The sequence below is a fragment of the Frankia sp. Allo2 genome, from assembly GCF_000733325.1.
Taxonomy (GTDB): domain Bacteria; phylum Actinomycetota; class Actinomycetes; order Frankiales; family Frankiaceae; genus Frankia; species Frankia casuarinae.
This window is the reverse complement of the sequence record NZ_JPHT01000031.1, coordinates 1-53,193: the sequence shown is the minus strand read 5'-3', so window position 1 is coordinate 53,193 and position 53,193 is coordinate 1. Positions and strand designations below refer to the sequence as shown.

The 53,193-nt window shown below is 70.8% G+C and carries 48 protein-coding genes and 2 pseudogenes (1 of these 50 only partly in view); 27 read left to right on the top strand and 23 right to left on the bottom strand.

The genetic code is table 11. The features are described from left to right. From ALLO2_RS17990 to ALLO2_RS17980, 3 genes are all read left to right on the top strand, one after another. On the top strand, nucleotides 1-114 hold part of the coding region annotated (locus ALLO2_RS17990; protein ID WP_035733616.1) for a transposase (this coding region is incomplete at its 5' end). Its footprint begins 202 nt before the window's first position; 114 of 316 annotated nt are visible. A gap of 262 nt (nucleotides 115-376) precedes the next feature. Then, nucleotides 377-1,525, top strand: coding sequence for an acyltransferase (locus tag ALLO2_RS17985; protein WP_232235179.1), 1,149 nt, complete (start codon nucleotides 377-379; stop codon nucleotides 1,523-1,525). A gap of 171 nt (nucleotides 1,526-1,696) precedes the next feature. Beyond that, nucleotides 1,697-3,049, top strand: coding sequence for a D-arabinono-1,4-lactone oxidase (locus ALLO2_RS17980; protein WP_023840859.1), 1,353 nt, complete (start codon nucleotides 1,697-1,699; stop codon nucleotides 3,047-3,049). A 69-nt stretch (nucleotides 3,050-3,118) separates the two neighbouring features. Here ALLO2_RS17980 and ALLO2_RS17975 read toward each other — a convergent pair whose 3' ends face one another. From ALLO2_RS17975 to ALLO2_RS17950, 6 genes are all read right to left on the bottom strand, one after another. Then, a complete protein-coding gene (locus ALLO2_RS17975) occupies nucleotides 3,119-3,847 on the bottom strand; it encodes an ABC transporter ATP-binding protein (protein WP_011434810.1) in 729 nt (242 codons plus the stop codon). Then, a complete protein-coding gene (locus tag ALLO2_RS17970; RefSeq protein ID WP_035733612.1) occupies nucleotides 3,847-4,857 on the bottom strand; it encodes an ABC transporter ATP-binding protein in 1,011 nt (336 codons plus the stop codon). Before ALLO2_RS17970 ends, ALLO2_RS17975 begins: the two co-directional genes overlap by 1 nt. Continuing rightward, nucleotides 4,854-6,266, bottom strand: coding sequence for a branched-chain amino acid ABC transporter permease (locus ALLO2_RS17965; protein ID WP_023840861.1), 1,413 nt, complete (start codon nucleotides 6,264-6,266; stop codon nucleotides 4,854-4,856). The genes ALLO2_RS17970 and ALLO2_RS17965 overlap by 4 nt, the downstream gene beginning before the upstream one ends. Beyond that, entirely contained in the window at nucleotides 6,263-7,195 is a 933-nt protein-coding gene (locus tag ALLO2_RS17960) for a branched-chain amino acid ABC transporter permease (RefSeq protein WP_011434807.1), read from the bottom strand. The genes ALLO2_RS17965 and ALLO2_RS17960 overlap by 4 nt, the downstream gene beginning before the upstream one ends. 72 nt (nucleotides 7,196-7,267) lie before the next feature. Next, nucleotides 7,268-8,437, bottom strand: a complete 1,170-nt coding sequence (locus ALLO2_RS17955) for a branched-chain amino acid ABC transporter substrate-binding protein (RefSeq protein ID WP_051875374.1) — start codon at nucleotides 8,435-8,437, stop codon at nucleotides 7,268-7,270. Nucleotides 8,438-8,644: 207 nt separating this feature from the next. Beyond that, nucleotides 8,645-10,036, bottom strand: coding sequence for a CoA transferase (locus ALLO2_RS17950; RefSeq protein ID WP_011434805.1), 1,392 nt, complete (start codon nucleotides 10,034-10,036; stop codon nucleotides 8,645-8,647). A gap of 270 nt (nucleotides 10,037-10,306) precedes the next feature. Here ALLO2_RS17950 and ALLO2_RS17945 point away from each other — a divergent pair, with 270 nt between their 5' ends. Beyond that, nucleotides 10,307-10,864, top strand: a complete 558-nt coding sequence (locus ALLO2_RS17945) for a J domain-containing protein (RefSeq protein ID WP_232235178.1) — start codon at nucleotides 10,307-10,309, stop codon at nucleotides 10,862-10,864. Here ALLO2_RS17945 and ALLO2_RS17940 read toward each other — a convergent pair. Beyond that, complete coding sequence (locus tag ALLO2_RS17940) at nucleotides 10,853-11,884, bottom strand: asparaginase (protein WP_035733607.1); 1,032 nt, start codon at nucleotides 11,882-11,884, stop codon at nucleotides 10,853-10,855. The genes ALLO2_RS17945 and ALLO2_RS17940 overlap by 12 nt on opposite strands. A gap of 94 nt (nucleotides 11,885-11,978) precedes the next feature. Between ALLO2_RS17940 and ALLO2_RS24830 the strand changes: the two genes are divergently transcribed. Beyond that, nucleotides 11,979-12,209 (top strand): zinc ribbon domain-containing protein, encoded by a 231-nt coding sequence (locus tag ALLO2_RS24830; protein ID WP_011434802.1) that lies wholly within the window; start codon nucleotides 11,979-11,981, stop codon nucleotides 12,207-12,209. A 27-nt stretch (nucleotides 12,210-12,236) separates the two neighbouring features. Here ALLO2_RS24830 and ALLO2_RS24825 read toward each other — a convergent pair whose 3' ends face one another. From ALLO2_RS24825 to ALLO2_RS17925, 3 genes are all read right to left on the bottom strand, one after another. Then, nucleotides 12,237-12,488: a hypothetical protein gene (locus ALLO2_RS24825; RefSeq protein WP_011434801.1), complete on the bottom strand. Its 252-nt coding sequence runs from the start codon at nucleotides 12,486-12,488 to the stop codon at nucleotides 12,237-12,239. Between the two features lie 9 nt (nucleotides 12,489-12,497). Next, nucleotides 12,498-12,764 carry a hypothetical protein gene (locus ALLO2_RS17930; protein ID WP_023840865.1) on the bottom strand — a complete coding sequence of 89 codons (267 nt, stop codon included), beginning with the start codon at nucleotides 12,762-12,764 and terminating at the stop codon, nucleotides 12,498-12,500. An 81-nt stretch (nucleotides 12,765-12,845) separates the two neighbouring features. Further along, nucleotides 12,846-13,274, bottom strand: coding sequence for a DUF2795 domain-containing protein (locus ALLO2_RS17925; RefSeq protein WP_035733602.1), 429 nt, complete (start codon nucleotides 13,272-13,274; stop codon nucleotides 12,846-12,848). A 147-nt stretch (nucleotides 13,275-13,421) separates the two neighbouring features. On the opposite strand from ALLO2_RS17925, the gene ALLO2_RS17920 reads away from it, so the two are divergent. Next, the gene (locus ALLO2_RS17920; RefSeq protein ID WP_232235177.1) at nucleotides 13,422-14,297 is read left to right on the top strand and encodes a Rieske (2Fe-2S) protein; all 876 of its coding nucleotides are present in this window, start codon (nucleotides 13,422-13,424) and stop codon (nucleotides 14,295-14,297) included. A gap of 14 nt (nucleotides 14,298-14,311) precedes the next feature. On the opposite strand, the gene ALLO2_RS17915 is transcribed toward ALLO2_RS17920, so the two are convergent. Continuing rightward, nucleotides 14,312-15,187: a metallophosphoesterase gene (locus ALLO2_RS17915; protein WP_011434797.1), complete on the bottom strand. Its 876-nt coding sequence runs from the start codon at nucleotides 15,185-15,187 to the stop codon at nucleotides 14,312-14,314. Beyond that, nucleotides 15,184-16,221, bottom strand: a complete 1,038-nt coding sequence (locus ALLO2_RS17910) for a nucleotidyltransferase (protein ID WP_035733597.1) — start codon at nucleotides 16,219-16,221, stop codon at nucleotides 15,184-15,186. The genes ALLO2_RS17915 and ALLO2_RS17910 overlap by 4 nt, the downstream gene beginning before the upstream one ends. A gap of 427 nt (nucleotides 16,222-16,648) precedes the next feature. Here ALLO2_RS17910 and ALLO2_RS17905 point away from each other — a divergent pair, with 427 nt between their 5' ends. Beyond that, nucleotides 16,649-17,110 carry a MarR family winged helix-turn-helix transcriptional regulator gene (locus tag ALLO2_RS17905; RefSeq protein WP_049761037.1) on the top strand — a complete coding sequence of 154 codons (462 nt, stop codon included), beginning with the start codon at nucleotides 16,649-16,651 and terminating at the stop codon, nucleotides 17,108-17,110. Between the two features lie 109 nt (nucleotides 17,111-17,219). Here the strand turns inward: ALLO2_RS17905 and ALLO2_RS24820 are convergent. Beyond that, nucleotides 17,220-17,423 (bottom strand): annotated as a pseudogene (locus ALLO2_RS24820) (zinc ribbon domain-containing protein); the annotation flags it as partial. A 125-nt stretch (nucleotides 17,424-17,548) separates the two neighbouring features. Between ALLO2_RS24820 and ALLO2_RS17900 the strand changes: the two are divergent. After that, nucleotides 17,549-18,277, top strand: coding sequence for an NTP transferase domain-containing protein (locus ALLO2_RS17900; protein ID WP_035733595.1), 729 nt, complete (start codon nucleotides 17,549-17,551; stop codon nucleotides 18,275-18,277). 290 nt (nucleotides 18,278-18,567) lie between these two features. After that, nucleotides 18,568-20,535: a substrate-binding domain-containing protein gene (locus tag ALLO2_RS17895; protein WP_035733591.1), complete on the top strand. Its 1,968-nt coding sequence runs from the start codon at nucleotides 18,568-18,570 to the stop codon at nucleotides 20,533-20,535. 36 nt (nucleotides 20,536-20,571) lie between these two features. Here ALLO2_RS17895 and ALLO2_RS17890 read toward each other — a convergent pair whose 3' ends face one another. Continuing rightward, on the bottom strand, nucleotides 20,572-20,820 hold the full coding sequence (locus tag ALLO2_RS17890) for a DUF6158 family protein (protein WP_011434791.1): 249 nt from the start codon (nucleotides 20,818-20,820) through the stop codon (nucleotides 20,572-20,574). A 364-nt stretch (nucleotides 20,821-21,184) separates the two neighbouring features. On the opposite strand from ALLO2_RS17890, the gene ALLO2_RS17885 reads away from it, so the two are divergent. From ALLO2_RS17885 to ALLO2_RS17870, 4 genes are all read left to right on the top strand, one after another. Beyond that, nucleotides 21,185-22,435, top strand: coding sequence for a sensor histidine kinase (locus tag ALLO2_RS17885; RefSeq protein ID WP_175443354.1), 1,251 nt, complete (start codon nucleotides 21,185-21,187; stop codon nucleotides 22,433-22,435). Continuing rightward, nucleotides 22,432-23,238, top strand: a complete 807-nt coding sequence (locus ALLO2_RS17880; RefSeq protein WP_011434789.1) for a response regulator transcription factor — start codon at nucleotides 22,432-22,434, stop codon at nucleotides 23,236-23,238. The genes ALLO2_RS17885 and ALLO2_RS17880 overlap by 4 nt, the downstream gene beginning before the upstream one ends. 70 nt (nucleotides 23,239-23,308) lie before the next feature. Then, on the top strand, nucleotides 23,309-23,914 hold the full coding sequence (locus ALLO2_RS17875) for a hypothetical protein (RefSeq protein WP_011434788.1): 606 nt from the start codon (nucleotides 23,309-23,311) through the stop codon (nucleotides 23,912-23,914). A gap of 376 nt (nucleotides 23,915-24,290) precedes the next feature. Next, complete coding sequence (locus tag ALLO2_RS17870; protein WP_035733589.1) at nucleotides 24,291-26,621, top strand: Hsp70 family protein; 2,331 nt, start codon at nucleotides 24,291-24,293, stop codon at nucleotides 26,619-26,621. Nucleotides 26,622-26,715: 94 nt separating this feature from the next. Here the strand turns inward: ALLO2_RS17870 and ALLO2_RS17865 are convergent, their stop codons facing one another. Both ALLO2_RS17865 and ALLO2_RS27415 read right to left on the bottom strand, forming a co-directional pair. Next, nucleotides 26,716-27,180, bottom strand: coding sequence for a hypothetical protein (locus ALLO2_RS17865; protein WP_232235175.1), 465 nt, complete (start codon nucleotides 27,178-27,180; stop codon nucleotides 26,716-26,718). A gap of 136 nt (nucleotides 27,181-27,316) precedes the next feature. Continuing rightward, nucleotides 27,317-27,511, bottom strand: coding sequence for a hypothetical protein (locus tag ALLO2_RS27415; RefSeq protein WP_139140053.1), 195 nt, complete (start codon nucleotides 27,509-27,511; stop codon nucleotides 27,317-27,319). A 120-nt stretch (nucleotides 27,512-27,631) separates the two neighbouring features. Here ALLO2_RS27415 and ALLO2_RS17860 point away from each other — a divergent pair, with 120 nt between their 5' ends. The 4 genes from ALLO2_RS17860 (at nucleotide 27,632) to ALLO2_RS17845 (ending at nucleotide 34,279) form a co-directional block, all read left to right on the top strand. Further along, a complete protein-coding gene (locus ALLO2_RS17860) occupies nucleotides 27,632-28,387 on the top strand; it encodes a response regulator transcription factor (protein ID WP_023840873.1) in 756 nt (251 codons plus the stop codon). After that, entirely contained in the window at nucleotides 28,384-30,102 is a 1,719-nt protein-coding gene (locus ALLO2_RS17855; protein ID WP_051875371.1) for a cell wall metabolism sensor histidine kinase WalK, read from the top strand. Before ALLO2_RS17860 ends, ALLO2_RS17855 begins: the two co-directional genes overlap by 4 nt. A gap of 41 nt (nucleotides 30,103-30,143) precedes the next feature. Beyond that, a complete protein-coding gene (locus ALLO2_RS17850; RefSeq protein WP_011434784.1) occupies nucleotides 30,144-32,531 on the top strand; it encodes a glycosyltransferase family 39 protein in 2,388 nt (795 codons plus the stop codon). Nucleotides 32,532-32,896: 365 nt separating this feature from the next. Then, nucleotides 32,897-34,279, top strand: a complete 1,383-nt coding sequence (locus ALLO2_RS17845) for a bifunctional glycosyltransferase family 2/GtrA family protein (RefSeq protein WP_035733629.1) — start codon at nucleotides 32,897-32,899, stop codon at nucleotides 34,277-34,279. Here ALLO2_RS17845 and ALLO2_RS17840 read toward each other — a convergent pair. Beyond that, nucleotides 34,263-37,673 carry a pyruvate carboxylase gene (locus tag ALLO2_RS17840; RefSeq protein WP_035733587.1) on the bottom strand — a complete coding sequence of 1,137 codons (3,411 nt, stop codon included), beginning with the start codon at nucleotides 37,671-37,673 and terminating at the stop codon, nucleotides 34,263-34,265. The two genes, ALLO2_RS17845 and ALLO2_RS17840, sit on opposite strands and share 17 nt — an antisense overlap. A 108-nt stretch (nucleotides 37,674-37,781) precedes the next feature. Here ALLO2_RS17840 and ALLO2_RS17835 point away from each other — a divergent pair, with 108 nt between their 5' ends. After that, nucleotides 37,782-38,993, top strand: coding sequence for an NAD(P)H-binding protein (locus tag ALLO2_RS17835; protein WP_232235174.1), 1,212 nt, complete (start codon nucleotides 37,782-37,784; stop codon nucleotides 38,991-38,993). Between the two features lie 24 nt (nucleotides 38,994-39,017). On the opposite strand, the gene ALLO2_RS17830 is transcribed toward ALLO2_RS17835, so the two are convergent. Further along, complete coding sequence (locus ALLO2_RS17830; RefSeq protein WP_051875369.1) at nucleotides 39,018-40,595, bottom strand: glutamine synthetase family protein; 1,578 nt, start codon at nucleotides 40,593-40,595, stop codon at nucleotides 39,018-39,020. Between the two features lie 362 nt (nucleotides 40,596-40,957). Here ALLO2_RS17830 and ALLO2_RS17825 point away from each other — a divergent pair, with 362 nt between their 5' ends. After that, entirely contained in the window at nucleotides 40,958-42,112 is a 1,155-nt protein-coding gene (locus ALLO2_RS17825) for an amidohydrolase family protein (protein ID WP_035733583.1), read from the top strand. Nucleotides 42,113-42,133: 21 nt separating this feature from the next. Here the strand turns inward: ALLO2_RS17825 and ALLO2_RS17820 are convergent, their stop codons facing one another. After that, a complete protein-coding gene (locus ALLO2_RS17820; RefSeq protein WP_011434778.1) occupies nucleotides 42,134-42,619 on the bottom strand; it encodes a VOC family protein in 486 nt (161 codons plus the stop codon). Between the two features lie 97 nt (nucleotides 42,620-42,716). On the opposite strand from ALLO2_RS17820, the gene ALLO2_RS17815 reads away from it, so the two are divergent. Then, entirely contained in the window at nucleotides 42,717-43,883 is a 1,167-nt protein-coding gene (locus ALLO2_RS17815; RefSeq protein WP_011434777.1) for a YafY family protein, read from the top strand. A gap of 147 nt (nucleotides 43,884-44,030) precedes the next feature. Here the strand turns inward: ALLO2_RS17815 and ALLO2_RS17810 are convergent, their stop codons facing one another. Together ALLO2_RS17810 and ALLO2_RS17805 are read right to left on the bottom strand one after the other, a co-directional pair. Next, nucleotides 44,031-45,476: a cell wall metabolism sensor histidine kinase WalK gene (locus tag ALLO2_RS17810; protein WP_023840879.1), complete on the bottom strand. Its 1,446-nt coding sequence runs from the start codon at nucleotides 45,474-45,476 to the stop codon at nucleotides 44,031-44,033. Further along, nucleotides 45,473-46,192 (bottom strand): response regulator transcription factor, encoded by a 720-nt coding sequence (locus tag ALLO2_RS17805; RefSeq protein WP_011434773.1) that lies wholly within the window; start codon nucleotides 46,190-46,192, stop codon nucleotides 45,473-45,475. Before ALLO2_RS17805 ends, ALLO2_RS17810 begins: the two co-directional genes overlap by 4 nt. A gap of 278 nt (nucleotides 46,193-46,470) precedes the next feature. Here ALLO2_RS17805 and ALLO2_RS17800 point away from each other — a divergent pair, with 278 nt between their 5' ends. Further along, nucleotides 46,471-47,409 carry an acyl-ACP desaturase gene (locus tag ALLO2_RS17800; protein ID WP_035733582.1) on the top strand — a complete coding sequence of 313 codons (939 nt, stop codon included), beginning with the start codon at nucleotides 46,471-46,473 and terminating at the stop codon, nucleotides 47,407-47,409. A gap of 64 nt (nucleotides 47,410-47,473) precedes the next feature. Here the strand turns inward: ALLO2_RS17800 and ALLO2_RS17795 are convergent, their stop codons facing one another. Continuing rightward, a complete protein-coding gene (locus ALLO2_RS17795) occupies nucleotides 47,474-48,112 on the bottom strand; it encodes a dTMP kinase (protein ID WP_011434771.1) in 639 nt (212 codons plus the stop codon). A gap of 254 nt (nucleotides 48,113-48,366) precedes the next feature. Between ALLO2_RS17795 and ALLO2_RS17790 the strand changes: the two genes are divergently transcribed. The 5 genes and pseudogenes from ALLO2_RS17790 to ALLO2_RS24795 all read left to right on the top strand — a co-directional run bounded on the left by ALLO2_RS17790 (nucleotide 48,367) and on the right by ALLO2_RS24795 (nucleotide 52,101). Further along, nucleotides 48,367-49,263 carry a histidine kinase dimerization/phosphoacceptor domain-containing protein gene (locus tag ALLO2_RS17790; RefSeq protein WP_023840881.1) on the top strand — a complete coding sequence of 299 codons (897 nt, stop codon included), beginning with the start codon at nucleotides 48,367-48,369 and terminating at the stop codon, nucleotides 49,261-49,263. Beyond that, entirely contained in the window at nucleotides 49,260-49,643 is a 384-nt protein-coding gene (locus ALLO2_RS17785; RefSeq protein ID WP_011434769.1) for a sensor histidine kinase, read from the top strand. Before ALLO2_RS17790 ends, ALLO2_RS17785 begins: the two co-directional genes overlap by 4 nt. Beyond that, entirely contained in the window at nucleotides 49,640-50,284 is a 645-nt protein-coding gene (locus ALLO2_RS17780) for a response regulator transcription factor (protein ID WP_011434768.1), read from the top strand. The genes ALLO2_RS17785 and ALLO2_RS17780 overlap by 4 nt, the downstream gene beginning before the upstream one ends. Before the next feature lie 590 nt (nucleotides 50,285-50,874). Then, nucleotides 50,875-51,060, top strand: a pseudogene (locus ALLO2_RS28360) (helix-turn-helix domain-containing protein); the annotation flags it as partial. 84 nt (nucleotides 51,061-51,144) lie between these two features. After that, nucleotides 51,145-52,101, top strand: coding sequence for an XRE family transcriptional regulator (locus ALLO2_RS24795; RefSeq protein ID WP_131728979.1), 957 nt, complete (start codon nucleotides 51,145-51,147; stop codon nucleotides 52,099-52,101). 197 nt (nucleotides 52,102-52,298) lie between these two features. On the opposite strand, the gene ALLO2_RS24790 is transcribed toward ALLO2_RS24795, so the two are convergent. Then, the gene (locus tag ALLO2_RS24790) at nucleotides 52,299-52,865 is read right to left on the bottom strand and encodes a GNAT family N-acetyltransferase (RefSeq protein WP_082456697.1); all 567 of its coding nucleotides are present in this window, start codon (nucleotides 52,863-52,865) and stop codon (nucleotides 52,299-52,301) included. Nucleotides 52,866-52,928: 63 nt separating this feature from the next. Between ALLO2_RS24790 and ALLO2_RS17775 the strand changes: the two genes are divergently transcribed. After that, nucleotides 52,929-53,193: transposase domain-containing protein (locus tag ALLO2_RS17775; protein WP_035733581.1), on the top strand; the 265-nt coding region annotated here is incomplete at its 3' end.

The following is a 53,193-nucleotide window of genomic DNA, read 5'->3' as shown; positions in this document are numbered from 1 at the left end:
GACCAGCTCACCGCCACGATCAAGACCCTGCTCAAACGCGTCCAGTACCGGCCCGACCTGATCGCCGGCTTCCTCGGCCAGACCGAACTGATCATCGNCCCGNAACCGCCGTAGCCAGACCCTGACCATTCAAGCTCTGTAGCCGGCTGCCGGCGCCACGATGTTCACCCGATCGGGGGCGCGATGGGCAATTCAACACCTACGTTAGTGTTTGTTCCTCCGAGGTATCGCCGTGGCCTCGCCTGGGACGGCACGCACGGCTGACGATCAAGGGGGCGCGTTGACCCGGAGGACCTCGCCAGAATCCGCCCAGCAGGAGAGCTTCCGTCCCTCGCGGCAGCTCCCAGCACCTCAGACCGGGCTGGAGCTGCCCACGTTGACCGGCTTGCGGGGAGTCGCCGCCACTCTGGTGTTCCTCCGCCACATCCACGCGGACGTCCAGGGGACCCTGCCGGTGGTCGCGGTGCTGGGCAACATCGGTTACGTGGGCGTCACGTTCTTCTTCGTGCTGTCGGGGTTCGTCCTCACCTGGGCGACCAGGCCGATCACCGCGGGGCAGTTCTACTGGCGCCGGTTCGCCCGGGTCTATCCCCTGTACTTCGCCGCCATCTGGATCTGGCTCGCGATCGCGTGGCCGCTGGGGACATTGGGGGACTTCGGCTCGAAGCCCCTCTCCATCCTGCCGAGTCTGCTCCTCGTCCAGGCATGGGTTCCAACCCAGTCGATCTATTTCGGCTGGGGTGGTGCCGTGCTGTGGTCGTTGTCCTGCGAGGCGTTCTTCTACCTGGTCTTCCCCCACGTGTACCGCAGGTTCGCGACCCGCACCAACCCCGAACGCATCCGCGCCGCGCTCCTGTTCGTTCTCCCTGCCGCGGCCGTGGCATGTGCGGCGAGCACCGCGGGCTCTCGGTTCGATCTTGCCGCGTACGCGAACCCGGCGGTGCGGCTCGGCGAGTTCGTCCTTGGCGTGGTCCTTGGGTTGCTGGCTCGTGAGGGTGCCCGCGCAACGCCGTGGCAGCGTCGGATGCTCACCGCCTTCTCCTGCGCCTGGCTGGTCGTCCCGATACTCCTGGGCTACCGCTACGGCCATCTACAGGGATTCATGGACACGCTCACACTGCCGGCGTTTGCCATCATCANCTTCCTGGCCGGCACCCGTGAGGCGGACGGCCGCCGGATTCCGGTGTTCAGCTCCCGCCCACTCGTCTATTTCGGCGAGATCTCCTACGCCTTCTATCTCATTCNCCCCGCCACACTCACGATCAGCGGGGAACTCGGCTGGGTCGACGCCACCACCGCGGCCGGGACGGCGCTCGCCATCCTCGCCGACTTCGCCCTGTCCTTCGCCTTCGCCGCGGCCCTGCATCACACGGTGGAAGGCCCGGCCCGCCGATGGCTGATGGGGGTACTCCGGTCACGATCGTCCCCCCGTCATGCCTACCGGAGTCTGCTGCCCGATGTGCGACCGCGGATCCCACCGGAGTCCGCAAGCGCGGATCATGTCGTACCTGTCGCTCGTCCGTGACCACCGGCCCATCCCGCCCGGACGGAGGTCGGACGACGCATCGCCCTGTGAACGGCCATCACCCGCCCCCCGCGTGACGGAGCCGGGAAGGCCCGGTTCACGATGGTGGCCGGTCCCGACTTCGGACCGGCCCCGGACCGCGGCCATCGGTCCCGGCAGACGGAGGTGCCCATGGGCTCGCCCGTTGGTAAGTCCTCGGCCTGGCGCAACTGGGCGGGCAACGAGACCGTCCGGTCGGTGCGCCTCGCCCGCCCCCGCGACGCGGAGGAGATCTCCGCCCTGGTCGGTACCGCCATCCGGGACGGCCATCAGATCCGGGCGATCGGATCGTCCCATTCCATGAGCGCCATCGGCCGCCCGGACCCGGGCTCCGTCCAGGTCCGCCTGGACAGGTGCGCCGACCTCGTCGCTCTGGACGGCGGCAGCGGCCTGGTGACGGTGCGCGGTGGGATGACCATGCGCCGGCTGAACCGGCTGCTCGCGGAGGCCGGGCTCGCCCTGACCAACCAGGGCGACGTCGACGAGGTGACCATCGCGGGTGCCATCTCGACCGGCACCCACGGCACCGGGAGCCGCTTCGGCGGCCTGTGCACCCAGGTCCGGGCACTCGAGGTGGTACTCGGCGACGGCAGTGTGGTCACCTGTTCACGCGGCGAACGTCCCGAGTTGTTCGCCGCCGCCCGGCTGGGCCTGGGTGCCGTCGGCGTCGTCACGTCGGTCACCCTGCAGGCGGTGCCGCTGTTCGCCCTGCAGGTCCAGGAGGGTCCGATGCGCCTGGACGAGGTCCTCGACACCTACGACGAGCTCGTCGACCAGACCGACCACCTCCGCTTCTCGTGGTTTCCGCACACCACGACGGCCCTGGTCAGACGCGGGCAGCGGCGTCCGCTCGACGACGGCCTGGCGCCGCTGCCCCGGCTGCGCTGCTGGGTTGACGACGAACTGGTGTCGAACACCCTCTTCGGCGCGCTGATGACGACGGGCCGGCGGATGCCCGCGGCGGTGCGGCCCATCGCGCACGTCAGCGCGCGGGCCTCGGGCAGCCGCACGTTCCGCGACCTGTCCTACCGGGTGTTCACCTCCCACCGCCGGGTCCGGTTCAAGGAGATGGAGTACGCCCTCCCCCGTGCCGATCTCGCCGCGACGCTGCGTGAGCTGGTCTACGCCATGGGGAGCGCGGACGTGCGTGCCGTCTTCCCGGTGGAGGTCCGATGTGCCGCCGCGGACGAGATCCCGATATCGACGGCGTACGGCCGCGACACCGCCTACATCGCCGTGCACGTGGATCATCGCGGTGCGCACGGCGACTACTTCGGCCTCGCCGAGAAAATCATGTTGTCGGTCGGCGGCCGGCCGCACTGGGGCAAACTGCATTCACTGGACGCGGCGACGCTGCGTGGGCTCTATCCCCGTTTCGACGACTTCCTGGCCGTGCGCGACGCCGCCGACCCGACCGGGGTGTTCGCGAACGCGTATCTCGACCGCGTCCTCGGCTCACCGGCCTGCGCCACCAACGCTCGGTGACCCGACCGCGGCACGCCACGGCGGTTTCTCGCCGATGTGGCGACGGGCGGAGCAGCGGTCGCGGGCGGTTCAGCCTGCGGTGGTCCGGCCGCCGACGTCCTCCCCGAGGTAGGCCTGCCGGACCCGGTCGTCGGCCAGCAGACTCGCGGCGGTACCCGCCAGCACGACCTCGCCGGTCTCCAGCACGTAGCCGCGGCCCGCGATCCGCAGCGCCGAGGCCGCGTTCTGCTCGACCAGCAGTACCGCGACCCCCTCCCGGTTGATCTCCGCGATCACCTCGAAGATGGTCTGAACGATCATTGGGGCCAGCCCCATCGACGGCTCGTCGAGGAGCATCAGCCGGGGACGGCTCATCAGCGCGCGTCCGATCGCGAGCATCTGCTGCTCGCCGCCGGACAACGTGCCTCCCGGCTGCGCGATCCGCTCGGCCAGCCGGGGGAAGAGCGCGAGCACCCGGCCGAGGTCGGTCCGCACATGCCGGCGATCGTGGTAGGCGCCCATCAGGAGGTTCTCTCGGACACTCATGCTCGGGAAGATTCGCCGGCCCTCGGGCACGTGGCTCACCCCCCGGCCGACGAGTTCGTGCGCCGGAATTGACGACAATGGGCGACCGTCCAGCCACGTCTGTCCCGCCCGGGGCCGCAGCAGTCCGGAGACCGTCCGCAGCGTGGTTGTCTTGCCGGCGCCGTTGGCCCCGAGCAGGGTGACGATCTCGCCCTCGGCCACCTCCAGGCTGACGCCGCGCAGGGCGGTGACGGCGCCGTAGGCGACCTCGACATTGGCCAGGGTCAGCAGCATCAGCGCAGTTCCTTCCACCCGGCGGGGCCGGCCGCGCCGGGATCCACCACATCGGGATCCACCACATCGGGATCCACCGCGCCGGCGTCGGCCAGGCCCAGGTACGCCTCGATGACCGCCGGGTCCCGCTGGACCTCCACCGGCGTGCCGGACGCGATGATCCGGCCGAAGTTGAGCACCACCACCGAGGTCGCCACCGACATGACCAGCCGCATGTCATGCTCGATGAGCAGGACCGACACCCCGGTGCCCGCGATCCGGATGATCAACTCTGCCAGGTCACGCTTCTCCGCCGGGTTCGTGCCGGCCGCGGGCTCGTCGAGCAGCAGCAGGCGCGGCTCGGTACCGAGCGCCCGGGCGATCTCCAACCGGCGTTGCTCGCCGTAGGGCAGCGACGAGGCGAGCTCGTGCGCCCGGTGCGGCAGGCCCACGAGCTCAAGCAGCTCCAGCGCGTGCCGCACGCCGTCACGCTCGGCCCGCCGGGCGCCCGGCAGCCCCAGCACCGCGGCCAGCGGCCCGTACCGCTGCCGCACCTCGGTCCCGATCTGGACGTTCTCCAGCGCCGACAGGGCGGGGAAGAGCCGGATGTTCTGGAAGGTCCGGGCGACGCCGAGCCGGGTGATGGCGTGCGGGCTGCGCCCCACCAGCTCGGCCTGCCGGCCGGGCCGGGGCCAGAAGGTGACCGATCCCTGCTGCGGGCGGTATGCCCCGGTGAGGCAGTTGAACAGCGAGGTCTTGCCGGCCCCGTTCGGTCCGATCACCGCCAGGATCTCGCCCCGGCGCTGGCGCAGTGAGACGCCGTCGAGGCTGGTCACACCCCCGAACCGCAGCGCCAGGTCGCGGGCCTCCACCACTAGGTCCTCCGGGCCTCCGCCGCGCCCGGCTTCCCCCGGGCCCTGGCTGTCCCCGCGGCCCTGGCTGCTCCCGCGGCCCTGGCTGCTCCCGCGCTGCCGGTCCCGGGAGCGCCGGTGTCCCGGCGGGGAGACGCGGTGCGCTCCGCCCCTGGTCACGGCTTGCCCCCCGTGGGCGCGGCGCCCAGGGAGTCCGCCGCGCCGATGCCGGCCTCCGCGAGCTGGATCTCCCGACGCCGCCGGCGCGACGGCACGAGTCCCTGCGGACGGAAGATCATCATGATCACGATGACAGCGCCGAAGTAGATGTACCGGTCCGCGGGCGGGACCTTGTCGCGCAGGTAGAAGGCGATGCCCTGGAGGACGACGGCACCGACCACCACCCCGAGCCGGGAACCCATCCCGCCGAAGATGACGACGGCGACGACGAAGAACGACGCCTGCAGGCTGAAGCTCTGCGGGTTGAAGAACTGTTTGGAGGCGAAGAGCACGCCGGCGAAGCCCGACACCGAGGCGCCGATAGCGAAGGCGAGCAGCTTCATCCGCAGGGTCGCGACCCCGGTCGCCTCGGCTGCGATCTCGTCCTCGCGGATCGCCGCCCAGGCCCGGCCGATCCTGGACCGTTCCAGCCGACCGAAGGCGATCATGACTCCGACGATGATGGCCAGGAGCAGGTAGTAATACGGCAGCGGATCGATGCCCCACTCGTAGCCGAGGCCGAGCAGGTTGATCGACAGGTGCGGAACGCCGAAGGCCCCCCGGGCACCGTTCGTGATGTTGTCGGCGTTGTTCGCGATCAAATGGATGATCTCACCGAAACCGAGCGTGACGATCGCCAGGTAGTCACCCCGCAGCCGCAGCGTCGGCGCGCCCAGGACGACGCCGGCGAGCGCGGCAAGGACCAGCGCGATCGGGAAGACGAAGAACGGGTTGAGCACGAAGGGCGCGTGCCACGGCATCGCGGTCTGTGAGGTGAAGTAGGCCGTCGCGTAGGCACCGATGGCGAAGAAGGCGATGTAGCCGAGGTCGAGCAGGCCGGCGTAGCCGACCACGACGTTCAGGCCCAGTGCGAGCAGCGCGTAGATGCCGATGTCGTTGACCATCGACTGCTGCGCGGCGGTCGAGACGACCAGCGGGGCGATGATCGCGACCGCCAGAAGCGCCAGGTTCAGCGCGATCGGGCCGCCCCGGGTGGCGTAGGCCGCGCTCACCGGCCCCCGGATGCCGGCCGTCAGCCGGCCCGCCGCGCCCCGCAGTTCGACGCCGAGCGCCAGGACGATCCACAACGCGACGGCGAGCCCCAGGTAGGGCAGGATCCGCGCGTCCAGCACCGAATCCTGAAATGCCTTCAGCGGTTTGTCGGAGCCCCCGGCCGGACCGGTCACCACCGCGGCGAGCACACCCACCAGCAGCAGCACCCCGAGCTGGCGCAGCCGGGCCGGGGAGAACAGCACGGCCGGACGCAGCGATGCGCCCGCCGGGTCGCCACCAGACCCGCCACCCGGCCCGGCGGGTGGGAGCGGCGCCCCGGCCCTCGGCGGGCGGGCGGACGACGTCGCAGCGCTCACGCTGCCCTCCCTAGACGTTCCCCGAGCAGGCCGGACGGTCGGATCATCAGGATGCCGACCAGGACCAGGAAAGCGATCACGTCCTTGTAGGACGCCTGGAAGATATATCCGCCATAGCTTTCCACCAATCCGAGGAGCAGGCCGCCGAGCATCGCCCCGCGCACGTTGCCGATGCCGCCGAGGACCGCGGCGGTGAACGCCTTCACCCCGGGGACGAACCCCATGCTGTACGAGGCGTTGAACGTCATCGCGTACAGGAAGCCACCGGCCCCGGCCAACAGGCCGCCGAGCACGAACGTGACGATGATGATGCGTTCGACGTTCACGCCCATGAGAACCGCGGTGTCGGCGTCCTGGGCCACCGCGCGGATGCCCTGCCCGAGCCGGGTCCCCGCGACCAGCCGGTCCAGTCCGACCAATATCGCGATCGCGACCGCGAAGATGACCAGCGACTGGGTGGAGACGTCCGCTCCGAACAGCGTGAACACCGTTCCGTCGGTGAACAGGTCGGGCAGGGCCACATTCTGCCGGCCGAACTCCTTGCCGGCAAGGTTCACCGCGAACAGCGAGGCCCCGATGGCGCTGATGAGATAGGCCAGCCGGGGGGCGGAACGGCGCCGCAGCGGCCGGTACGCCACCCGTTCGAGCGTGAAGGCGGCGAGCCCGCCGCAGATCGCGCCGGCGCCGAGGCCCATGGTCACCAGGCCCACCGATTCGAGGCCGCCCGGGACCGAGCCGTCCCCGGGCAGCAGGGCGCGNGCGGCGAACAGCCCGCCGAAGGATCCCAGCATGAAGACCTCGCTGTGCGCGAAGTTGATGAGCTGGAGGACCCCGTAGACGAGGGTGTACCCGAGCGCGATGACCGCGTACAGGGAGCCGACCGTCAGACCGTCGACGGTCAGCTGCCAGAACTGGTCGAGGAAACCCATCCGTGTGCCTCGTTCACCACCAGGCGAAGCGGTGGCCGGACGTCCCACCCCCGGCCACCGCCCGCACCGACATCAGGCCTTGACCAGGTTCGCGATGTTGCCGAGAACGGTGATCTGTCCACCCTTCACCTGGTAGACGAACACGTTGGAGCCCTTGACCTCGCCGTTGGGCTCGAACACCACGGTCTTGGTGATGCCGGGGAAGTTCACGGAACCGAACGCGCCGGTCACGGACTCCCGGGTGACGTCCTTGCCGAGCTTCTTGAAGACGTCCGCGAGGGCGAGCGTGGCGTCGTAGGCCTCACCGGAGTAGGTGCCGGGCTTCGTCCCGTTGTTGACCTTCTTGTAGGACGCGACGAAGGACGCGGCCTTCGGGTCGGTGTTGGCGTCGCCGCAGGGGCAGGTGAGGTAGGCACCCTCGGCCGCGGCGGCCCCGGCCTGCGCGACGTACTGCGGGTCGAGCGAGCCGTCACCGCTGATGATCTTTCCGGTGAAGCCCTTGCCCTTCAGCGCCTTCGACAGCAGCGCGAACTCGGGGTAGTAGCCGGAGTAGTAGAGGACCTCGGGCGCGGCAGCGATGATCTTCGTTGCCTCGGAGGTGTAGTCCTTGGTCGGGTTGATGCCGTCGTGGGTCGCGTTGACACCCTTGGCCTTGAGCTCGGCCTCCAGCGCACCNGACAGGCCCGTGCCGTACTCGCTCTTGTCGTCCAGCGAGTACACCTTCGTCGCCTTGAGCACCGTGGCGATGTAGTCGGCCGCGGCCTTGCCCTGCACGGTGTCCGGGGCGATGACCCGGTAGAAGGTCTTGAAGCCCAGGGTGGTGAGCGCGGGGTTCGTCGCCGACGGGCTCACCGACAGCAGCCCGGCCTGGGTGTAGGCCGGCTCGCTCGCCTTGGTGGCGCCGGAGAACATCGGGCCGACCACCGCGACGACCTTGGAGTCATCGATCAGCTTCTGGGCTGCCGTCGGGCCCTGATCCGGCGAGCCGCCATCGTCGGATTCGACGAGCTTGAGCTGGAACGGCGCGCTCGCATCCGCGTTGACCTCGGCGATCGCCGTCCGGACGCCGTAGAGGGCGTTCAGACCGAGCTGCTGGCTGTCGCCCGAGAGAACTCCCNGGAAGCCGATCGTGATGGTCTGCTTCCCGTTCGAGGACGAACCACTGTCACTTCCACAGGCCGCCGCGGTCAACGCCACGGTCGCGGCAAGGGCTATCGCTCCCAGGAGCGGGCGCCTACCCATGCAATTCCTCCTCCGGTCCCGCCAGACCCGACTCCGATGCCATGGCCCGGCCCAGTCACCCCGACGCGCCCGGCCCGCGAGCCGGTGCGCCACCGCATAGAGAATGACGTGCTGACCAGCATCAATTCGCACCACCCCCCCGGATGGACGGGGCGGCGCACGGTTACACACCGGCACGATCCCGCGGAACCCGGCACCTCAGCATGGCTATGCCCAGACCGCCGGGCTGGTGCCCAGCTGTGCCGGCGGGGAGCTCCAGCTCGGCGCGACGCCGGCCACGGTGGCGGCCGGGCGGATGTACGACAGGGGTCCGAACTCGCTGTTCATCGTGGCGCAGAACTCCTCGGCCTCCTCCCGGGTCGGGTCGGGGAGCGCGAGCGTGTCGTGGTGTCCCAGCCCCTGCAGCCAACGACCGGTCCGGGTCAGGGACACACCGACGTGCCAGCTGCCCCCCTCGGTCGCCCGGCGCGCCAGCGCGTCCAGCACCCCGTAGACGGTGAGGTAGCCAGTCGAATGATCAAGGGCCTGTGCCGGCAGCGGCACGGGGCGGTCGGACCGGGTCACCGCCGCGGCGGCGGTCGCGATGCCGGACGCGGTCTGGACCAGACTGTCGAACCCGCGCAGACCGCTCCAGGGGCCCTGCCGTCCATACGCGGTGATGGTCGCGCAGACGATGCCCGGCCGGATCCTGGCGACCGCCTCCGGGCCGAAGCCGAGCCGGTCGAGGGCCATCGGCCGGTAAGCCTGGAGCACCACGTCCGCCGAGGCGATCAGCTCGCGCAGCCGGCGGGCGTCCGCGGTCACCCGCAGGTTGAGGAAGGCGTTGCGCTTGCCGAACCCGGTGTCGACGAGCACCGTGTGCACCTCCGGCAGGTGGGCGGCGCCGACCCGCAGGACGTCGGCTCCGTAGGCGGCCAGCGTGCGACCGGCGACGGGACCGGCAATGACCCGGGTCAGGTCGAGCACCCGCAGACCCGCGGCCGGCGTCTCGGCCGGGGGCGCGGCGAGCGCCGGGCCGTCGCCGAGCCGGCGCACCTCGACGAGGGGAAGCTCGTCAACCGCCCGGGCCTGCCGGTGCTCGCGCCACTCCCGCTCGCTACGGGCCATGCTGGCGCACAGACCCATGGCGTGCAGCTCGAGTTCCAGCGGCTCGGCCTCGAAACGGCGGATGACCCGTTCGACGGCGGCGCGCTCGCCCGGCGTCCCAAGAAGATCCAGGATCCCGTTGCGGTGGTGCGGGAAGTTGCAGTGCAGCTGGATCCACCGGTCGTCCCCGGTGCGGTAGTACCCGGAGATCGGGTCCCACGGGCTCGGCGGTGGCTTGCCGGCCACTCGCAGGTACCGTTCGCTGCGGAAGACCGCACTCGCGTGACGAGTGTCCACGGTGACCTCCGGCGGGGCCCCGCCGCCGCGGGCCGCGAGCAGGCGGCTAGCCCCGACGGCCGCGGCCGCCACCGACGCGGTCGCCACCGTCGTCACCCGGTAGAGGCTGGGCAGGACGTCGGCGGGTCCGGTCACGGTCAGCCGCTCGGCGATGTCCGGATCCTGTACCAGCGACGCGACCTCGGTGACAATCTCCGAGTTCTGCCGTTGCCCCATCCACCCATCCTGTCCCACCCTGGTGTGCACGCGGCGCCCCGAGCGCGCCGTCGGCCGAACCGGAATGAGGCCGGCACGCCCGATAAGACGATCCTGAGAGCCAAGAGCCACAACGCACAGAAAATCCTATTTTGCCGCTGTCCCGGCCTCCCGACTCGCGCTCGCCCCGGGCCGTCCAAGGCCCATTCTGGTCATGTGTAGGTACTTTCGCCATGACACCGGGCTCGCGGCCGCCCGGTCGGGTGGTCGGCAATGGCAGGAGACACCCCGATGCGCGTGCAACGCTCGCTGTACGAGGTGCTGGACGTACCGCCCAGCGCCACCGCCGAGCAGATCCGGCATGCCTACCGCGTGGCCGCCCGCCGCACCCATCCCGACGCCGGTGGTTCGTCACCGGCCTTCGATCGGGTCNCCCTCGCCTNCCGCGTTCTCGGCGNCCCCGACCGGCGGCGCCGCTACGACCTGCGCCTCGCCGCCGGCACGCCTCACCCGTCCGCGCCGCGCCGATCATCACCGGGCCCATCCGCGCCGGGCCCATCCGCACCGGGCCCGGGTGCACCGGGCCCGGGTGCCGATCCGATGGTCCGTCGCCGCTACCTCGCCCTGATGCTGGTGGCGCTGACCCTGTTCATCTCGGCAGGCACCGTGGTGCGGCTGTACTCCGTGACCGCCGCCATGATCATGATGGTGGTCGCGGCGATGATCCCGCCCGTCGCGGTCACCGTGGCGAGCCGTCCCCGTCGGGCGCCTTCCGACCCCCGTCCCCGAGCAGGCGAGGACCGGGGCGTCCGCGCCGACCGCACTCCCCCGCCCGGATCAGACCGGTAGCCGCACGCGTAGGGAACCGGCCGGGCGCCCGCCGCCGAGCACCGTGGGCGCCCCGAGCACGGCGAGCTGGGCGAAGTCGAGCTCCTGGTGCCCGGGGGCGTCCGGACCGGGAAGAGCACCCAGGCGGGTCAGCACGGCCAGCGCGACCGGGACGCCGGGCCGCCCGCTCCCATCCGCGATCTTGACCGCGACCGCGTGACCCTCGGACGTCGCCACCACCGTGACACCCTCGGCGCCGTTCTTCGCGACGACGCCGGGTACCGCCCGCATCAGGTCGGTGTCGGACCGGCCAACNCCCCCGATCAGCTCGGGATGCGCCCGCATGGCGTTGATGACCCGCNGCTCGGGGCCGCCCGGCGCGGCCCGGACCATCGCCCGCAGCCCGCGAGCCAGGCCNGTGAGCGAGAACGCGAACAACGGGGCCCCGCACCCGTCCACGCTGGTCGCGACGATCTCCTCGCCGATCAGCTCCTCGATCGTGCGCCGGATCACCTGCTGCAACGGATGATCGGGGTCGGTGTAGTTCTCGATCGGCCAGCCGGCCGCCACGCAGCAGGCGATCATCCCCGCATGCTTGCCGGAGCAGTTCATCAGCACCGGCTCCGCGCGGCCCCCGGCGCGAAGGTGCGCCTGGGCCGCGGCCGGGCCCAACGGAAGATCGGCGGGACAGCGCAGGGNGTCGACGGAGACGCCCGCTACCGAGAGGATCTCCAGCACCCGCGCGAGATGCACCGGCTCGCCGCTGTGGGAACTGGACACGATGGCAAGCAGGTCACCGGGGATCTCCCGGCTCAGGAAGATGCCGTCCAGCCCGGCACGAAGCATCGCGGCGGCCTGAAGGGGCTTGACCGCCGATCGGGGGAAGATCGGGTGGTCGGGCACGCCGACGGTGAGCGCGCTGTCCCCATCCCGACCGAGGCCGATGACGGTGCCGTGATGGCAACTCTCCACGAACGGCGCACCGCCGCGCAGCCCCCGGACAACCTCGGCGACCACCTGCGGGCCCTCCGGCGGCTGCATACAGCCAGCGTACGTCGGGCCTTCTCCCGCTCACCCGTTCTCGCCATCCGCCGAATCCGACGCTCGCCTCACGGCGGCCGCATATCCTGGTGCCGTGCCTGCCTACGACTACCGCTGCCGGGTATGTGACGCATCGTTCGAGGTTCGCCGCAGCATGCACGAGTCCGTGCCGGACAGCGCGGTGAGCTGCCCCTCCGGACACACCGAGACCTCGCGGATCTTCTCTGCGATCGCCGTCAGCCGCGGCTCGGCCACGCCGGCTCCGGCTATGGCCTCGCCGTCCGCCGGCGGGGGCGCGTGCTGCGGCGGCGGCTGCTGCGGCTGACGCCACCGTTCATCCTGACGCCACCGTTCATCCGCGGTGACGATGGATGCCCGCGGCCTGCGATTTCGTCGGCCCACGCGCCGCCCGGGTCCGCGGGCCGACATCCACCTGACGGTCCCGCTGGCCGCCGCACGCGGCGGCCCGGTCCTCCACCAGCCGCCGTCGCAACAGCCGCAGGGTATCTTCCCGCTCCGTCTGATCCAGACCGGCTACGAGGGTCTGCAGCAGATCACCTGATCCGGGTCGTTGGTCGCCATAGCCGAACCCACTCGTACCCATGGGCGTGTCCTACCCAGGCCACCGGCGTGTCACGCAGTCCCGGGCCCACGGGAACAAGGCACCGGGCCACCGGAGTCTCCGCCGCACCCCCCGCAGCGCCTCCCGCAGCCGAGCGCGGACGACCCGGCGATCGATGGCCCGCGGGCCGAGCACCATGATCCATGCGATACCCAACGCCCACAGGCCGGCGAGGGCACCGAAGGCAAAAACGTTGAACGCTCCGATCATCGCGAAGCCGACGAGCAGCAGAACGCTCGCGGCGAGCCCGCCACCCACGGGTGTTTCCGTACCCCGCCGGCTACGGCGTCATACCGACTACTTCATGATGTTGGTCATATTATGGATCATCGGACGGATTCAGTGNCGCCGTGNCNCCACGTGNGGNGGGCNGGGTCGCAGTNCCCGCCACAGCGCGCCCAACGAGGTGAACTGGATGTCGGGCGGCGCACCGGCGACCTCGTCAACCACCCGGTCCGGGGCGTGCTGATGACGCAGATGATCCATGATCTCGTCACGGTTGGCGGGGAAGACCGCCCGGCCGAGCCAGCGGGCGAGCTCGGAGCGTTCCTCGACGTCCACCGGCGTCATCCCAGCCGGCACACCGACCCGCGACCCAGCGGCATCCAGGTTCTGCGGGCCACCGGTCGCTTCCTCGGGGAACGGTTCAGCGGAGCGCCATTCCTCCGCCCGTGTGTCCCGCCCGGCCCGCACAAGCCCCTCGACCTCGTGCGCCAAGATGTCGTCGCGCACAGGGCCGTGCTTGGTGCTTCCGCGATCCACTGCCATGTTCTCGTTCCTTTCCGCTGTTTCAGTGGTGCGCGCTGACGGACGAAGCAAACCCGCGATCGGGCCACCCGGCTTCTCCGGTCAGCAGATGTTCACGGCCAGCGATGGGCGGGAACACCGGCATCCATGGTGCGGATACCCCACAACGTGTTGGTCAGACCCGCCGAACGCCTGGAGCGGGCCGAAGCTCTCGACCCGGTGGCAGTGAAGATCCGTGACATGGTCCGCCGCTCCCTGCACGACGGGACCATCCGGGACACCCTGCACGGCGTGCCGCTCGGTCACCCGCTGCATCCGGCGCTCGCTGCGCTCCCCATCGGAACCTGGATCTCCGCGGGAATCGTGGACCTGCTCGCGGGACGTCACGAGGGGTCCGAACGGGCGGCCCGGGTACTGATCGCCACGGGGTTGCTCGCGGCGGTCTCGGCCGCCGCCAGCGGCCTCGCCGACTACTCCGAGCTGCATGAGCGCCAACTGCGGGNCGGGGNGGCGCACGCCGCGACGAACAGTCTGGCGGCCTGCTGCTACGCCGCCTCGCTCGGCATCCGATGGCGTGGCAACGGCCGCCTCGGCCGTCGTCTCGCGCTGCTCGGCCTCGCCACGGCCAGCACGTCGGCCTACCTCGGCGGTCATCTGGCCCACCGGCAGGCGTCGGGAGCCAACCACACCGAGGAGGTACCCCACCTGCTGCCGCCCGGTTGGCATCCGCTCGCCCTTCTGGACGAACTGGCGGACGGCCGACCCGAGGCGCGGCTGTTGCGGGATGTGCCGGTCGTCCTCCTCCGGAAGGGAGACCACGTCGACGTACTGGCCGGCCGGTGCAGCCACCTGTCCGGACCACTGCACAAGGGAGAGATCATCCGAAGGGACGGCTTCACCTGCCTGCGCTGCCCCTGGCACGGCAGCACCTTCCGGGTGACGGACGGCGCGGTGGTGCATGGTCCCGCGACCGCGCCCCAGCCGCGGTTCGATGTGTGGATCTCCGATGGTGAGGTCCGGGTACGGCTGCCTGGGGCGGGATAGCTACCGCGGAATAGCTAACTGGGGCGGGACAGCGTCGAGGGGCTGTCCGCCGCGGAGCGGGGCGTCCCGGCTGCCGGACCGGTTGGCGGGACGGCTGGCGGGACGACGGCCGGGCTGGCGGCGCCAGCCGAGCGCTGTAGGCCCGCGCGGTCCGAGCCCGGGCGCCCGGTGGTGGCCATCTCGCCCACCCCGTAAAGCGCATAGGCTTTCCTGATCACCGGCCGGGCCACGTTACGGACCGGCACCCCACCGGCCGTCATCCCGTGCTCCGAACCGGCATGGGCGTGACCGTGCAGCGCAAGGCAGGCGGCCCCCGCGTCCACCGCCTCGGCAAGGTGGTAGCTGCCGAGAAACGGGAAGATCTCGGTTCGCTCGCCGATGAGCGTGTCCGGTACCGGAGCATAGTGCATCAAAGCCACACGGATTTCGCAATCCAGACTTTCCAGCGCACCGCGCAGCCGGGATCCGGCGTCCTTCGTGTGCCGGATGAACGCCTTCATCAGTGGTTCGCCGAAGTCGCTTCCGCTGGCCCCGGCGAACCCCCCGCCAAATCCCTTGACGCCGGCGATTCCGAGACGGCGGCCGTCGATGTCGAGGACCGTGCCGCCGCCTTCGAGGACGGTCACGCCAGCATCGGCCAGCATTTCGATGATCTCGTTCTCGGCACCGCCGTGGTAGTCGTGATTACCCAGGACGGCGACGACGGGCACCTCGGCGTCCGCCACCTCGGCCGCGACGATCTCGGCCTCGGCCGGCAGCCCCCGCTGGGTGAGATCACCGGCCAGCAGCAGCACGTCCGCCCGACCGGCGAGTCCACGCAGCAGCGGTGCGAAGGTTCCGCGGCTGTCCACGCCCAGGTGGATGTCGCCGACGGCGGCAATTCTGATCATGAGATGGTCTCCACGTTCGGCGGCGCCTCGGTCGGCATCCCCCGATCCGCGATGGTGACCTCGTTACTCACCAGGCGTCCGGGAAGCGCCTCGGCGAGCACATCCGCGACGGCCCGGCGGCGGGCGTCCGTGGCGACCTCGCCCTCGACCAGGATCTGCTGGCCATCCACCACCACCTCCAGCCCGAGCTCGGCCACCCTTGGATCCTCGGCGAGGCGTTCGTGCAGGTCACCGGCAAGATACTCATCGGCCTCGGTGAGGTTCAGTGCCCCGTACCCGGCGGTGTCGGCGATCCGCTTCGCGGTCCCGGCCTGCTCCGCCGCACCCGCTGGCACCGCCCCACCCGCTGGCACCGCCCCACCCGCTGGCACCGCCCCACCCGCTGGCACCAACGGGCCGTGCGGACGTGAACCCGTGGGGGTGCCCCCGGCCGACGGAGCACCTTCGGTAGACGGAGCACCTTCGGCCGACACTGCACGACCGGCGGCCGGGATCAGGTTGAGCCGGGTGGCCACGAGCAGGGCCGCCTCGGCGAAGGGGGAGGTGGCCGTCGCGCGACGTACCTGATCCCAGTCGACCTGCTCCCGCATCGCTCTGATCATCGGTATCACGCGAGCGAGGTCACAGTACCGTTCCTCCAGGGCCAACAGGGTCATCTCGAACCAGTCGGTGGCATCCAGCACGGGCATGCGCACCGAGTCCACCGACATCTCACTGGACCGCTCCAGCGTTTGCTGGGTCACCGCCCGACCCACCGGATGGTGGATGAGATCGACCAGCACCTCGCCGTCGAACACCTTGGTGAGCCAGTCCTCGGGTGAGTCGACCGGGCGCAGGCCGGCGTTCGCAAGCACCTCGACCGCCCGCGGCACGTCGTCCTCGCGCAGCATGAAATCGACGTCGTGGACCGGCTCGGGGCCGCCCCGGGCCCAGCAGGCGTAGCTGCCCCCGAGAGCGAACGGGATGCCCGCCTCCTTCAGGGTCACAGCCACGCGTTTCAGACTCTCCCGCAGGCCTCTGGGCGCATCCTCCATACCGCTGCCCGTACCCGCGGGAACCATGTGATGCACCTCGCGTACCCCACCGGAGTCGGGCGGCAGGTGGCTGTCGCGATTGCGACACCTCTAAATGACTACCTCGAAGCGGTGACAGGACTACTACAGAAGCATGGCGCCGTCCGGCTATCCGTAGTTATAATTTCACTACATGCCACAAGAGTTACCACTTCGACGCCTGATAGACACCTGAATCTCACGGCTTGACGACACCGAGCGTCGACATGAGCGATGATGACCTTCGCGGCAAACCTGTCGCCCGCCTACTTCGACACCGGATTGGAAGCGAACCCTGAACACGCGCACACGATCCGACCAGTTGGCCAGGGCCCTCGGAGGGGAAACAGCCGCACCGGAGAACTCCGGCGAACGCCTCCCTGAACAACGCGCCACTGGGCCGGCCACCCTGACCTCGCGGCCGGCCGCCCCGGGCGGCCACGGCGTGGTCGACCTGTCCAGCCATCCCGGCCAGCTGGCCCGCCGGCTCCAGCAGGTGACCTATCAGCTCTGGACCACCACTGTCTCGACCGAGACGACACCTCCGCAGTTCGTGGTCCTCAACAGCCTGCTCGCTGATCCCGATATTGATCAGCGCACGCTCGGAGAACGAGCCTCCCTGGATCGGTCGACGGTGGCCGATGTGGTGGCGAGGCTCGTGCAGCGTGGGCTCATCCGCCGGGTCCGTGACCCGCGTGATGGCCGGCGCAACGTCCTGCGGCTGACCAAGCGGGGAGAGTCGACCCACGGTCAGGTGGCGGACCGCATCGACCAGATGAACGACAAGCTGCTGGCGCCGCTGTCCGAGGAGGAACAGACCGCCCTGTTGTCGATGTTGGCCCGCATCGTCGACCAGGATAGGCCCCATTAACACGATGCGGGGTCGCTACGTATCGCCCGAGGTCGATGACGGTCGGCATCTTCGGTATCGCCGCCTCTTGACGTCCTCTCCGCCCTGAAGGGTGGAGATNCCCGCCTGCTACGCCGCTGTTCGCATCCCGGTCGTGGACGACCCCGCAGGCCGGGCACGTCCACGACCGGACGGTCAGTGGTTTCGGCCCGTCCTTCACCCCGCACGCCGAACAGACCTGCGACAACGCAAACCACCGGTCGACCTTCACCACGGTCCGGCCGTACCGGGCGGCCTTGTACTCCAGCATCCCGACGAACCGCGACCAGCCAGCGTGGGACGGCTCCGCCTAGCATGGCCAGGCATCACCGACCAGAAGCAGCCCGATGCCTGTCCAGATCACGAAGGTGAAAATGTGACTTCACGAATCTCTCGTGGGGCATCCACGCCGCGAATCCGGTGAACGTCGCCGGTCTGCTGCTCGCTGCCGGGGCAGGACGGCGGATGGGACGCCCCAAGGCTCTGGTCGAGTTGGGCGGTGTGACGCTGGTCGAGCGGGGTGTCCGCCTGCTCACGGCGGGGGGNTGCCGGCCGGNCGTGGNCGTCACCNGCGCCGCCGCGGNCGAGGNGGGNATCGTCGTGCGACGCCTCGCCACCCGCCGGGTCGCCGGGCCGGCGCCCGCGGGCTGGGATGCGCCCGAGATCGGCCTGGAACCCACGGCCGGCCTGATACCGGAGGTTCGCCTGGTATCGGCCGCGCGGTGGACCGAGGGTGTCGGCGCGTCGCTGCGGGCCGGTCTCGCCGCCCTGGTCGGCACCGACACCGACGCCGTGGTTGTCACCCTGGTGGACCAACCTTCCCTCGGCGCGGCGGCGGTGCAACGTCTGATCTCCGCCGCGGCCGACCCGGGGTCGGCCCATCCGGCGATGACCGCCACCTACGGAGGCCGGCCGGCCCATCCCGTCCTGCTACGCCGCTCGGTCTGGCCCGAGGTGGCGGCTCTCGCGCGCGGCGAGGCCGGCGCCCGGGCGTGGCTGCGGGCCCACCCGGGAGAGGTCACCGGCGTGCCCTGCGACGGCACCGGCTCACCCGCCGACGTCAACACCCCCGCCGACCTCGAAACCCCCGCCGACCTCGAAACCCCCGCCGACCTCGCCAGCGGCGACACGCACACCCAGCCCGGGTAGAACGCTAAGGACCCATGAGTAGGAACACCGCCGCAACGACGTGAGAAACGGAAGAACAACAGCGAACCCCGGTATTCCAAGAAAGGATGACGCCCAACCGGGCCACCGGCAGTATCGGCGGCACGGGAACCGGCGCGGGGCACCATACCATCACCATCTGAGGCTGGCCGGACACCCGGGGATGGTGTCGGGCGCTGCGCGATGGGCTCGGCGGGAAACGTTACGCAGACCATCGTGCTGGTGGCGGGTCAGGGNCGGNCACGACGCTCGCTCGCGGAAAGGACGTCTCCGTGTCCGNCGCCCGCCATCGATCCCGCCGCAACAGATTTCGTGGTGGCGCGTCCCATCACGGCGCGTCCCGGTATGGCGGGTCCCGGGCCGGTGGCCGCGGCCGTGCCGTCACCGTCGGCCTGGGCATCGTCAGCGGCGCGGCGCTGCTTGTACTGGGCGCGTTGACCGCCACCGGGATCGGGTTCGCGGCCCGCGCCGCCTGGGATGCCGGATCGGCCGGGGAATGCGCGGACGGCGGCGAACGGGCCACCCTGACCATCACCACCGCGCCGGCACTCGCGGCGCCGATCAGCCGGCTCGCCGCCGACTTCGATCGTCAGCGCGCCGGTGCCGAGGGCTCGGCGGGCCCGTGCGTGACCCTCGCCGTGTCGGTGGTCGCCTCCGACCGGGTGCTCGACACGCTGTCCCGGCCGGAGTCGCCGGACTCCCCCGGGCCGCCCGACGTCTGGATCCCGGAGTCGGCCGACTGGCTGGAGCTGGGCCAGGAATCGGACCCGGTCACGGCGAAACTGCCGGCGAAGGCCACGACGATCGCGGGATCGCCCGTCGTCATCGCCATGCCGAGACTCATGGCACAGCGCCTCGGTTGGCCCGAACATCATGTGACCTGGGCCGAACTGGCCGCGGCCGCGGGCGAGGCCGATTTCTGGACCCACCGGGGCGAGCCCCAGTGGGGGGACTTCCGGTTCGCCATGGCCAATCCGGAGCACTCGGCCGCCGCGCTGCGGGCCGTCATCGCAACGGTGGGCGCCGCCCGCGGACTCACCGCGGCCGAGATGACCACCGGCACGTTCGACCAGGATCGCGCGGCCCAGCTCACCGTGCTCCGGCAGGAACGCTCCATCGACTGGCTGCCAGAGTATGACCAGCAACTCTTCGACTCGGTGCGCACCGGCGGCACGGAGAACGGCGCGGCCGGATCCGCTCCCTCGGCCTTCCCGGCTCTGGAGGCCGATGTCATCGCCTACAACCGGTCCCTGACAAGCCAGAACGGTAACCCCCCGACCACGACGCTGGTGGCGTCCTACCCCTCGGACGGGATGTTCACGGCGACGGTGCCGTACATCGTCCTGAAGAAGACGGCGAGCTCGTCGTCCCGGCGGGCCGCGGCGGACGCCTTCGCCGCGTTCCTGCGCGGGGACGCGGGCCGCGCGGCTCTCAGCGGAGCCGGTTTCCGCACACCCACCGAGCTGGCGGGCCACGATGACCCAGGCGGGCTGGCCGGGACGCTCAACGCGACCGACGGGGTGCGCTCCGTCCCGCCGAAGCTGGCGAGCACGGACGCCTCCGACAGCACGCTCGGCACGGCTCGGCGGTTCTTCCGCCATGCCCGTCAGCGTGGTGCCACCCTCGTGGCGCTCGACAGCTCCGGATCGATGGCCGAACCGGTCCCGGGCACCGACCCGTCAAGAACTCGGCTGCAGGCGGCCGTCGAGACCTCCCTGGCCGGCCTGCGCCTGTTCGCACCCGACAGCCAGGTCGGTCTCTGGCGGTTCTCCGGCGAGCAGGGCGCCCAGGGAGTCCAGGGCTACCGGGATCTCGTGCCGATGGCTGCGCTCAACGCACCCGGACGAGGCGGCACCCATCGGGACGAGCTGATCGCCGCGCAGGCCGGGATCGTCCCCGGCGGAGCCACCGATCTGTATGCCACCACGCTCGCGGCCTTCCGCTTCCTGACCCAGCACTACGTCCCCGGCCGGCTCAACCAGGTCGTCATCCTCACCGACGGTCGCGACACGAACCGGGGTGCGGCCGCGCCGAGCCTGGACAGCCTGATCGAACAGCTGCACGCCGAGTACGACCCGAAGCGGCCGGTCGCCATAATCATGATCGCCTACAGCAACGACGCCGACCTCACCGCGCTGTCGCGCATCGCCGCGGCGACCGCAGGACGCTCCTACCTCCGGCCGGACCCGAGCCAGGTGGTCGACATCTACCTCGACGCGCTCACCCGCGTCCGCCCCTGAAGCCACGCGCCCCTGAAACCGCGCCCCTGAAACCGCTCAGACGGGAACTCCGGCGGCACGCCGTCTGCCGGCTCGGGTCCGGCGCGGATCGGGACTCGCGGCGTCCGGGAACCTCCGCAGGTATTCGCGTTCGAGCTCCAGCATCCGTGCGGTGTGGGTCTCGAAGGCGTCCTCGCTCCCCGCGATGAAGGCATCGTGCCGGGTACGATGCAGGTGCCGCAGCTCTCGGACGAGATCGACGTCGGTCAGCTCCTGCGCGGGAATTCCAGCTGGTCGGTGCATCATGCCCTCGGTCTACCCATTCCGGCGGCGCGATTCCCGGCTGGCGGGAGGACCAGCAGGTTCGGCGGGATCGGAACATCCGGCCCCGGGCCGGGCGGTGGTACCGGATCCGGCGCGGGCTCGGGTGGCGTCGGCTCGGGACCGGGCAGAACAGGATCGGGGATCGGCGAGGGCGGCGAGGGCTCGGGTGGCGTCGGGCCGGGACCCGGCGGCGCGACCGTGACGATGACGGGATACGTGGTCTGCATCTGATTGCGGTGCCCGGATGGCCCTCTTCACACACCGGGACGACCAGATGCCCGCTCCTTCTGGTCAGGCGCTGGCAGACGCTGGTCGATCTGTGGCTGGCTCGCTACCGTTGCGCACTATGACCGGGCTGGTTGGATCGGCGGCTTCTTCCTGCGACGTCATCCAACGTACCGAGCAACGCATGTCCCGGATGGTCGGCTACACCCGAGCAGCCTGTGCGACGTTCGTGATCATCCCGCTCTTCGGCTGGGCTCGCCTGCGCCACCCGTGGATCGCCGTGCTGATCGTGGCTGCCGCGGCCGTCGAGGCATCCTGGTTCACCTGGCGGGTCTGGCGGCGGCCGGGCCGGCTGTCCCCCCGGTTGGTCCTGGCGGACGTCGCCTTCTGCGTGGCGCTGATGCTCGTCGGGTCCAGAGCCGCGCAACCCGACGAACGCAACAAGATCATGACTGAGCTCGTGCCGTTCAGCCTCGTCGCACCCGCGGGCATCGGCTTCGGCCTCGGGCTGACGCTGCTCGCGGTCGGTGCGGTGGCCGTCCTGATGGCGGCATGGAGCCTGGCCGTGCTGCCGGATGTCTCCCTCAAGCTCGGTTCGGACCTGCTGGGCTTCGCCCTGTGGTACGTCGTCGCCATGCTCATCGCCCGCGAGCTGCGCGCGCTCTGCGCGGCGACCGCGGCCGCCCAGGACGAGGCCGCGGCGGCCGGGCGGCTCGCGATCGAGCAGGAGAAGGAGGCCGAAAGCCTGCGCCAGCGTGAGATCACCCATCGGGAGATCCACGACTACCTGCTCCCCGTCGTCGATCATGTTGCCGCCGGTGGAGTGCCCTCACCGGCACTCGTCCGGGAGGCCCGGCGCGGGGCACAGCGGGCGCGTCGGATCATCATGGATCCACGCGGGATGGACCCGCGGGCCCTGGCCGTCGACGGCACGGCTTCACCGGACTCCACCCAGAACGGCCTCGAGGAGATGATGTCCGCGGTCGTGGACGCCTTGGCCGACGAGGGGCTCGCCCTGGTGCCCTTCGTGTCGATCAAGGGCGAACCGCCCGCGGAGGTCCGCGAGGCACTGGTGGCCGCGACGAGGGAGGCCCTGCGCAACGTGGTCCGACACTCCGCCAGCACCGACGAGGTCCACCTCTTCGTCGAGGGCGACGCGGATTCGGTGCTGGTGGTCGTCCGGGACAGGGGCGTGGGGTTCGATCCCGGCTCCGTCCGAGCGGGCGGGGGCATGACCGGAAGCTATTCCGCCCTGCGCCGGTATGGCGGGGAGACCCTGGTGACCGCCTGGCCGGGCGATGGGACGAAGGTGACCTTCCGCTGGCCCGCCGCCGAGCCGACCGGAGCCGGCGCGCCCGGGACCGGCCGATGAGCGTCGATCGCCGGCCGGTCTCGGTGGCGATCATCGACGATCATCCGATCGCCACCGAATCGCTGGCCGCCAGGTTCGCCGGCGCGGGGTTCTCCGTGCTGGCGCCGGCCCCGAGCCTGGAGACCTTCGACCGGGACACCACGCCCGGGATCGTGGTGTGCGACCTGCACCTGCCCGGGGTGTCCGGGGCCGCCGCCGTGGCCGACCTGCATCGACGCGGTCTTCGGGTGCTGGCGACCTCCGGGGTTGCGACACCGGACGAGGTCCTCGACGCGGTCGCCGCGCAGGCTCGCGGCTTCGTCGAGAAGACCGCCCCGGCCCAGCAGTTCGTGGCGGCGGTGACCGCCGTCGCCGGGGGTAGCTTCCACGTCTCCGCCCGCCTCGCCGGGTTTCTGCTGGAGGATGCGCACCGGCGACCGCTGTCCCGGGGCGAGATCGGCCCCGGGGAACGGAACCTGCTGCGCGGACTCGCCCAGGGCGACCTCATTGACGAGCTGCGCGGCGAGTGGGGAATGACCGCCGCCGCCGTGCACGACCTGCTCGATCGAATCTTCGACGCCGCCCGCCGACGGCGCCGCCTGCACCGGCCCTCCCCGCGGGAGGCCGAGGTGATGGTCCTCGTCGGTTGCCGGGGTATGTCCCACCGGGAAGCGGCGCGGGCGATGAACGTCAAGGCCAGTGTCGTCGCCGACTATCTGCGCACGGCGAAGGCGAAGTACGTGGCGAGCCATCCCGACGCCCCGGCGACGATCCCGCCCAGCACCGCGGCCGCCCTCTGGGCCCGCGAGCTCGGATTCGGCTGAGCCCCCNCGATTGAGGCCCCTTGATTTCGAGGGATTGCCCTGCGCCGGCTTCGGTCACACCCTCGTCAGGATGGGCGGGGGAGGCGGCGAGGATGAGGGTCATCCGCGGTCCTGTCGTCTCTGGGCGGCCTTCCGCGGGTCGTTCCTGGGACCGGAGGCGCTCCCCGTCGGCATGTGGCGGATCAGATCTCCCGACGTCGCGACGGCCCATCCGGCTGACCAACCGATCCCCGGTGACGGCACGAATCCCGAGGCGGACGGCCGTGAGATCCAGGCGGTGCACCGTGGGCACGCGATCTGGCTGGGTACCCCGGACGCGGATCTGTACCGGCTGGACGACTCGCGGTGGCTGCTGCGCAACAACCGGCGGGCCGCCGCACTCACCCGACGCCTGGTCGCCCGGGCCAGGCCCGTCACGGACGGCACGGCCGGGTCCGCCCACCTGCATCTCGTCACCGGCGATTCGCTCGCGGGCTACCTTCAGATCATCCGGCTCGGACCGGTGGTCGCCCGGCTGCGCACGATCCCGGGCGAGGGGTCCTCGCTACCGCGCACCGTGGCCGTTGATCTCGGCAAGCAGGCCGCCGAGCAGGTAGCCGGGCTGGCGGCAGCCATGGGCGACCTGCGTCGCGCGCCCTGGCGCCCCAGCCGATGGATTACCCGGACGGATCGGTAACGGCCGGGGATCATCCGCTTTCCCCCGATGATTGAGGGATGGTGTCGGCCCATCGGAACTACCAGGATCGAGGGTAGGGACCGCGCCGGTGCGACGGGTTCGGGCCGGATCGTCGGGGGGAGCGAGATGGCTTGGTGCCGAATCGGGGGCGCACCGGCGTGATTCCGCGGACTGTCGGTCGTCGGGGAAGGTCGGCAGTCCGCCTGTTCATACCGGCAAGCGCCGGCCGCCGCTGTCCGCACCGGTGAAAGCCGCCACGGGGGGCAACCGGTCACAAACATTCGGTCCCGGCGTTCGCCCCACTGATGAGGGTGTCGCTGGTGGCTTTGTCGACATCGCTACGATCTGCCCACTGGAAACGTGGACAGGGGGTGCTGTGGGCGAGCCGATCCTCGCCATCGACTACGGCACCTGCAGTGCCTCGGCCGCCTTGGCCGTCGACGGTCGCATCGAACCGGTGAAGGAGCCCGCGAGCGGCTCGGCGAGCTGGCCCGCGTCGGTCTTCGTGGATGGCGGCAGCCTGATCGTCGGCACGCTCGCCGAGCGGCGCAAGCGGATCTGGCCCGCGGCGTACCGCGGCGAGGTCAAGCGCGATCTGGCCCGGGACAGCGCCGTGTCACTCGACGGCCGCAGCTATCCGGCGCACGTGCTGGTGACCGCGGTGCTGTCCGCGCTGAAGGCCGAGGCCGAACAGCAGCTCGGTGGTGCGGCGCTGTCGCGGGCCGTCGTCACGATACCGGCGAGCTACGATCCCGCCGGCCCGCTGCGCCGGACGATGATCGCCGCAGCGGAGGCCGCCGGGTTCGTCGACGTGGACCTGCTCGCCGAGCCGGTCGCGGCGGCCTGGTCGCCGGTGGTCGGCGTCGCGCCCGAGCCCGGCTCGCTCATGCTCGTGTACGACCTGGGCGGCGGGACGTTCGAGGGGGCGCTGGTCGCGGTCGGTGAGGACGGCCGGCACGAGATGCTCTCCCACTCGGCTCTGCACGACTGCGGCGGCCGCGAACTCGACCAGATTCTGTTCGACGAGATCCTGGGGTTGTACGGGCCGGGGCTGGAACCGCTACTGAATCCGCCCGGGATCGGCGAGACGTTCCAGACCACGGCCAACCGGACCCGCCACGAGCTGCTCGACTTCGCCCGGGCAGTGAAACATCAACTCTCCGACATCGCCGTGGTGGAGGATGTTTTCAGCCCGGCCGGCCTGCTGGTCAGCATGCAGCGTGACCGGTTCGCCCAGCTCGCCTCCCCCATCCTGGCCCGCACGATGGCCTGCTGCCAGCACTTGCTGAAGTCCTCCGGTTACGGACCGGACAAGCTGAGTGGGGTGCTCCTCGTCGGTGGCAGCTCCCGGATCCCGGTCGTCACCGACATCCTCGAAGGTCGGCTNGGGGTCGNCNCCGACNGGCNGGGGCAGCAGATCTNCCNCCCCGCCGATCCCGAGCTCGCCGTGGTGCTCGGCGCCGCCGCCTGGGCAAGCTCGGTCTCCACCCGCCGGACCACCGCGGCGCGCCCGAATCCGGTCCTGCAACCGGCTCGCTGGGACATCCCCGGCGGGCGGGCGACGATGGTGCGCTGGCTCGTCGAGCCCGGGGAGCGCTTCGACGCGAGCGCCGTGCTGGCGCGGGTCCGCCTCACCGACGGTTCCCTGTTCGACCTGGCCGCCGAGGCGCCGGGTAGCCTCATCCACACCCACGCGGCACCCGGCACTCCGGTCCGCGACGCCGACTGGTTGGCGACCACACTTCCGTCCGGGCCGGTGCCGATGGGGTCGGCGGTGCCGGCGGACCTGCGCGGCTTCGAGCGCAGCAGCCGCCCGTCCCACCACGTCGAGGTCACCGCGCGGGCCACCCTCAAGGGACACGAACGCGACGTCACCTCGGCGGCCTTCTCCCCGGACGGCAAGCTGCTCGCCACCACCAGCAAGGACGGCACCCGGCTGTGGGACGTCGCCACCGGCCGAACGTCGGTCACACTCAGCGGACGCAAGAGCCTGGTCGTGCACGGCTGCGCCTTTTCCTCGGACGGCAAGCTGCTCGCCACCACCGGCAGCGACAAGACGGCCCGCATCTGGGACGTTGACGCCGCCCGCCAGACGGTGACCCTGACCGGGCACCGGGGACCCGTGTACGGCTGCGCCTTCTCCCCGGACGGCAGCCTGCTCGCCACGACCAGTACCGACCGCACCGTCCGGCTGTGGGGTTCGTCGACCGNGAAAAACCTTGCCACCCTCAACGGCCATCGCGGCTCGGTCTACGGCTGCGCCTTCTCCCCCGACGGCCGGCTGCTGGTCACCGCCGGCGCGGAGTCCACCCTGCTGTGGAACGTCACGGTTGGCGAGATCATCATGAGCCTGCCGGGGCACACGAACTTCGCCGGCGGATGCGCCTTCTCCCCCGACGGCCGGCTGCTCGCGACGAGCGGCAACGAGGGCACCCGGCTCACCGACGCCTCCAGCGGCACCACCGTGCTCACTCTGCCGGGTTCGGCGCAGAGCTGCGCCTTCTCCCCGGACGGCCACCTGCTGGCGACGGCGAGCACCGACGACACCGCGCAACTGTGGGACGTCGCGACCGGGTCCGCGATCGCCACCCTCACCGGGCACAGCAGCACGGTGATGAGCTGCGCGTTCGCCCCCTACGGCCTCCTGCTCGCCACCACCAGTACCGACATGACCGCTCGGCTCTGGGACATCATCTACACCCCCTGACGCTCCGGCCGTCCCGGCAGGCACAGCCGCCGCCCGGAGATCCCGGAACTCCCGGAGATCCCGGAACTCCCGGAGATCCCGGAACTCCCGGAGATCAGGTCGGAAAGACCGCGCCGTCCCGTGGCGGGCACTGCAGGCCGAGGTCGTCCAGCACCGCCTCGGGCGCGACGCCACACCCGACCTCGTAGGTACCGAGCTGGACCAGTTCCCACCCGGAGCCCGTGTGATGCAGTACACCCTCGGCCCGGTCGAGATCGGCCACGGTCGGGCGCAGCTCGGTCAGTGCCCAGCTCGGGTCGCTGGCGGCCAGGGTGGTTCCGGTGACCTCGTAGTTCTGCGGCGGAACATTCGCGGTGAACGAGCTCGTCCGGACCGCCTCGGCAATCGCGTCCGCATCCCCGGCCGACGGCGGGAAGGTGCCGGCGCCGCGAGCCACGGCAGCGACGACGCGGCTGGTTTCCCCGGGAACCGACGCCACTGAGGACGACCTGGAACAGGCAAACGCCGTACCCACGGTCACGACTCCCGCGGTGACCAGAGTTGCGGTGGGCAGTACCACCCGGCGCACGATACGGGGACGGTTACCGCGGACGGCGGACCGAGGACGACTGTGGCGAGCCATGCTGTGCACCTACCCAGTTTGCGCAGGTGAACCCCCTGAAGGGGGATACTCCGACGGTCAACCCGACGACAGATCACATCGTGATCTCGTTGAGATTCACCCATCCCTCACTACTCTCGCCCTCATTGGTCTCACCAAGATAAAATCTTGGCAAAATGTGGTGCAATACTTGATCGAGCGTGGTGTCCATCCCATCCAAGCCGTCGGGCCCGCCACCCCGGGAGAGGCTGCCATTCGAGGGGGTCCCGGTCGTCTCGTCGATGGACATCGCGGCGAGTGGCACGCCTACGATTCCGCGGCCCCGCCGGGCATTCACAGACCCGGCATTCACAGCAGGCTCACAGCAAGACCTCAGGTAACAGCCAGCCAAGGAGGCGAAGCTGACACCATGCAACCGGTGCGGGTCCTCGTGGTGGACGACGAGACAACACTGGCGGAGCTGCTGTCGATGGCGCTGCGCTACGAGGGGTGGGAAGTGCGCAGCGCCGCGGATGGTCGCGGAGCGCTGCGGCTCGCCCGCGACTTCCGGCCGGACGCGGTGGTTCTCGATATCATGCTGCCCGACATGGACGGCTTGGAGGTGCTTCGGCGCCTGCGGGCGGAGAGCCCGGACGTACCGGTGCTGTTTCTGACCGCCCGGGACGCCGTCGAGGACCGGGTGGCGGGGCTCACCGCCGGCGGCGACGACTACGTCACGAAGCCGTTCAGTCTCGAGGAGCTCGTCGCGCGGCTGCGCGGACTGATGCGCCGCGCCGCGCGCACCACCGAGGCGTTGCAGGGCGCCCGGCTCGTCGTCGGCGATCTCACGATGGACGAGGAGAGCCGGGAGGTGCAGCGCGCCGGCCAGCCGGTGCACCTCACCGCCACCGAGTTCGAGCTGCTGCGCTTCTTCATGCGCAACCCACGCCGGGTGCTCAGCAAGGCCCAGATCCTCGACCGGGTCTGGAACTACGACTTCGGCGGCCAGGCGAACGTCGTCGAGCTCTACGTCTCGTACCTGCGCAAGAAGATCGACGCCGGCCGCCCCCCGATGATCCACACGATGCGCGGGGCCGGGTACGTCCTGCGGCCGGCCGATCCGGCGCTGGCACCGAGGACCTCCGCCACCCCGTCATCGAGGGGCACCTCGCCGGGCCCGGCATGAGCTCCCCGGCTCACCGGGTCCGGATCGTGCCGGTCGCGCCCTCGCGCTGGTCACTGCGCACCCGGCTGCTCGCCCTACTGATGCTCCTGCTGGCGACCGTCTCGCTGGTGATCGTGTTCGTCACCGCCGTCGCGCTGCGAGGAGTCCTCGTCGACCAGCTCGACAGGCGGCTGCGGGAGGCCAGCGGGCGATGGGACCGGCCGGAACCCACCTTTCTCCAGAACCTCCCGTCCTTCCCGGCCCTGCCGGCCCTCCCGGCCCCGGCCGCCGCCGACTCCGCTGCCACCGCTGCCGCCGACTCCGCTGCCACCGACTCCGCTGCCACCGACTCCGCTGCCACCGCTGCCGCCGACTCCGCTGCCGCCGACCAGCCGTCCAGCCTCAGCCCGCAGCAGCTGCGGGTCCGCCGGTTCTTCCGTGGACCGGTCGATCCGGGAACGCTGGGAGCCGTCGTGGGCGAGGATGGAACCTACGGGGCCTTCATCGATACCGCCGGCGAGGGGAAGGAGCTGACCACCGCCGAGACCGCCGTCGTCGCGGGCATTCCCGCCTACCTGCGGCCGTATACCCGGGCGTTCGGCGATCAGGGTGACTATCGGCTCCTCGCGAGGACCACCCATGACGATATGATCGTCGTCACCGGGCTGCCGATGAAACAGGTGAACGCGACCCTCACCAGGATGACAATGATCGCTGGGGTGGTGGCGCTGGTGGGGGTCGCGGCCGCCGCGATCGCCGGCACGGCGATCGTCCGCGTCACGCTGCGACCGCTGCGGCGGGTCGCAGCGACGGCCTCCCGGGTCGCCGAGCTACCCCTCGACCGGGGTGAGGTGGCCCTGTCGGTGCGGGTGCCGCAGGTAGACACCGACCCGCGCACAGAGGTCGGCCAGGTCGGGGCGGCGCTCAACCGGATGCTCGGCCACATCGGTGCCGCGCTGGCCGCCCGCCACGCGAGCGAGATGCGGATGCGCNAGTTCCTCGCCGACGTCAGCCACGAACTGCGCACTCCGCTCGCGGCGATCAGCGGGTACGCCGAGCTGACCCGCCGGACCCGCGAGCACGTCCCCGCGGACGTCACCTACGCGATGAGCCGGGTCGAGTCCGAAAGCGCGCGGATGACGGCGCTGGTCTCCGACCTGCTGCTGCTCGCCCGGCTCGACTCCGGTCGGGACCTGGTCCGGGAACCGGTGGACGTCTCCCGGCTGATCGTCAACGCGGTCAACGACGCGCACGTGGCTGCCCCGGGCCACCGCTTCGCTCTCGACCTGCCCGAGGAGCCGGTCACGGTCNCCGGGGNCCCGGCCCGCCTGCACCAGGTTCTCGCGAACCTGCTGGCCAACGCCCGCACCCACACGCCGCCTGGCACCCAGGTCACGGCGAGCCTGACCGTGAGCGGCCCCACGGCGATCCTCGCGGTCGTGGACGACGGCCCGGGCATCCCTCCGGATCTGCTCCCCGAGGTCTTCCAACGCTTCGCGCGCGGCGACAGCTCGCGGTCCCGCGCCGCCGGTAGCACCGGGCTGGGGCTCGCCATCGTCGCCGCCGTCGTCGAGGCACATCACGGGCACGTGCGGGCCACGAGCGAGCCGGGACGCACCGCCTTCATGGTCGAGCTGCCCCGATGCCTCCCCCCCTCGGAGACGGTCCCGTCCGAGCCTGCCCGCCTGACCGGCCCGACGCACCCCGACCGAGCTTCACAGCCTGCGCACAGGTAGATCACAAGAAGCCGAAAGGTCCGCGGTCGACAGTGATCCCCATGTCGCCCATACTCACCGACCCGGTGCCCCTCTCCGGAGGCGGTCGGGCCCCTGGACATCGGCGGCGCATGCCGTGGACCAGGGACCAGCCCCACCACGTGCCCTCCCCCGACGCCCCCACCGAGACCGGGCTCCCGGTCGGCGGCTCCGGTGGCCTCGTATCCGCCGAAGACGTATCCGCCGAGGACGCCCGCTGGGTCCGACCTGCACTGGTCACCCTGCTGGTGGGCACGGGTGTGCTCTACCTGTGGGGCCTCGGCGCGTCGGGGTGGGCGAACGCGTTCTACTCGGCCGCGGTCCAGGCCGGCTCGGTGAGCTGGAAGGCGTTCTTCTACGGTTCCTCGGACGCCGCCAACTCAATCACGGTCGACAAGCCGCCGGCCTCCCTGTGGGTCATGGCGCTGTCCGTCCGGATCTTCGGCCTCAGCGCCTGGAGCATCCTCGTGCCCCAGGCGCTGATGGGTGTCGCCACCGTCGGCCTGCTTTACCAGACCGTGCGGCGGCAGTTCTCCGCCGGTGCGGGCCTGCTCGCCGGCGCGGTGCTGGCCCTGACCCCGGTCGCGGCCCTGATGTTCCGGTTCAACAACCCGGACGCCCTGCTCGTGCTGCTCCTGGTCGCCGCGGCCTACGCGACGTTGCGGGCGATCGAGCAGGCGAGCACCCGCTGGCTGGTGTTCGCCGGGGTCCTGGTCAGCTTCGCCTTCCTGACGAAGCTGCTGCAGGCACTGCTCGTCGTCCCCGTCTTCGCGCTGGTGTACCTGGTGACCGCGCCGACCTCGTTCTGGCGGCGCGTCCGGCAGACCCTGGCCGCGGGGCTCGGACTGCTGATCCCCGCCGGCCTCTTCATCGCGATCGTGGAGCTCGTTCCGGCGTCCTCCCGCCCCTACATCGGGGGTTCACAGCACAACAGCCTGCTGGAGCTCACCCTCGGCTACAACGGACTCGGCCGACTTACCGGCAACGAGACCGGCAGCGTTGGCGGTGGCCGGGGCGGCCGGATGGGCGGCCTGCCGGAATCCATCGGGAACGGCGCGGCAGGCGCCGCTCCCGGCGGCGGCACGGTCATCTTCGGCCCCGGGGGTCCGGGCGGCCACGGGGGCGGCATGTGGGGCCAGGCCGGTTGGACCCGCATGTTCGGCTCGGAAGTCGGCGGTCAGATCTCCTGGCTGCTCCCGACGGCACTGATCCTGCTCGTCGCCGGCCTGTGGATCACCCGGCGCGCCCCGCGGACGAACCGCGCCCGCGCCGCCTTCCTTCTCTGGGGCGGCTGGCTGCTCGTCACCGGCATCGTCTTCAGCCAGATGAAGGGCATCTTCCACGCCTACTACACGGTGGCGCTCGCCCCGGCGGTCGGTGCCCTGGTGGGGATGGGCTGCGCGCTGCTCTGGCGTCATCGCCGGCATCCCGCCGCCGCCGTGGTCTCGGCTGCCACGATGGCCGCCACCGCCGCCTGGTGCTACACCCTGTTGAACCGCACCCCCCAGTGGCATCCATGGATCCGGTACGCCGTGCTCGTCGCCGGGATCATCGCGGCGCTCGGGTTCCTCGCGGCCATCCGACTGCCGCGGCGGGCCGCGCTCGGTGTCGCCACCGTGGCGCTGGTCGCCGGGCTCCTCGGACCCGGCTCGTATGCCATCGCCACCGCGGCGACCCCGCACACCGGCTCGATCCCGGCGGCGGGTCCCGCCGGCGCCGGCTTCGGCGGGCCGGGTGGCGGCCGCTTCTTCCGCATGGGCCAGGGCGGCCTGCAGGCCGGCCGTCAGCGGGGCTTCCCGCCGCGGGGGATGGGCCGCGGGGCACAGGGCGGCCCACAGGGTGGTGGAATCTTCCCCGGCGGGGCCTTCCCCGGCGATGGGCAGCAGATGCCCGGCGGCCAGGGCGGCATGCCCGGCCAGGCCGGTGGTGGTGCCGGGACCGGAACCACCACGCTGGGGAACGGGATCCTCGGCGGGCGGGAGAGCCGGGGCGGTGGCCCAGGCGGTCTACTCAGCGCCGTCACTCCCAGCAACACGATCGTGAAGCTGCTCAGGCAGAACGCGGACTCCTACACCTGGGTCGCCGCCGCGGTCGGTTCGAACAGCGCGGCCGGATACCAGCTCGCGACCCAGGACCCGGTCATGCCGGTCGGCGGATTCAACGGGAGCGACCCCTCGCCCACCCTGGCGCAGTTCAAGCAGTACGTCGCCGAAGGAAAGATCCACTACTTCATCGGCGGCGGCGGCTTCGGTCAGGCCAACGGCGGTAGCTCGTCCTCACGGGAGATCTCCAGCTGGGTGACGGAGAACTTCACCTCGAAGACGGTCGACGGCGTGACCCTCTACGACCTGACCGCACCGAAGACCGGCGCCACCACCGGCTCCACGACGGGCACCGGCGTCACTGCCTGACGCTGCGGTGGCCTGACGCGGACGGGCGTCCAGCCCGTGGGCCACGGGTGAACGCGACGCCCACCAGGATGCCGCGATCGCCGTCGCGATCCTCCTGGTGGGCGTCACCGCGTTGGCGCGATGCCTCACCGACGCGATGCCTCACAGTTATGGTTCCAATCCGCTCCGCACCACAACCACAACCACCGAGACGGTCCTCAGCCCGGCCGGCGCTCACAGCAGGCGCACAGCATCGGCACACGAGCGGCACAGCTCCCGAACCGAGGGTGGAGAGCATGACGATGACACGGATGCCTTCCTCGACGACCGTGATCTCCGGGACGACCGAGACCTCCGGGACGACCGTGATCTCCGGGATGACCGTGATGACCGGGACCTTCGAGACGACCGGGAGCACCGGAGAGAGCATTCCCGTTCAACATCATCAGCCCGGGTGGCTCGGGCCGGACGGCGGCCGTCCGCGCCCGGTGCTGGACGTCGTCATCCCCGTGTACAACGAGGAGAACGACCTCGCCCCCTGCGTNCGACGGCTGTACGCCCACCTGACCGGGACGTTCCCGTACCCCTTTCAGATCACGATCGCCGACAACGCCAGCACCGACGGCACCCTGGCCATCGCCCAGGCGTTGGAGAAGGAGCTCCCCGAGGTCGCCGCGATCCACCTCGAGGCCAAGGGCCGCGGCCGGGCACTGCGGGCGGCCTGGGGCCTCTCGCCCGCACCGGTCCTCGCCTACATGGACGTCGACCTGTCGACCGACCTCGCCGCGCTGCTGCCCCTGGTGGCTCCGCTCATCAGCGGCCACTCGGATCTCGCTATCGGCACCCGGCTCTCCCCCGCCTCCCGGGTCGTGCGGGGACCGCGCCGGGAGGTGATCTCCCGCTGCTACAACCTGATCCTCCGCAGGACCCTGGCGGCCCGGTTCTCCGACGCGCAGTGCGGCTTCAAGGCGATCCGCGCCGACGCCGCGGCGGGCCTGCTACCCCTGGTGGAGGATAGCGGCTGGTTCTTCGACACCGAACTGCTCGTCCTGGCCGAACGGGCCGGGATGCGCATCCACGAGGTCCCGGTCGACTGGATCGATGATCCGGACAGCCGCGTCGACGTCCTCGCCACGGCCATCGCCGACCTGANGGGTGTGGTCCGCCTCTTGCGGGCGTTCGGCAGCGGAAAGCTGCCGCTCGCCAAGCTGCACCAGGAGTTCGGCCGAGGTCCGCTCACCGCCGGCCACGCCGAGGAGGGCAAGGTCGTCGAGGTCCCGGGGGTACCGAAGGGACTCGCCGGTCAGCTCCTGCGATTCGCCGCGATCGGGGTCGCCAGCACGCTGTCCTATCTGGTGCTCTTCGTCCTGCTGCGGACAGTCACCGGGGCGCAGATCGCGAACCTGCTGTCGCTGCTTCTCACGGCGGTCGCGAACACCGCGGCGAACCGGCGGCTGACCTTCGGTCTCACCGGTCCGCGGCGCGCCGGTCGCCACCATCTGCAGGGCCTGGTGGTGTTCGCCGTCGGCCTCGGCCTGACCAGCGGTTCGCTCGCGCTCCTGCACGCGGCGAGCACGAACCCCGGCCGCGGCCTCGAACTCTCCGTGCTGGTGCTGGCGAACCTGGCCTCCACGGTCATCCGGTTCCTTCTGCTACGCGCCTGGGTTTTCCGCCCGGACCGGGAGGCGAGGAACGTGGCCGGGATGCCCCCGGCCACGACACCCCCGCGGAGGCGGGCCCCGACCGGCGAGATCAGGAACGCAGAGTAAGCAGCAGGTCGCCGACCTCGACGGAGTCGCCGCTGGAGCGGACGAGCTCCACGACGGTCCCGCCCACCGGGCTGGTCACCGCGGCCTCCATCTTCATCGCCTCCACCACCGCCAGCCGCTGGCCCTTCGTCACCGTGTCGCCCACCGCGACGCTGAACGTGACGATGCCCGGCAGCCCGGCGCCCACCTGGTTCGGATCGGCGGCGTCCGCCCGACGGGCCGCCGTGGTGGTGGCCGTGATGGACGCGTCCCGGACCCGCACCGGCCGGGGCTGGCCGTTGACCCGCAGGTACAGGGTGCGCATCGCGGAGTCGTCCGGTTCGGAGAGCGTCTCCAGCTCCACGATGATCTCTACCCCGGGCTCCAGGGTGACGGTGAGCGGAACGCCAGGCCGCAGCCCGTACAAAAAGCCGTCGGTCGGGACCACGGAGGAGTCCCCGTAGGCGTCCACCGCCCGCAGATAGTCCTTCCACGGGCCGGGGAAGAGCAGCCTGGACAGGGCCACCCGCCGGGCCCCCGGGAAGGAGAGCTCGTCGGCGTCCGCCGCGTCGAGGTCGACGGACGGCGGCGACGGACGGCGCCCGGCCAGCGCCCGTTCCCGGAACGGTTCGGCGAAGCCTGCCGGCGGCGTGCCGAGTTCACCCGCGAGGTAGCCGAGCACGCTGGCCGGCAGGTCGAACTCCTCGGGATGCGCACGCAACCGGTCCACGTCGACGGATCCGCCGGCGATGAACAGAGCCAGGTCACCGACGACCTTGCTGGTCGGCGTCACCTTGATGGGCTTGCCGAGCAGCTCGTTGGCGATCGCGTAGCACTCGGTGACCTCGGCCCACCGGTCCCCCAGTCCCAGCGCGATCGCCTGCTGACGCAGGTTCGTCAGCTGGCCGCCGGGAATCTCGTGCCGGTACACGGCCCCGGTCGGGGCCCGCAGCCCCGCCTCGAACGGGGCGTAGAGGTCGCGCACAGCCTCCCAGTACGGCTCCATCGCGGACAGCGCGGACAGCGCGATGCCGGTCGCCCGGGGAGTGTGGTCGGTCGCCGCCACCAGCGCGGACATGTTGACCTGGCTGGTGCCGCCGGACATCGGCGCGGCGGCGGCATCCACCGCGTCCACCCCGGCCGCGGACGCCGCGAGCAGGGTGGCGAGCTGGCCGCCCGCGGTGTCGTGGGTATGCAGGTGGACGGGCCGGTCGAAACGCTCCCGCAGGGCCGTCACCAGCGTGGCCGCCGCCGCCGGGCGCAGCAGTCCCGCCATGTCCTTCACGGCAAGCACATGCACACCCGTCTCGACGAGCTCTTCGGCGAGGCGCAGGTAGTAGTCGAGGGTGTAGATCCGCTCCGCCGGGTCGGAGAGGTCACCGGTGTAGCAGAGCGTCCCTTCGGCGATCGCCCCGGTACCGAGCACCGCCTCGATCGCCGGGCGCATCTGCTCGATGTCGTTCAGCGCATCGAAGATCCGGAAGATGTCGACGCCGGTCGCCGCGGCCTCGGCGACGAACGCCCGGACGACGTCGTCCGGGTAGGGGGTGTACCCGACCGCGTTGCGCCCCCGCAGCAGCATCTGCAGGCAGATGTTCGGCGCGGCCTGGCGCAGCGCGGCGAGCCGCTCCCACGGATCCTCCGCGAGAAAGCGCAGCGCGACATCGTAGGTCGCCCCGCCCCAGGCCTCCAGGCTCAGCAGGTTCGGCGTCAGCGCGGCGTACGACGGGGCGGCCGCCAGGATGTCGAAGCTGCGCAGCCTCGTGGCCAGCAGCGACTGGTGGGCGTCACGCAGGGTGGTGTCGGTGACGGCCAGCGCCTCCTGGGCGCGCAGCCACGCCGCCCAGCCCGCCGGCCCGAGCTCCGTCAGCAGCTGCCGGGATCCCGCCGGCGGCTGCGTGCCGCCGGACGCCGTGCCGCCGGACGCCGCCACCTGCGCGGGCGCGGGCGGCAGCAACTCCCGGGGGTCGGTCAGGGCGACCGCCGGGCGCGGGAATCCGTTCACCGTGCTCTCGGCGAGGCGAGCCAGCAGCCGGCTGGTCGGGTCCGCCCCCTTGCCGGGAGCGAGCAGCTCCGGCCGTTCATCGATGAACGACGTGCTCACCCCGCCGGCGAGGAAGCCGGGGTCAGCGAGGAGCCGCACCAGGAAGTCGATGTTCGTGCGCACCCCGCGGACCCGGAACTCGTTCAGCGCCCGCCGGGCGCGCCGCGCCGCCTTCTCCAGCGTGTTACCCCGGGTCGTCAGCTTCACCAGCAACGAGTCGAAGTACGGGCTGACTTCGGCCCCCGGGTACGTGGCGCCGTCGAGGCGCACCCCCGGACCGCCGGGTGACTGGTAGAAGCTGATCGTCCCGATGTCGGGCCGGAAGCCATCCGAGGGATCCTCGGTGGTGACCCGGCACTGGATGGCGGTGCTGCGCAGGACGATCTGTTCCTGGGTGAGGTTGAGGCCGGCCAGGCTCTCCCCATCAGCGATCCGCAGCTGCGCCGCGACCAGATCAACCCCGGTGACCTCCTCGGTGACCGTGTGCTCGACCTGGATCCGGGGATTCATCTCCATGAACGTGTACCGGTCGTCGGCGCCGAGAAGAAACTCGACCGTGCCCGCATTGACATAGCCGACATGCCGGGCGAACCGCACCGCGTCGGCGCAGATGCTCGCCCGGACCGCCTCGTCGAGCTGCNGCGCCGGGGCGATCTCCACGACCTTCTGGTGCCGGCGCTGCACCGAGCAGTCCCGCTCGTACAGATGGATGATGTTGCCGTAGGCGTCGGCCAGGATCTGGACCTCGATGTGGCGCGGCCGGTCCACCGCCTGCTCCAGGAAGATCGTGCCGTCCCCGAAGGCGGCGGCGGCCTCCCGGGACGCGCTCGCCNCCGCGTCGGCGAGGTCGGNGGGGCGTTCCACCCGCCGCAGGCCGCGCCCCCCACCACCGGCGGAGGCCTTGACGAACAGCGGGAAGCCGACCTCCTCGGCGGCGGCGAGCGCCCCGGCGCCCTCCGGCAGCGGCACCGAGGCGCGCAGCACCGGCAGCCCGGCGGCCAGCGCGGCGTCCCGGGCGGCGACCTTGTCTCCGGTCAGCCGCAGGACCGCCGGGGGCGGTCCGACGAAGGTGACGCCGGCGGTGGCGCACGCATCGGCGAGCACCGCCGACTCCGACAGGAAGCCGTAGCCGGGGTGCAGCGCGTCGGCCTCCGCCTGCTTGGCCACGGTGAGCAGGGCATCGATGTCCAGGTATCCGCGCACCGGGTGCCCGGGGCCACCGATCTCGTAGGCCTCGGACGCCTTTGTCCGGTGCAGCGCGGAAACGTCTTCGGGCGTGTAGACCGCCACCGTGCGCAGGCCCAGTTCCTGAGCGGCTCGGAAAACACGGACGGCGATCTCGCTACGATTTGCAACCAGTACCTTACGCACACGCGCCTCCTCGGACGGGTGCGCATCATTGTGGGGTGTGCAGGCCCCTACGTGCCAAAGTAACGTCTCAAGGGCCACCTTCGACAGATGGGCATAACGTCGGGACCCATGACGGCCCGTATCGTAGTGTTCGGCGCGACCGGTTACACCGGCCGGCTGGTGACCGCGGAACTCGTGGCTGCCGGGCACCGACCTGTCCTCGCCGGCCGCACGGAGACCAGGGTCCGTGCCCTCGCCGCCGCCTACGACGGCCTGGAGACCACCGTGGCTGACGCGGCCGACGTGGTTGACGCGGCCGACGTGGTTGACGCGGCCGACGTGGTTGACGCGGCCGACCGGACGGAGGCTCGGGACGCGGCCGGCGGCGCGTCGCTGGCCCGCCTGCTCGGGCTCGGCACCGGGGACGTGCTCGTCTCCACGGTGGGCCCGTTCCGCCGGTTCGGGCGACCGGTCGTGGCGGCGGCGGCCGCGGTCGGCGCGCACTACCTGGACTGTTCCGGGGAGGGCGCGTTCCTGCGGCACGTCTTCACCGAGGTCGGCCCGCGAGCGGCGGCGTCCGGGGCGGCGTTGATCCCCGGCGCCGGCTTCGACTTCGTCCCCGGCAACCTCGCCGGAGCACTGGCCCTGCAGGCGGCCGGCGGCGAAGCCCGCCGCCTCGACGTCGGCTACCTCGTCATGGGCGCTCTCGGGATGAGCAGCGGAACGCGGGCGACCCTGCTGGCCGCGCTGACCGAGCCCGTCATCGTGCTGCGCGGCGGCGTCCTGGTCGAGCGCCCGCTCGCCCGCGAGGTGCGGTCCTTCCGGTCGTCCGGCAAGGTCACCGGCGGGTCGGGCGGCAGGCGGGGNCACCCNGCGGNGCTGTGGTCGGGNGGGGNGCCGTTCACCCTGCCCCGGCTCGCACCGGCGCTGACCGACGTCGCGACGTACATCGGCGGCGTCGACCGCGGCATCCGCGTGGGGCAGGCACTGTCGTTCCCCCTGTCCGGGCTGCGTCGTTTCCCGCCGAGCCGGGCGCTGCTGGCCGCCGCCGCCCGGTCCGCCCTGCGGACGACCGGCCGCGGACCGGACCGGGCGGCGCGGGCCCGCGCCGGGGCGCAGGTGTTCGCGCTCGCCCGGGACGCCGCCGGCCGGGAACTCGCCACCGTGCGGCTGGAAGGTCGCGACCCCTATGCCTTCACCGCTCGGATCATGGCATGGATGGCGGGACATCTCGCCGCGGGCACCGTCGCCCGCGCCGGCGCGCTTGGCCCGGTCGACGCCTTCGGCGTCGAGGACCTGGAGCGGGCCGCCGCCGCGGCCGGACTGCGCCGGGTGGGCTGATACCCGGTCAGCACCGCCGGCAGGTCAGTACCGCCAGCGGGTCGCCGCGACGACGGCGGCCGGGGCGGCCTCGGCGAACCGGTCAATCTCCGCGCGCCGGACGGCGGCGACCGTGTCGTGCAGCTCCCGTCCCAGGGCGCGGTGCAACACCTCGTCGACCTCGAAGGCGGCGACCGCCTCGCCCAGGCTGGTGGGCAGGCGCCGGATGCCGCGGCGGGCCCGTTCGGCGGGGTCGAGCGAGGCCGGGNCAACGTCCACCGGCTCCGGCAACGTGGCCGCCGCCGCTAGCCCCGCCTGCCCGGCGGCCAGCAGACCGGCCACCAGAAGGTAAGGATTCGCGGTGAGGTCGAAGGATTTCACCTCCAGGTTCGCCGCCTGGCCGACCGCGGCCGGCGGCCCGGGGATCATACGCAATGCGGCCTCCCGGTTCTCCCGACCCCAGCAGGCGTGGACACCCGCCCACGTCGATGGCACCAGTCGCAGGTAGGAGGCGACGCTCGGGGCGCCGAGAGCCATCAGCGCCGGCAGCCGGCCGAGGATCCCGGCGGCGAACGCCTCCCCGGCAGCGGTCAGTCCGAGCGGCCCGTTGCCACCCGCCATGAGGTTGATCCGGCCCGGGCGGGCGGAGCCCCCACCGGTCCGGGCCAGGCCACCTGGGTACGGGCCGTCCGGGTACGGGCCGTCCGGGTACGGGCCGCCGGAGTTCGCCCCGCCCGGGCCTCCGCCCGAGGCCGTGGGCCGGGGCGGGGCCGGCGGCCGGTCGGGATCGTCGCTCCACAGGCTCAGATGCACGTGGCCGCCGTTGCCCACGTTGTCGACGAGAACCTTGGGGGCGAACGAGACGCGCAGGCCATGGCGCCTGCTGACGCCGNGCACCGTCTCCTTGACCAGCACGCATGTGTCGGCGGCGCCGAGGGGATCCTGCGCGGCGACGGACACCTCGAACTGACCGGCCGCGTACTCGGGATGGATCTGCTCGACGACCAGCCCCTCCTCGGTGAGCGCGGTGACCACATCCCGCAGGTAGTCACCGAGTTCGGCCACCCTGATCATCCCGTACGCCGGCCCGGAAGCGGCCGGGGCGAACTCGTCGGAACCGGCCGGGGAAACGGCCCATTCGACCTCGAACGCCATCATCGCCGTCAGGCCGTGCTCGGCGAGCAGGGCCGTCTGGAGGCGGACGAGTTCCCGGCCGTCCTGCGGGTGCGGTCGGCCGTCCTGGTCGCGACGGTCGGCGGGGGCCCAGGCCCAGCCGGGCTGGGCGGCGAGGGGTGTCAGCCGCTCAAGGTCGGGATGCAGCCGCAGATCCCCGACGGGACCCCCGGCGTAGCGCCCTGTCGTGATCGAGTCATCGGCGCCGAACACGTCGAACACCGGCGACACGCCGACGCCCCACACCGCCGCCGCGTCGAGTCGGCCGATCGGCACCCCCTTCATCCGAGTGATGCCGCTGTTGTCGACGTAGGTCACCGCAACACAGACGACGCCGCGTACCTCCAGGTTCGTCGCCGCATGCCGGGCCGCCGAGGCGAGCCGATCACGCCTACGATCCTCTCCGGCGATGATCCGAGGGGCGAACTCGTCCAACGCAGGCTCGTTCATCCTCACCTTCCCCACGGGTCTCCCCTGTCCCCATGGTCGCGCGTACGCCTGCCGGACGCCGGGCGGGGCGCACGGCACGGCGGCGCCTCACTCTCCCGCGATGTTACGGAGAGCGACAAAATTCGGCCGGATCGAAGGAGAAGCCAGCTGTTCATAACAAGCGCTCCGAGCGTTGTCCACAGTTGCCGCCGACGCAAGAAGAGATGAAAACACGGCAACATCATCGACTTTCGGAACGACTGTCCCCAGGAAGCCAGGAGTAATCCACAAGTTATCCACAGGGCCGCCGTGGACTTGGGGATGACCGAGTGTGTCCAGTACGGTCAGGCATGACCCCACCTTCCAGGGGGGATCATCGATGGGTGGGCCGCCCGGTGGAACCGTTCGTAGATCACGAGCTCGTCGACCATCACTGCCATGGTCTGGTCGGCCGCGATCTGACTCGCCCGGAATTCGAAAGCATGATCACTGAGGCGGAACACCCCGGACCACCGGGGACGACGCTGTTCGACAGCCAGATCGGCTTCGCCCTGCGGCGCTGGTGCGCGCCGGTGCTCGACCTGCCGGCGCATGCCGCGCCGGAAGACTACCTCGAACGCCGGGCGGAGCTTGGCCACGCCGAGGTGCACCGGCGGCTGCTGCGTGCCTGCGGGATCACCACGTTCTGCGTTGACGCCGGNTTCCAACCGGAGCCGCTGACCAGCGCCGCGGAGCTGGCCGAGCTCGCCGGCGGACGCGGCGTGGACGTGGTGCGGTTGGAGCGGGTCGCCGAGCAGGCCGCGGTCGACGTCATCACCGGGCAGATCGGCATGACCCACCTCGCCGACACCGTGCGGGCCCGGCTCGAGTCCACCCGCCCCACCATGGTCGCGGTGAAGTCGGTCGCGGCCTACCGCGGCGGCCTGGAGCTGCCCGCACAGCGACCGACCGACCGCGAGGTCGCCGCCGCCGCTCGCGGCTGGATCCACGAGATCCGCGCCGGCGCCCCGATCCGGCTGACCGACCCCACCCTGCATGCCTTCCTCATCTGGTGCGGGGTCGACGCGCGGCTCCCCATCCAGATCCACGTCGGATACGGGGACAGCGACATCGACCTGCGCCGGGGCAACCCACTGCTACTCACCGGCCTGCTGCGGGCGATAGCACCGACCGAGGTCAGTGTGCTGCTGCTGCATTGCTACCCGTTCCACCGGGAGGCTGGCTACCTGGCCCAGGTGTTCNCGAACATCTACCTTGACCTCGGGCTCGCCATCCACAACTGCGGCCGCGGCTCGGCCGGCCTGCTCGCGCAGGCACTCGAACTCGCCCCGTTCGGCAAGTTCCTCTTCTCCACCGACGCCTTCGCGCTCGGCGAGCTGTACCTGCTCGGGGCCGTCCTGTTCCGGCGTGGGCTGTCGGCGTTCCTCGCGGCGGGCGTCGCCGACGACGCCTGGACCGCGGCGGACGCCAAGCGGGTCGCCCGGCTCATCTGCGCGGACAACGCCCGCCGCGTCTACAACCTGTACAACCCGCCCTGACCAGCACGGGCGGCTAGGCGGTCAGCCTGCGGCGGCCGGCGGGCAGAGGCAGAACGGGTGACCGACCGGGTCGAGAAGCACCCGCCACCGGTCCCCGCCCGGCTGGAACTCGGCCTGCCTCGCCCCGAGGCCTTCCGCCAGGGCGATGGCGGCCGTCAGGCCGGCGACCCGGAAATCCAGGTGGAACTGCTGCGGGGCGTCCTGGTCCGGCCAGCGCGGCGGCTGGTAGCCCGCCACCCGCTGGAAACCGATCATGATCTCGGTCCCCGGTGGGGTGAGGTATGCCCAGGCCCCCTCGTCGTCGGCGCCGGCGACGCCCCAGCCGGTCAACGTGCCGTAGAAGGTCGCGAGCTCCTTCGCGTCCGGACAGTCGAGCATCAGTCCGGCCCAGGTCACCGCCGCGTCACTCGCGAAGCCAGCACTTGCGGACCCAGCCGCCGCACCGGTAGCGGCCGTGTCCCCGGTCCTGTCCACNCCCGTCTCCCGAGCCGGGTCCGTTCCCGCCATGGCGATCTCCTTCGCGTTCCGGTGTCGATGCGTCGGATCCCATCCTCGAAGCCATACCTGACTTCTCCTGGCAGGTATGGCCCGGGGAGAATCGGGCATGCGTGCCAGCCGGCTCCTCTCCGTCCTGCTGCTGTTGCAGACCCGTGGGCGGCTCACGGCGCGTGAGATCGCCGACGAGCTCGAGGTCTCCGTGCGGACGGTCTACCGGGATCTGGAGTCCCTCGCCGAGGCCGGGGTTCCGGTGCTGGCAGACCGCGGTGCCACCGGCGGGTACCGGCTGCTCGACGGCTTCCGCACCCGGCTGACCGGGTTGACCTCCGGCGAGGCCGACTCCCTGTTCCTCGCCGGCATGCCGGCGGCCGCCGGCGAGCTGGGGCTCGGCACGATGCTCGCGGCGGCGGAACTGAAGCTGATGGCGGCGCTGCCCGAGCAGCTGCGCGAACGGGCCGGCCGGGTGCGGGAGCGCTTCCATCTCGACGCGCCCGGCTGGTTCCGGGCCACCGAGGACACGCCGCTGCTGACCGAGGTGGCAGCGGCGGTGTGGGAGCAGCGCCGCGTCCGGGTCACCTACCGGCGTTGGCGGGCCCCCCGCGAGATCATCCGCCACCTCGAACCGCTCGGCGTGGTCCTCAAAGGCGGCACCTGGTACCTGGTCGCCAACGTCGCACACGGCACCCAGGGCGTAGGCCTGGCCGAGGACGCTGGCAGCACCCGAGACCCTGACGGCACCCGAGCCGCAGGCGCCACCGAGAGTGCGGACGGCAGCGGAGGCACGGAACCGGCGGGCGGGCCGGCCACTCTGCCCCGGGTGTACCGGGTCGCGAAGATCCTCAGCCTTGAGACGACCACCGAGACGTTCGAACGGCCGCATAGCTTCGACCTCGGCGCCTACTGGGCCGGCTGGACGGCCCGCTACGAATCCGAGGTCTACCGGACGCGGGCGACCGTGCGGCTTTCCCCGACCGGCGTGACGATGGCCCCCTTCCGGCTACCCCCGGCGGTCGCCCGCGCCGTCCGGGAGACGGCGAGCGCACCGGAGGAGGACGGCTGGGTACGCGCGGTCGTGCCGATCGAGTCCGTCCGGCACGCCGAGCGCGAGCTGCTCGTACTCGGCCCGGATCTGGAGGTGCTCCACCCCCCGGAGCTACGCGAGGCGGTGACGCGCGCCGTGGGCGCGCTCGCCGCGCTATACGGCGCACCGGCGCCGGGCAACGACGGAAGTCGCAGGCCCGTCGCCGGGAACCACAACCTGCCGGCACCCTGACTGTACGCTCTGTACGCGACAGCATGCCCTCCAGATAGGCGCGGGCCTGCTCCCTGGCCGTATCAGTGCTGAAGACCGATTCGCCGGAAAGAGACCACATAGAGATCACTACGACTGTAGTACTACGGCACACGAAGATGATGTCCGTTACCGGCTCCACGATGCCGCCTCCGGCACCGGCACCGGCAGCAGGAACCGGAAGACCGTGCCGGCGCCGACGGCACTGGACACCTCGACCCGGCCGCCGTGGGCGGCGGCGGTCGCCGCGACGATGGACAGCCCCAATCCGTTGCCACCATGCCCCCGGGCCCGGCTGTCCGCGGCCCGGTAGAAGCGGTCGAACACGTGCTCGGCGACCTCCGGTGGTATGCCCGGCCCGTGGTCGATGACGTGAAGCTCCGCGCCCCCGGGGGTCCCGGGGCCGGCGGGGCCGGTCGGCGCGGCGTCCGCTGGCAGCGCCTGCAGCCACACCTCGATCGGCGTCTCGGGCGGGGTGTGGACGCGGGCGTTGGTCAGGAGGTTGCCGGCGAGCTGGCGCAGCGCGTTCTCGTCGCCGAGGACGACGCAGCTCGCCGGGAGCTCGGCGCTCACCGGGCGCTCGGGGGCCGCGACCCGCAGGTCGGCGACGGCGTCGCGGACGAGCCCGGCGAGGTCGATCCCGGCCCGCCGCATCGGTCGCTGCTCGTCGAGGTGGGCCAGGTACAGCAGGTCGTCGACAAGGGTGCTCATTCGGGCGGCCTCCTCCTGGACCCGGCGTAGCGCGTCATCCGCGTCGACCGCCGTCACCATTCCGCCGCGCAGCAGATCGGCGTAGCCGCGGATCGAGGTCAACGGCGTCCGCAGCTCGTGGGAGGCGTCGGCGGCGAAGCGGCGGAGCTGCTCCTGGGATGTGACCCGGGCGGCGAACGCGGCCTGGATCTGGCCGAGCATCGTGTTGAGGGCCGTGGCGAGCTGACCGGTCTCCGAACGGGCCGACCCCGCCGGCACCCGCCGGTCGAGATCCCCCCCGGCGATCGCCGACGCGGTGGAGATCATCTGACGCAGTGGGCGCAGGCCACGGGTCAGCCACACCCAGGCGAGCACGGCGATCGCGGCAAGCACCGTGAGACCCACCGCAACTTCGATCATCACCAGTCGGTGGACCGTCTCCGTGACCGGCTTCAGCGGCAGCGCGACGAGGACCCGCGGCCCGCGCGGACTGTCCCGGACGACCGCTCGGTACCGCTCCCGGTCGGCGATGACGGTGAACGGTGTGGCACCCCGGTCCCCGGCGGCGTCCAGCAGGGGCGTGGCCGGCGGCGTGGGAGTCACCGAACCCGCGATGCGCAGCACCGTCCCGTCCGTCCGCCGGATCTCCACCAGGTAGTCGGTCGGCGCCACGGCCCGCTCCACCCCGGCCCGGCCCAGCGCCTCCCACCGGGACAGATAGACAGCGGCCGGCAGGCCGCCCAGCACCCGCGCGCGGGTGAGCTGCTGGTCGATCCGGTCGTCCAGGTAGGCACGCAGCGCGAACACGCTCGCCCCACCCACGATGACCAGTCCCAGTGCGGTCAGCGCGATCAGGCCGGACATCAGCTTCAGGCGGAGCGTCACCGGTTGGACCCCGCCACCGGAAGGCGCAGCACGTAGCCAAAACCGCGCTGGGTGTGGATGAGGGACGGGCCGTGCCGGCCGAGCTTGCGCCGCAGGTAGCTGACGTACTGGTCCACGATGGTCGACTCGCCCCCGTAGTCGTAGCTCCACACCGCGTCGAGGATCTGGGTCCTGGACAGCACCCGGTTAGGGTTGGTCAGGAAGTACCGCAGCAGGGAGAACTCCGTCGGCGACAGGTCGATCGGCTCCCCGGCGCGGCGGACGAGATGGGCGTCCGGGTCAAGTTCCACGTCGGCGAACCGCAGCGGGGACGGCGGCGCGGGTGCCGGTTCGGCCGGCGGAGGTGACGTCCGGCGCAGCACGGCCCGGACCCGGGCGAGGAGCTCGTCGACGGCAAACGGCTTGGTGACGTAGTCGTCGCCGCCGTAGGTGAGGCCGGCGATCTTGTCCCGGTGAGCGTTGCGCGCGCTCAGGTAGACGACGGGTACCGGGTGCCCGTCCGCGCGCAACCTCCGGCAGATCTCGAAGCCGTCGATGTCGGGCAGCATCACATCAAGGATCATCAGATCCGGCCGGGCCGCGACGGCCAACTCAAGCGCCGCCCGACCGGTGGTCGCGGTCAGGACGTCGAAACCATGGAAACGTAACGCCATCCGCAGCAGATCGACGATGTTCGGCTCATCGTCGACGACCAGCACACGCGGGGCAGTGGACATGTCCGGCTCCCTGGACGCGACCTCGATGCGGCGGGNGGNCGGCGATGCGAACGGCGATGCCGGCATCGTCCGCATCGAGTTCATCCGAGCATCATGAGAGTTCGGTGTGAGCCGGATGCCGACCGGGCGCGCCGGGACTGTCCGCCCGGGCCTCCTCGCCGGGCCTGGCGAGGAGGCCCGGTCCCGCAGCGGGACTGCCTCGGCGGAACAGTTCCACGCTCGGTAATCCACACCCGCGGGACATGGTTAACACATGATCCCTCTGGAACAGTTCCCCAATGAAATCACTCACGGACATCGACCTGATACGCGATCTGGAGCCCGTCGCCGAGGCCAACCTGAACCGGCATCTCGGCGTCGCTGCCGAATGGATGCCGCACGAGTACGTACCCTGGGGCGAGGGCCGCGACTTCGACAGCCTCCCCTGGGAGCCCGGGCAGTCGAAGCTTTCGCAGATCGCGCAGATCGCGTTCGAGGTCAACCTGCTGACCGAGGACAACCTGCCCAGCTACCACCGAGAGATCGCGGACGCGTTCGGCCAGGACGGCGCCTGGGGAAGCTGGGTGCACCGGTGGACCGCCGAAGAGGGGCGCCACTCCATAGCAATGCGCGACTACCTCCTGGTCACCCGGGCGGTGGNCCCGATCGCCCTCGAACGCAACCGCATGTACCAGATGGGCAAGGGCTACGACAGCCGGAACAAGTCCCCGCTGGAGGCAACGGTGTACGTCTCCTTCCAGGAACTGGCGACCCGGGTGAGCCACCGCAACACCGGCCGTTTCTGCGGGGAACCGATCGCCGAGAAGCTGCTCACGCGGGTGGCGACGGACGAGAACCTGCACATGATCTTCTATCGGAACGTGATCGCGGGGGCGCTGGAGCTCGACCCCTCGCGTACTGTGGTGGCCATCCGCGACGAGCTCGTCAACTTCCAGATGCCCGGCACCGGCATCCGTGACTTCGGCCGCAAGGCGATCCAGATCGCCCGGGCCGGCATCTACAACCTGCGCATCCACCACGACGACGTGGTGTTGCCGGTCCTGCGTCACTGGCGGTTCTTCGACCTGGAGGGCCTGAATGGCGAGGCTGAGAAGGCCCGCGAGGAGGTCTCCGCCTTCGTCACCGGGCTCGACGCCCTCGCGACGCAGCAGGAAGCGAAGCTGGCGCGGACCACGGAACGTGCCACCCGGCGAGCCAAGGCGCTGGCCTCGGCCTAACGCATAACCTGCATAACCCGGAAAACCCGGAAAACCCGGGATGGTCTCACTGTCCGTAGCGTCCCTACCGGGTGGCGAGGTGTTCGCAGATCGTGTCGACACCAGTCTCCCGGTCCACCACCAGCCACGGGGAGACCCAACTCCGGGCCGCCAGCTCCTCGTACATCCGCGCGCACCGCTCCTGCAGCCCGTCGTCGGATTCGAAGGTGTCCAGCGCCCGCCCCCGGTCGGCCCCGGCGCGGGCGAGCGTACCCGCCCGCGCCGTCCCCACCGGGATCCGCAGCAGGACCTGGAGATCGGGCACCGGCAGCGCGAGCGCGCCGAGTTCCAGCTCGGCGATCCAGGCGGGAAAGCTCTCCCGCTCGGTGGCCGGCAGCCGCGCCGCGCCGTACGCCGCGTTCGACGCCACGTAACGATCGATGATCATCAGATCGTGCGTACGGACGAGAGCGTCGAGTTCGGGACGGGAGTTGGCCCGGTCGAGCGCGAACATCATCGCGCTCGCCCGGGGGGAGGCCGCGAGCGGCGCAAGCCGCGGATCGCCGGCCAGCAGGCCACGCACCGCCGGGCCGAGGGGCTCGGTCGCATAGCGGGGATAGGCGAGCGTCGCGACGCTGCGGCCGGCGGCGGTGAGGCGGGCGACCAGCCGCCCGGTCAGCGTGTTCTTGCCCGCGCCGTCAACGCCTTCGATCGCGAGGATCATCCTCCTGGCACCTCCCCGCCACCGGCCGTCGTGAGCCCTCGGGCCGCGACGGCCACCCTCAGGCCGCAGCGTAACCGTAACAAGGAGACAATCCGTAACAAGGGCATCGCAAGGACACGTCGAAACCGGTCGACCACCGGCCGGGCGCTTCCTCCTCCCGGCTGCGTCCCGGCTCCCGGCTGCGTCCCGGCCCGTACGCCGGATACGTCCAGTGGCGGATGTCGGCACGACGGCGGCTCGCTACCGTCGGAGAGATGGTAGAGGCCAGGCGCGGCATCTTCCCGGTGATCGGTGACCTCCTGTTCACCGCGTTCACCGCGGCGGCGTTGCTCCGCGGTTCCGGGGAGGTTGGTGCCGACCAGGTGCCCCCCTCCCGGCCGTTGGATGCCTTCGCCTACGTGCTGCTCGCCCTGCTGGCCGCCGCCATCCCCCTGCGCCGCCGGGCTCCGTTGGCCATGCTGATGGCCACGAGCCTGCTCCTCGGCGGCTACCTCGGCACCGGCTACCCGCACGGCCCCGCCTTCTTTCCCGTGATCGTGTCCGGGCTCGCGGTCGGGCTGCGCCACGACCAGCGGACGACGAGCCGAGCCGTGGGGGTCTGCGTTCTGCTGATCTTCCTCGGCTCGGTCGTCGCGCTACTGCGGGGATATGCCGACGGCGGCTGGAAGTTCGGCATCACGATGATCGGGACGGTCGCGTCCTGCACCGTCCCCGCCTTCGTGGGCGCCCTGATCAGACTCAACCGCATCGCCTCTGCGCAGGCCAAGGAGGAGGCGACCCGCCGCCGGATCGAACAGGAACGGCTGCGGATGGCTCGCGAGGTCCACGACGTCGTGGGCCACAGCCGGTCCATTATCTCCCTACAGGCCGCGGTGGCGCTGCATGTGCTGGACCGGCGTCCCGAGCAGGCCCAGGTGGCCCTGGAGGCCATCCGCCGGACGAGCGTCGACGCGCTGGACGAGCTGCGGGCCACCCTGGCGCTCACCCGGGCCGGCCGGCGGGCGGACCCGGCGGCGGCCGCGGACTCCGTCACCGCCGCCGCCAGCGCCGCCGCCACCACCAGCGCCGCCGCCGCGTCCTCGACGGATACCCGGGAGGGGGGACCGGCAGGGCCCGCGAGGCGCCTGACGAGCCGCCCAGGACCCCGTTGACGGGACTCGGCCGACTCCCGAGCCTGCTGCGCGAGGTCCGGCTCTGCGGGGTGCCCGTCGAGCTCGTCACGCAGGGAGACTCCCAGGATCTCACGGGCCTGCCGGCGGACCTCGATCTGGCGGCCTACCGCATCATTCAGGAGTCGCTGACCAACGTGCTCCGGCACGGGGAGCCGAACGGAGTACGGGTGCGCGTCACCATGGGGATCATCGACGGCCGGCTCGTCGTCGACGTCACCGACCAGCCGGGCACGGCCGCGGAGCTCGGCGGAAGCCTCACCGCCGGACCGGTCCGGGCCGGCGGTTGGCAGGTCCGGGCCGAGCTTCCGGTGCATACCGGCGGCGGCCGGACGTTCCCCAGCTGGGTGACCCGCTCGTGATCCGGGTGGCGGTGGCCGACGACCAGCCGCTGGTGCGGCTCGGGCTGCGGGTACTCATCGAGACCGAGGACGATCTGGAGCTCGTCGGCGAGGCCGAGGACGGTCGGGCCGCGGTCGAACTCGTCCGCGCCACCCGACCCGACGTCGTGCTGCTCGACATCCGCATGCCGGTCCTCGACGGGCTGGCGGCGCTGCGGACGATCGTCGAGGATCCCGACCTGGCCGCTACCCGGGTCGTCATGGTCACCACCTTTGAGCTGGACGAATACGTCTTCGAGGCGTTGCGGGGCGGCGCCTCGGGCTTCGTGCTCAAGGACACCGAGGCCGCCGACCTGCTGCGAGCGATCCGGGTCGTCGCCGCGGGCGAGTCTCTGCTCTCCCCGACGGTGACCCGACTCGTCATCGAGACCTTCGCCCGCCGGCCAGCCGCCGTCGCCGCCCCGGACCTGCGCGGGCTGACCGTGCGGGAACGCGAGGTGATGAGCCTCGTCGGCCACGGGCTGTCCAACGACGAGATCGCCGCCCGACTGGTGATCAGTCCGGCGACGGCCCGCACCCACGTGAGCCGGGTGATGGTGAAACTGGCGGCGCGGGACCGGGCCCAGCTCGCCGTCCTGGCCCACCAGGCCGGCCTCGTCTGAGCCGGCTGGGCGTACCCGGTGCTGCGTCACATTGCGTACGACGATGCCGCCGCTGGACGGACGACGTGAGGGGGCGGCCACACCAGTCTGATTCCCATGATGACAACCACTGGCGGGCCCGGTTCGCCATCACCCGGCGCCNCCCGGCCCGGCACCACCCGGCCGGTACCTGAGACAGACCGGCCGGCCGCCGTCGACGTCCAGGGNCTGACCAAGCGTTACGGGCGCCGGACCGTCGTCACCGGTCTCGACCTCACGATTCCCGAGGGGGTCGTCGCCGGATTCGTCGGGCCCAACGGGGCCGGCAAGCCCGCAACTGAAGTAGCTGATTGCTCTATTTGATCTACCGCCGGGCGGTCCCCTACGCGCGGAGCACCGGGAGTCAGCCTCCAGTGGATCTAGCCCGTCAGCATGACGGGAGCCGGGGGCCATGTGTCGTGTCTCTCGCGCGGCTCCGAAAGTCGTCATGGGGTCTGGCCGATTTCGGGCCTCAGAAAGTCAATCCCGGGCCTACGAACTTGCGGGACGTCCTGAGCAGTCGGTGGGAATTCTTGCGGGCCTCTGCTACGCTCCGCATCGGAGGTGACGGCATGCCCGACATAATGCCTGGTGACAGGATTGCCCAGATACGGCGTAGGCGCTCTCTCTCACAGGAAGAGCTAGCCGCACGCTCTGGTGTCAGCGTCGCCGTAATCAGAAAGCTAGAGCAGAATCGACGGGCGGGGGCTCGAATAGAAACGCTTCATGCGTTGGCCCGTGGTCTGAACGTTAAGACCTCTGAGCTTTTCGATAACGGCGAATCTGTGGCGCCGCGGGACTCTCTTCAGGAACCTAGTCTCTGGGCACTGCGGAAGACGCTAATGCCTTCGTCGGATAGCCTGAATTCTGCCCCCGCCAGCGAACCACCCGCGCTAGACGAAATTGGCAAAACCTTGGCTCGGGCGGGGCGCGCTTACAACAGTTCTCGCTATCAGCTCGCCGCTACAGAGCTGCCCGGGATACTCGATGCGGCACAAGTAGCAGTGTCGCACTATGACGGCGACGATGAACTAACCGCATTGCGCTATCTGGCTCAGGCGTACCGCCTTGCAGGGGCCGTACTCATCTACCTTCGACACGAAGACCTCGGCTATTGGTCTGTGATGAAGGCAAAGGAGACGTCATCCCGTGCGGGTAGCGAAATCCTAGATGCGACCGCCACCGGCGTGCTGTCATGGTATCTACTAAGACAAAGGCGCTTCGATGAAGCGGAAGAAATCGCGGTACGCGCTGCCGAAAACATCGAACCTTCGATGACCAAGGCCACACCTCAGCATCTCTCGGTGTGGGGAACATTGCTTCTTCGAGGTAGTAGCGCGGCATCCCGAAATAACCGGCCTGATACATCGCACGAACTGATCCAACTTGCTCGCATGGCGGCTGTTCGGGTCGAGACCGACAGGATAGATTACGGGCCGCATGCATGGATCTCTTTCGGGCCGACTGTGGTCGAGACGGCATCCGTTGAAAACACTCTTATAGGTGGCGATCCGTCTCTAGCACTCCACCTGGCTCGGTCCGTCCGACCATCGAAGAAGATGTCTTCGGGTAGGTGGTCTCGCCATCTACTGACCGTGGCCGAAGCGCAGGTCTCTACGCATAATTACCCGGGTGCAACGAGAACTCTGGTGAGCATCCGAAAGTCTGCTCCCGAATGGCTGAGAAATCAACGGACGGCGCATTCATTGGTCGGCACATTGTTGGATGCTACCGGCGTCCGCACCGCAAAGAGTAGTGGCCTTAGCGAGATGGCCGACTTCATGGACCTCCGACCATGACAATATCCCTGGTCGCAACGATTCGAGATCAGCCGTCCCACACTTTCGAGAGTCTTCACCGGTTGTAAGCATCCTGCAACTGGACAACGCCGTACCTCCGCCCGAAGTCCTCAAGGTTCCGGGCGGGTACGGCGAGAACGGTCGACGTCGCGGCCAGTCGGACGCGCAGCGAAGCTAGATCGGAAACGGCGCGATTGTTACGAATCCGGATTGACTAGTTGTCGCACGAGGGAGGGTCCGGGAAATTCTGCCGGTATAGCGTCCATGAGGGTCTCATCGGCAGACTGGCCGAGCCAATACCCGGACTGTCGCCGTTCCCCGATCTTCCGGAATCCGGCCTTCTCGTAGGCGCGGATTGCTCCTGTGTTCGGGGTCAGCACCGACAGGTAGACGCATCGAAGATTGGAAATATGAAAGGCGTAATCGAGTGTTAGGCGGGTAGCTTCGGTTCCTATACCTTTGCCTCGGCTGGACGGGTTGAGCTGGATTATAAACTCGCCGGTCCGTACGTGATGATCGATGAGTACGGCAGTGGTCCCCACAGGGGTTGGCGGGGTTGTCGTTATGTCGTAGACGGTGAATCGTAGTTGATCGTCGGTACCTCGTGCCTGATGCTGGACTCCTTCTCGCCGGTTTTCGAGTGAGTCCGGAGTCTGACGACCGTATCCGACCAATACACTCGGGTCTTGTTCCCACTCCCAATACAGCTCGACCAGACTGGCGGAGAAGGGGCCTAGTCCCAATGCCACTTCCACTATTTGGATCTTGGCTGGCTGTGGTGTGTCGGTTCGGGTGGATCTGCCGGGTTGACGGCATGATCCTGGGCTGTGACGGACACGGGTAGCCAGCTGACGGACTGGATNTCGTTGGGGGTCCTGACGTCGTTCGTCTCGCGGGACGCGGTTGATGGGGCGATCGAGGCGACCGGGAGAGGTGCCCGGCGTTCCGACACGACGATCCCGCCGCGGGTCGCGGTCTACTTCGTGATGGCGCTCGCGTTGTTCGCGGACGACGACTACGAGGCGGTCGCGTGCCGGCTCGCCGCCACCCTGGACGATCTCGATGTGGTGGGGCCGCGGTGGGAACCGACCT

Excerpts from the sequence above, each read along its gene's own strand:
- ALLO2_RS17890 (WP_011434791.1), bottom strand. The coding sequence starts at position 20,820 with ATGATGCACCGACCAGCTGGAATTCCCGCGCAGGAGCTGACCGACGTC.
- ALLO2_RS24795 (WP_131728979.1), top strand. The coding sequence starts at position 51,145 with ATGCCTTCGTCGGATAGCCTGAATTCTGCCCCCGCCAGCGAACCACCC.
- ALLO2_RS17915 (WP_011434797.1), bottom strand. The coding sequence starts at position 15,187 with ATGATCAGAATTGCCGCCGTCGGCGACATCCACCTGGGCGTGGACAGC.
- ALLO2_RS17975 (WP_011434810.1), bottom strand. The coding sequence starts at position 3,847 with ATGCTGCTGACCCTGGCCAATGTCGAGGTCGCCTACGGCGCCGTCACC.
- ALLO2_RS27415 (WP_139140053.1), bottom strand. The coding sequence starts at position 27,511 with ATGTCCATCGACGAGACGACCGGGACCCCCTCGAATGGCAGCCTCTCC.
- ALLO2_RS17850 (WP_011434784.1), top strand. The coding sequence starts at position 30,144 with ATGTCGCCCATACTCACCGACCCGGTGCCCCTCTCCGGAGGCGGTCGG.
- ALLO2_RS17815 (WP_011434777.1), top strand. The coding sequence starts at position 42,717 with ATGCGTGCCAGCCGGCTCCTCTCCGTCCTGCTGCTGTTGCAGACCCGT.
- ALLO2_RS17950 (WP_011434805.1), bottom strand. The coding sequence starts at position 10,036 with ATGGGGCAACGGCAGAACTCGGAGATTGTCACCGAGGTCGCGTCGCTG.
- ALLO2_RS17880 (WP_011434789.1), top strand. The coding sequence starts at position 22,432 with ATGAGCGTCGATCGCCGGCCGGTCTCGGTGGCGATCATCGACGATCAT.
- ALLO2_RS17795 (WP_011434771.1), bottom strand. The coding sequence starts at position 48,112 with ATGATCCTCGCGATCGAAGGCGTTGACGGCGCGGGCAAGAACACGCTG.
- ALLO2_RS24825 (WP_011434801.1), bottom strand. The coding sequence starts at position 12,488 with ATGGGTACGAGTGGGTTCGGCTATGGCGACCAACGACCCGGATCAGGT.
- ALLO2_RS17790 (WP_023840881.1), top strand. The coding sequence starts at position 48,367 with ATGGTAGAGGCCAGGCGCGGCATCTTCCCGGTGATCGGTGACCTCCTG.
- ALLO2_RS17910 (WP_035733597.1), bottom strand. The coding sequence starts at position 16,221 with ATGGAGGATGCGCCCAGAGGCCTGCGGGAGAGTCTGAAACGCGTGGCT.
- ALLO2_RS17805 (WP_011434773.1), bottom strand. The coding sequence starts at position 46,192 with ATGTCCACTGCCCCGCGTGTGCTGGTCGTCGACGATGAGCCGAACATC.
- ALLO2_RS17875 (WP_011434788.1), top strand. The coding sequence starts at position 23,309 with ATGGGCGGGGGAGGCGGCGAGGATGAGGGTCATCCGCGGTCCTGTCGT.
- ALLO2_RS17980 (WP_023840859.1), top strand. The coding sequence starts at position 1,697 with ATGGGCTCGCCCGTTGGTAAGTCCTCGGCCTGGCGCAACTGGGCGGGC.
- ALLO2_RS17885 (WP_175443354.1), top strand. The coding sequence starts at position 21,185 with ATGACCGGGCTGGTTGGATCGGCGGCTTCTTCCTGCGACGTCATCCAA.
- ALLO2_RS17860 (WP_023840873.1), top strand. The coding sequence starts at position 27,632 with ATGCAACCGGTGCGGGTCCTCGTGGTGGACGACGAGACAACACTGGCG.